The sequence below is a fragment of the Peribacillus sp. NPDC097675 genome (genome assembly GCF_050277655.1).
Taxonomy (GTDB): Bacteria; Bacillota; Bacilli; order Bacillales; family DSM-1321; genus Peribacillus.
The window spans coordinates 1-57,671 of sequence record NZ_JBNNSK010000010.1 but is presented as its reverse complement, the minus strand read 5'-3'; the positions used below and the strand labels follow the sequence as shown (position 1 = coordinate 57,671).

56 protein-coding genes and 1 pseudogene (1 of these 57 running past the window's edge) are annotated in these 57,671 nt (G+C 41.9%); 11 read left to right on the top strand and 46 right to left on the bottom strand.

The features are described from left to right. The 22 genes from ACQKL5_RS15445 to ACQKL5_RS15340 all read right to left on the bottom strand — a co-directional run. Nucleotides 1-815 carry the start of a S8 family serine peptidase gene (locus tag ACQKL5_RS15445; protein ID WP_427609776.1) on the bottom strand. It extends 1,420 nt beyond the left edge of the window, so only the first 815 of its 2,235 coding nucleotides appear in the window; it begins with the start codon at nucleotides 813-815; the stop codon falls past the left edge of the window. 85 nt (nucleotides 816-900) lie between these two features. Next, nucleotides 901-2,040, bottom strand: a complete 1,140-nt coding sequence (wecB, locus tag ACQKL5_RS15440; protein WP_427609775.1) for a non-hydrolyzing UDP-N-acetylglucosamine 2-epimerase — start codon at nucleotides 2,038-2,040, stop codon at nucleotides 901-903. A 21-nt stretch (nucleotides 2,041-2,061) separates the two neighbouring features. Beyond that, the gene (gene upp, locus ACQKL5_RS15435) at nucleotides 2,062-2,691 is read right to left on the bottom strand and encodes a uracil phosphoribosyltransferase (RefSeq protein WP_427609774.1); all 630 of its coding nucleotides are present in this window, start codon (nucleotides 2,689-2,691) and stop codon (nucleotides 2,062-2,064) included. Between the two features lie 221 nt (nucleotides 2,692-2,912). After that, nucleotides 2,913-4,154, bottom strand: a complete 1,242-nt coding sequence (gene glyA / locus ACQKL5_RS15430; RefSeq protein ID WP_427609773.1) for a serine hydroxymethyltransferase — start codon at nucleotides 4,152-4,154, stop codon at nucleotides 2,913-2,915. Nucleotides 4,155-4,494: 340 nt separating this feature from the next. Beyond that, complete coding sequence (locus ACQKL5_RS15425; protein WP_427609772.1) at nucleotides 4,495-5,088, bottom strand: TIGR01440 family protein; 594 nt, start codon at nucleotides 5,086-5,088, stop codon at nucleotides 4,495-4,497. Between the two features lie 63 nt (nucleotides 5,089-5,151). Then, complete coding sequence (rpiB, locus tag ACQKL5_RS15420) at nucleotides 5,152-5,598, bottom strand: ribose 5-phosphate isomerase B (protein WP_427609771.1); 447 nt, start codon at nucleotides 5,596-5,598, stop codon at nucleotides 5,152-5,154. Between the two features lie 126 nt (nucleotides 5,599-5,724). Next, the gene (locus ACQKL5_RS15415; protein WP_427609770.1) at nucleotides 5,725-7,014 is read right to left on the bottom strand and encodes a methyl-accepting chemotaxis protein; all 1,290 of its coding nucleotides are present in this window, start codon (nucleotides 7,012-7,014) and stop codon (nucleotides 5,725-5,727) included. 19 nt (nucleotides 7,015-7,033) lie between these two features. Continuing rightward, nucleotides 7,034-7,477, bottom strand: coding sequence for a low molecular weight protein arginine phosphatase (locus tag ACQKL5_RS15410; protein ID WP_427609769.1), 444 nt, complete (start codon nucleotides 7,475-7,477; stop codon nucleotides 7,034-7,036). A 217-nt stretch (nucleotides 7,478-7,694) separates the two neighbouring features. Then, the gene (locus tag ACQKL5_RS15405; protein ID WP_427609768.1) at nucleotides 7,695-8,261 is read right to left on the bottom strand and encodes a manganese efflux pump MntP family protein; all 567 of its coding nucleotides are present in this window, start codon (nucleotides 8,259-8,261) and stop codon (nucleotides 7,695-7,697) included. A gap of 82 nt (nucleotides 8,262-8,343) precedes the next feature. Further along, nucleotides 8,344-9,393: an L-threonylcarbamoyladenylate synthase gene (locus tag ACQKL5_RS15400; protein WP_427609767.1), complete on the bottom strand. Its 1,050-nt coding sequence runs from the start codon at nucleotides 9,391-9,393 to the stop codon at nucleotides 8,344-8,346. A gap of 291 nt (nucleotides 9,394-9,684) precedes the next feature. Continuing rightward, on the bottom strand, nucleotides 9,685-10,467 hold the full coding sequence (spoIIR, locus tag ACQKL5_RS15395; RefSeq protein ID WP_427609766.1) for a stage II sporulation protein R: 783 nt from the start codon (nucleotides 10,465-10,467) through the stop codon (nucleotides 9,685-9,687). Nucleotides 10,468-10,598: 131 nt separating this feature from the next. Then, nucleotides 10,599-11,474 (bottom strand): peptide chain release factor N(5)-glutamine methyltransferase, encoded by an 876-nt coding sequence (prmC, locus tag ACQKL5_RS15390; protein WP_427609765.1) that lies wholly within the window; start codon nucleotides 11,472-11,474, stop codon nucleotides 10,599-10,601. Then, a complete protein-coding gene (prfA, locus tag ACQKL5_RS15385; RefSeq protein ID WP_427609764.1) occupies nucleotides 11,461-12,531 on the bottom strand; it encodes a peptide chain release factor 1 in 1,071 nt (356 codons plus the stop codon). The genes prmC and prfA overlap by 14 nt, the downstream gene beginning before the upstream one ends. A 160-nt stretch (nucleotides 12,532-12,691) precedes the next feature. Continuing rightward, entirely contained in the window at nucleotides 12,692-13,144 is a 453-nt protein-coding gene (locus ACQKL5_RS15380; RefSeq protein ID WP_427609763.1) for a hypothetical protein, read from the bottom strand. 172 nt (nucleotides 13,145-13,316) lie between these two features. Continuing rightward, nucleotides 13,317-13,922, bottom strand: coding sequence for a thymidine kinase (locus ACQKL5_RS15375; RefSeq protein ID WP_427609762.1), 606 nt, complete (start codon nucleotides 13,920-13,922; stop codon nucleotides 13,317-13,319). A gap of 139 nt (nucleotides 13,923-14,061) precedes the next feature. Next, nucleotides 14,062-14,262 carry a 50S ribosomal protein L31 gene (gene rpmE, locus ACQKL5_RS15370; RefSeq protein ID WP_402962139.1) on the bottom strand — a complete coding sequence of 67 codons (201 nt, stop codon included), beginning with the start codon at nucleotides 14,260-14,262 and terminating at the stop codon, nucleotides 14,062-14,064. A 147-nt stretch (nucleotides 14,263-14,409) separates the two neighbouring features. Further along, nucleotides 14,410-15,699 (bottom strand): transcription termination factor Rho, encoded by a 1,290-nt coding sequence (gene rho / locus ACQKL5_RS15365; RefSeq protein WP_402962136.1) that lies wholly within the window; start codon nucleotides 15,697-15,699, stop codon nucleotides 14,410-14,412. 312 nt (nucleotides 15,700-16,011) lie between these two features. Continuing rightward, the gene (gene glpX, locus ACQKL5_RS15360) at nucleotides 16,012-16,974 is read right to left on the bottom strand and encodes a class II fructose-bisphosphatase (protein WP_427609761.1); all 963 of its coding nucleotides are present in this window, start codon (nucleotides 16,972-16,974) and stop codon (nucleotides 16,012-16,014) included. 97 nt (nucleotides 16,975-17,071) lie between these two features. Then, complete coding sequence (locus tag ACQKL5_RS15355; protein ID WP_427609760.1) at nucleotides 17,072-18,355, bottom strand: UDP-N-acetylglucosamine 1-carboxyvinyltransferase; 1,284 nt, start codon at nucleotides 18,353-18,355, stop codon at nucleotides 17,072-17,074. 216 nt (nucleotides 18,356-18,571) lie between these two features. Further along, a complete protein-coding gene (gene fsa / locus ACQKL5_RS15350; RefSeq protein ID WP_427609896.1) occupies nucleotides 18,572-19,222 on the bottom strand; it encodes a fructose-6-phosphate aldolase in 651 nt (216 codons plus the stop codon). Nucleotides 19,223-19,362: 140 nt separating this feature from the next. Then, on the bottom strand, nucleotides 19,363-20,220 hold the full coding sequence (locus tag ACQKL5_RS15345) for a class II fructose-bisphosphate aldolase (RefSeq protein ID WP_402962126.1): 858 nt from the start codon (nucleotides 20,218-20,220) through the stop codon (nucleotides 19,363-19,365). A 244-nt stretch (nucleotides 20,221-20,464) separates the two neighbouring features. Beyond that, nucleotides 20,465-20,836, bottom strand: a complete 372-nt coding sequence (locus tag ACQKL5_RS15340) for a response regulator (protein ID WP_402962123.1) — start codon at nucleotides 20,834-20,836, stop codon at nucleotides 20,465-20,467. A 280-nt stretch (nucleotides 20,837-21,116) separates the two neighbouring features. Between ACQKL5_RS15340 and ACQKL5_RS15335 the strand changes: the two genes are divergently transcribed. After that, complete coding sequence (locus ACQKL5_RS15335) at nucleotides 21,117-21,653, top strand: DUF2529 domain-containing protein (RefSeq protein WP_427609759.1); 537 nt, start codon at nucleotides 21,117-21,119, stop codon at nucleotides 21,651-21,653. Nucleotides 21,654-21,706: 53 nt separating this feature from the next. On the opposite strand, the gene ACQKL5_RS15330 is transcribed toward ACQKL5_RS15335, so the two are convergent. The 9 genes from ACQKL5_RS15330 to ACQKL5_RS15290 all read right to left on the bottom strand — a co-directional run bounded on the left by ACQKL5_RS15330 (nucleotide 21,707) and on the right by ACQKL5_RS15290 (nucleotide 35,524). Beyond that, nucleotides 21,707-23,311: a CTP synthase gene (locus ACQKL5_RS15330; protein WP_427609758.1), complete on the bottom strand. Its 1,605-nt coding sequence runs from the start codon at nucleotides 23,309-23,311 to the stop codon at nucleotides 21,707-21,709. A 414-nt stretch (nucleotides 23,312-23,725) separates the two neighbouring features. Beyond that, a complete protein-coding gene (gene rpoE, locus ACQKL5_RS15325) occupies nucleotides 23,726-24,298 on the bottom strand; it encodes a DNA-directed RNA polymerase subunit delta (RefSeq protein WP_427609757.1) in 573 nt (190 codons plus the stop codon). Between the two features lie 491 nt (nucleotides 24,299-24,789). Further along, on the bottom strand, nucleotides 24,790-28,056 hold the full coding sequence (icmF, locus tag ACQKL5_RS15320) for a fused isobutyryl-CoA mutase/GTPase IcmF (protein WP_427609756.1): 3,267 nt from the start codon (nucleotides 28,054-28,056) through the stop codon (nucleotides 24,790-24,792). After that, nucleotides 28,043-28,684 carry a TetR/AcrR family transcriptional regulator gene (locus ACQKL5_RS15315; RefSeq protein WP_427609755.1) on the bottom strand — a complete coding sequence of 214 codons (642 nt, stop codon included), beginning with the start codon at nucleotides 28,682-28,684 and terminating at the stop codon, nucleotides 28,043-28,045. The genes icmF and ACQKL5_RS15315 overlap by 14 nt, the downstream gene beginning before the upstream one ends. 108 nt (nucleotides 28,685-28,792) lie before the next feature. Continuing rightward, nucleotides 28,793-29,932, bottom strand: a complete 1,140-nt coding sequence (locus ACQKL5_RS15310; RefSeq protein ID WP_427609754.1) for an acyl-CoA dehydrogenase — start codon at nucleotides 29,930-29,932, stop codon at nucleotides 28,793-28,795. Between the two features lie 25 nt (nucleotides 29,933-29,957). After that, nucleotides 29,958-31,088 carry an acyl-CoA dehydrogenase gene (locus tag ACQKL5_RS15305; RefSeq protein WP_427609753.1) on the bottom strand — a complete coding sequence of 377 codons (1,131 nt, stop codon included), beginning with the start codon at nucleotides 31,086-31,088 and terminating at the stop codon, nucleotides 29,958-29,960. Between the two features lie 37 nt (nucleotides 31,089-31,125). Continuing rightward, nucleotides 31,126-31,977, bottom strand: coding sequence for a 3-hydroxybutyryl-CoA dehydrogenase (locus tag ACQKL5_RS15300; RefSeq protein WP_427609752.1), 852 nt, complete (start codon nucleotides 31,975-31,977; stop codon nucleotides 31,126-31,128). Between the two features lie 28 nt (nucleotides 31,978-32,005). Further along, on the bottom strand, nucleotides 32,006-33,199 hold the full coding sequence (locus ACQKL5_RS15295) for an acetyl-CoA C-acetyltransferase (protein ID WP_427609751.1): 1,194 nt from the start codon (nucleotides 33,197-33,199) through the stop codon (nucleotides 32,006-32,008). 195 nt (nucleotides 33,200-33,394) lie between these two features. Beyond that, a complete protein-coding gene (locus ACQKL5_RS15290) occupies nucleotides 33,395-35,524 on the bottom strand; it encodes a heterodisulfide reductase-related iron-sulfur binding cluster (RefSeq protein WP_427609895.1) in 2,130 nt (709 codons plus the stop codon). 310 nt (nucleotides 35,525-35,834) lie between these two features. Here ACQKL5_RS15290 and cls point away from each other — a divergent pair, with 310 nt between their 5' ends. Both cls and uvsE read left to right on the top strand, forming a co-directional pair. Further along, nucleotides 35,835-37,037, top strand: a complete 1,203-nt coding sequence (gene cls, locus ACQKL5_RS15285; RefSeq protein ID WP_427609750.1) for a cardiolipin synthase — start codon at nucleotides 35,835-35,837, stop codon at nucleotides 37,035-37,037. A 26-nt stretch (nucleotides 37,038-37,063) separates the two neighbouring features. After that, complete coding sequence (uvsE, locus tag ACQKL5_RS15280) at nucleotides 37,064-38,020, top strand: UV DNA damage repair endonuclease UvsE (protein WP_427609749.1); 957 nt, start codon at nucleotides 37,064-37,066, stop codon at nucleotides 38,018-38,020. Between the two features lie 35 nt (nucleotides 38,021-38,055). Here the strand turns inward: uvsE and argS are convergent, their stop codons facing one another. Together argS and ACQKL5_RS15270 are read right to left on the bottom strand one after the other, a co-directional pair. Then, the gene (gene argS / locus ACQKL5_RS15275; protein ID WP_427609748.1) at nucleotides 38,056-39,726 is read right to left on the bottom strand and encodes an arginine--tRNA ligase; all 1,671 of its coding nucleotides are present in this window, start codon (nucleotides 39,724-39,726) and stop codon (nucleotides 38,056-38,058) included. Between the two features lie 3 nt (nucleotides 39,727-39,729). Further along, nucleotides 39,730-40,170, bottom strand: coding sequence for a DUF1934 domain-containing protein (locus ACQKL5_RS15270; RefSeq protein WP_427609747.1), 441 nt, complete (start codon nucleotides 40,168-40,170; stop codon nucleotides 39,730-39,732). 110 nt (nucleotides 40,171-40,280) lie between these two features. On the opposite strand from ACQKL5_RS15270, the gene ACQKL5_RS15265 reads away from it, so the two are divergent. Next, on the top strand, nucleotides 40,281-40,409 hold the full coding sequence (locus ACQKL5_RS15265; RefSeq protein ID WP_427609746.1) for a hypothetical protein: 129 nt from the start codon (nucleotides 40,281-40,283) through the stop codon (nucleotides 40,407-40,409). Between the two features lie 2 nt (nucleotides 40,410-40,411). Here the strand turns inward: ACQKL5_RS15265 and speB are convergent, their stop codons facing one another. Continuing rightward, nucleotides 40,412-41,290 carry an agmatinase gene (gene speB / locus ACQKL5_RS15260; RefSeq protein WP_427609745.1) on the bottom strand — a complete coding sequence of 293 codons (879 nt, stop codon included), beginning with the start codon at nucleotides 41,288-41,290 and terminating at the stop codon, nucleotides 40,412-40,414. A gap of 12 nt (nucleotides 41,291-41,302) precedes the next feature. Further along, nucleotides 41,303-42,130, bottom strand: coding sequence for a spermidine synthase (gene speE / locus ACQKL5_RS15255; RefSeq protein WP_427609744.1), 828 nt, complete (start codon nucleotides 42,128-42,130; stop codon nucleotides 41,303-41,305). Between the two features lie 199 nt (nucleotides 42,131-42,329). On the opposite strand from speE, the gene ACQKL5_RS15250 reads away from it, so the two are divergent. Further along, complete coding sequence (locus ACQKL5_RS15250) at nucleotides 42,330-44,396, top strand: transglycosylase domain-containing protein (RefSeq protein WP_427609743.1); 2,067 nt, start codon at nucleotides 42,330-42,332, stop codon at nucleotides 44,394-44,396. Between the two features lie 148 nt (nucleotides 44,397-44,544). On the opposite strand, the gene ACQKL5_RS15245 is transcribed toward ACQKL5_RS15250, so the two are convergent. Both ACQKL5_RS15245 and ACQKL5_RS15240 read right to left on the bottom strand, forming a co-directional pair. Beyond that, nucleotides 44,545-45,054: a YwhD family protein gene (locus ACQKL5_RS15245; protein ID WP_427609742.1), complete on the bottom strand. Its 510-nt coding sequence runs from the start codon at nucleotides 45,052-45,054 to the stop codon at nucleotides 44,545-44,547. Nucleotides 45,055-45,093: 39 nt separating this feature from the next. Further along, complete coding sequence (locus ACQKL5_RS15240) at nucleotides 45,094-45,762, bottom strand: site-2 protease family protein (protein ID WP_427609741.1); 669 nt, start codon at nucleotides 45,760-45,762, stop codon at nucleotides 45,094-45,096. Nucleotides 45,763-45,900: 138 nt separating this feature from the next. On the opposite strand from ACQKL5_RS15240, the gene ACQKL5_RS15235 reads away from it, so the two are divergent. Then, nucleotides 45,901-46,086 carry a 2-hydroxymuconate tautomerase gene (locus tag ACQKL5_RS15235; RefSeq protein ID WP_427609740.1) on the top strand — a complete coding sequence of 62 codons (186 nt, stop codon included), beginning with the start codon at nucleotides 45,901-45,903 and terminating at the stop codon, nucleotides 46,084-46,086. Nucleotides 46,087-46,115: 29 nt separating this feature from the next. Here the strand turns inward: ACQKL5_RS15235 and ACQKL5_RS15230 are convergent, their stop codons facing one another. The 3 genes from ACQKL5_RS15230 to ACQKL5_RS15220 all read right to left on the bottom strand — a co-directional run bounded on the left by ACQKL5_RS15230 (nucleotide 46,116) and on the right by ACQKL5_RS15220 (nucleotide 48,415). After that, entirely contained in the window at nucleotides 46,116-46,625 is a 510-nt protein-coding gene (locus tag ACQKL5_RS15230; protein WP_427609739.1) for a YwgA family protein, read from the bottom strand. 32 nt (nucleotides 46,626-46,657) lie between these two features. Next, nucleotides 46,658-47,965, bottom strand: coding sequence for an HD domain-containing protein (locus ACQKL5_RS15225; protein WP_427609738.1), 1,308 nt, complete (start codon nucleotides 47,963-47,965; stop codon nucleotides 46,658-46,660). Between the two features lie 228 nt (nucleotides 47,966-48,193). Then, the gene (locus tag ACQKL5_RS15220; RefSeq protein ID WP_427609737.1) at nucleotides 48,194-48,415 is read right to left on the bottom strand and encodes a DUF1450 domain-containing protein; all 222 of its coding nucleotides are present in this window, start codon (nucleotides 48,413-48,415) and stop codon (nucleotides 48,194-48,196) included. A gap of 307 nt (nucleotides 48,416-48,722) precedes the next feature. Between ACQKL5_RS15220 and ACQKL5_RS15215 the strand changes: the two genes are divergently transcribed. Continuing rightward, nucleotides 48,723-49,484 (top strand): RsfA family transcriptional regulator, encoded by a 762-nt coding sequence (locus ACQKL5_RS15215; RefSeq protein WP_427609736.1) that lies wholly within the window; start codon nucleotides 48,723-48,725, stop codon nucleotides 49,482-49,484. A gap of 191 nt (nucleotides 49,485-49,675) precedes the next feature. On the opposite strand, the gene ACQKL5_RS15210 is transcribed toward ACQKL5_RS15215, so the two are convergent. Then, complete coding sequence (locus tag ACQKL5_RS15210) at nucleotides 49,676-50,527, bottom strand: lipoate--protein ligase family protein (protein ID WP_427609735.1); 852 nt, start codon at nucleotides 50,525-50,527, stop codon at nucleotides 49,676-49,678. 33 nt (nucleotides 50,528-50,560) lie between these two features. Continuing rightward, nucleotides 50,561-51,547 carry a phosphate acetyltransferase gene (pta, locus tag ACQKL5_RS15205; RefSeq protein WP_427609734.1) on the bottom strand — a complete coding sequence of 329 codons (987 nt, stop codon included), beginning with the start codon at nucleotides 51,545-51,547 and terminating at the stop codon, nucleotides 50,561-50,563. A gap of 256 nt (nucleotides 51,548-51,803) precedes the next feature. Here pta and hemQ point away from each other — a divergent pair, with 256 nt between their 5' ends. Together hemQ and gerQ are read left to right on the top strand one after the other, a co-directional pair. Continuing rightward, a complete protein-coding gene (gene hemQ, locus ACQKL5_RS15200; protein ID WP_427609733.1) occupies nucleotides 51,804-52,553 on the top strand; it encodes a hydrogen peroxide-dependent heme synthase in 750 nt (249 codons plus the stop codon). Nucleotides 52,554-52,892: 339 nt separating this feature from the next. Next, a complete protein-coding gene (gerQ, locus tag ACQKL5_RS15195) occupies nucleotides 52,893-53,411 on the top strand; it encodes a spore coat protein GerQ (RefSeq protein ID WP_427609732.1) in 519 nt (172 codons plus the stop codon). Between the two features lie 114 nt (nucleotides 53,412-53,525). On the opposite strand, the gene ACQKL5_RS15190 is transcribed toward gerQ, so the two are convergent. From ACQKL5_RS15190 to ACQKL5_RS15180, 3 genes are all read right to left on the bottom strand, one after another. Beyond that, nucleotides 53,526-53,894, bottom strand: coding sequence for a DUF423 domain-containing protein (locus ACQKL5_RS15190; RefSeq protein ID WP_427609731.1), 369 nt, complete (start codon nucleotides 53,892-53,894; stop codon nucleotides 53,526-53,528). A 27-nt stretch (nucleotides 53,895-53,921) separates the two neighbouring features. Continuing rightward, on the bottom strand, nucleotides 53,922-54,179 hold the full coding sequence (locus tag ACQKL5_RS15185; protein ID WP_427609730.1) for a YwdI family protein: 258 nt from the start codon (nucleotides 54,177-54,179) through the stop codon (nucleotides 53,922-53,924). 241 nt (nucleotides 54,180-54,420) lie between these two features. Further along, nucleotides 54,421-55,119 carry a uracil-DNA glycosylase gene (locus ACQKL5_RS15180; protein ID WP_427609729.1) on the bottom strand — a complete coding sequence of 233 codons (699 nt, stop codon included), beginning with the start codon at nucleotides 55,117-55,119 and terminating at the stop codon, nucleotides 54,421-54,423. Between the two features lie 128 nt (nucleotides 55,120-55,247). Here ACQKL5_RS15180 and ACQKL5_RS15175 point away from each other — a divergent pair, with 128 nt between their 5' ends. Both ACQKL5_RS15175 and ACQKL5_RS15170 read left to right on the top strand, forming a co-directional pair. Beyond that, the gene (locus ACQKL5_RS15175; RefSeq protein ID WP_427609728.1) at nucleotides 55,248-56,681 is read left to right on the top strand and encodes a phospholipase D family protein; all 1,434 of its coding nucleotides are present in this window, start codon (nucleotides 55,248-55,250) and stop codon (nucleotides 56,679-56,681) included. A gap of 138 nt (nucleotides 56,682-56,819) precedes the next feature. Further along, nucleotides 56,820-57,167 (top strand): general stress protein, encoded by a 348-nt coding sequence (locus ACQKL5_RS15170; protein ID WP_427609727.1) that lies wholly within the window; start codon nucleotides 56,820-56,822, stop codon nucleotides 57,165-57,167. A 174-nt stretch (nucleotides 57,168-57,341) separates the two neighbouring features. On the opposite strand, the pseudogene ACQKL5_RS15165 reads toward ACQKL5_RS15170, so the two are convergent. After that, nucleotides 57,342-57,653 (bottom strand): annotated as a pseudogene (locus ACQKL5_RS15165) (group II intron reverse transcriptase/maturase); the annotation flags it as partial. Between the last annotated feature and the right edge of the window lie 18 nt (nucleotides 57,654-57,671).

Here is a 57,671-nt window from a genome sequence, read left to right as displayed (position 1 = left end):
GTAACAGCAACGATTCCGGATTCCACTGCTTTGTTTAAGGCAAGGGAAATAGGTAGGTCTGGTCCATTGATATCATTGCCAAGGGATAGGTTCAACACATCGACTTGATCCTTTATCGCTGATTCGATGGCAGCCAAAACTTGTTCGGTATCCCCTGACCCCCCAGGTCCTAAAGCACGATAAGCATATATTTCAGCTTCCGGGGCCACTCCCCTCAATTTACCATTCGCTGCAATGATGCCAGCCACATGGGTTCCATGAATCGTATCCAAATCTCCCTGGTTTTTTGTTTCCATTGGGTCCGCATCGTCATCCACTAAATCCTTGCCACCCCTATATGCATGTTGTAGATCCGGATGGGTGTAATCGATGCCTGTATCAATAATTCCAACTTTTACTCCTTTTCCAGTAATCCTCCTATGCCTCTTATCAAAGATACTCCTAACACGGTCCCCACCAATATACGGAACACTTTCATCGATCACCGCATGGTAATTCGAGACTTCCGAGACTGCCTGTATATTTTTCTCCTTCCAAAGCCTTTCCACTTCAGCTCTGTCTCCTTGTACTGAAAATCCGTCAATGGCAGTCGAATAGATCTTTCGTAGTTTTAAAGACGGGTATTTTTCAAGTAACTTCAAGACCTTCCCTTTCCCTATCGGTTGATCCATCGTCACAACAACCGTCACTTTTTTAAAGTCAGCCGTGTTGGGCAGCGGGGGAAGGATGACAGATGAAAATCCTTTTTCAAGTGGGACGAGGAATGAAGATAAGAATATGAAAAAAGTTAAAATTATCGCTTTCAAAACACTCACACTCCTTAGCAATTATCTTTTTCTCAACTGTTGAGGAGTATGCAATAAAAAAGGAAAAGCCGTTAAGTTGGCTTTTCCTTTTTTATTATTCAAATCTTGTTGGCGGTTCATTTATTTGCTTGAAATAATAGCGGACCGCTTCAGCAATACGGACCGAAGCGTTTCCGTCACCATAGGGGTTAGAGGCCTTGGACATTTTTTGGTGTTCTTCAGGGTTATTCAACAGCTCATATGCCATGTGAACAATCGTCTGTTCGTCCGTTCCCGCAAGCTTCAAGGTACCTGCTTTGATTCCTTCCGGACGTTCAGTTGTATCACGCAATACAAGGACAGGAACTCCTAATGAAGGAGCTTCTTCTTGAATCCCACCTGAGTCTGTCAAAATCAAATAGGCCCTCGAAGCAAAATTGTGAAAGTCCAATACATCCAACGGTTCAATTAAATGGATACGAGGGTCATCACCGAGAATAGCATTTGCAAGTTCTTGAACAGCAGGATTCAAGTGAACTGGATAAACCACTTGAACATCCTCATGATCTGCAACGATTCTTTTTACAGCTCTGAAGATATTACGCATCGGTTCCCCCAGGTTTTCCCTGCGATGGGCCGTGAGTAAAATGAGCCTGTCGGTGCCCAACCCCGTTAATACCGGATGTGAATAGGTGGAGCGAACGGTCGTTTTCAAAGCATCCGTTGCCGTATTCCCAGTCACGAAGATATTATCTTTTTTGTTTTCGTTCATTAAGTTCTCTTCCGCTTTCGCAGTCGGCGCGAAATGTAGGTCGGCCATCGTACCCGTTAGTTGACGATTCATTTCTTCGGGATACGGGGAATATTTATTCCAAGTACGTAGCCCCGCTTCTACATGCCCGATGACGATTTGATTGTAAAAGGCGGCTAAACTCGCAACAAAGGTTGTCGTTGTATCACCATGTACAAGTACAATATCGGGCTTGGCTTCTTTCATTACGGAATCAAGCCCGCTTAAAGCTCTCGTCGTAATATCTGCAAGAGTTTGCCTTTCCTTCATAATATTCAAATCGTAATCAGGTTTTATGGAAAACAAGTCCAAGACTTGATCTAACATTTGTCGATGTTGTGCCGTTACAGCAACAATGGGTTTGAAAAATTCTGGGTGTTTTTGAAATTCGAGTACTAAGGGAGCCATTTTGACAGCTTCAGGCCTCGTTCCGAAAATTGTCATGACCTTGATCGGTTGTTTCATTCGTGACACCTCAGTTTCTTTCTATTTTGTGCCGAATAAACGATCTCCTGCGTCACCTAGACCTGGAACGATATATCCGTGATCATCCAATTTTTCATCAAGTCCTGCAATGTATATATCAACATCCGGATGCGCTTCTTTCAACGCCTCTACTCCTTCTGGAGCTGCAATGAGGCACATGAATTTGATATTGACTGCCCCACGTTTCTTAATGGAATGGATTGCTTCGATGGCTGAACCGCCTGTAGCTAACATCGGGTCAACGACAATGCATTCTCTTTCTGCCAAATCACTTGGCATTTTCACATAGTACTCAACCGGTTGCAGTGTTTCAGGGTCACGGTACAGACCAACATGTCCTACTTTTGCAGCTGGTATCAATTTAATGATTCCATCAACCATTCCTATACCTGCACGTAGAATGGGAACGATGCCCACTTTCTTACCGGATAGCATCTTCACTTTAGCCTTGCTGACTGGCGTTTGGATTTCCACTTCTTCAAGTTGCATATCTCTAGTGATTTCAAATGCCATTAATGATGCCACTTCATCTACTAATTCACGGAATTCTTTGGTACCAGTATTTATATCGCGGATATAAGCTAATTTGTGTTGAATTAACGGGTGATCAAAAACATAAACTTTTCCCACTTTTCATCTCTCCAATTCCAGTGTTTATTTCTCTACATGTAAGGTCTTTTTATGCCCTATAAATTTCACTTCTACTCATTCTACAGAAAAAAGATTCAATCTTCAATAAAGGTTTAGATGTCAGACTTATTTTTAATATTAAGATTGTTCAGTATTCTACATTTGATTTACCTTGTGTTCACCTTAAAAAAAACCGCTCCTAAAAGGAAGCGGTGCAATTCTTAGAATGAAGGATACAAATTGAACTTACTTGTTAAAGCTTCAACACGTTGTTTCGCTTCTTCAAGTTTCGCTTCATCTTCATTATTTTTCAATACAAGACCAATGATCGCCGCAATTTCATCCATCTCTTCTAAAACGAAGCCACGAGAGGTCACTGCTGCTGTTCCAATACGGATACCACTTGTTACGAATGGTTTTTCCGGATCATATGGGATTGCATTTTTATTAACGGTGATTCCGATTTCATCCAATGCTTTTTCTGCAATTTTTCCTGTCAGTCCTGTAGAGCGAACATCAAGCAATATCAAATGGTTGTCTGTGCCGTCTGAGACAAGAGTAAATCCTTCTTTCTTTAGGCCTTCACCCAAACGTTTAGCATTATCGATAATTTGTTGAGCATACCCTTTAAAATCATCTTGAAGGACTTCACCGAACGCGACTGCCTTAGCTGCAATAACATGCATCAATGGTCCACCTTGAATACCTGGGAAGATTGATTTATCGATTTTTTTGCCGAACTCTTCTTTACATATGATCATGCCGCCACGTGGCCCGCGAAGTGTCTTGTGAGTAGTTGTCGTTACGAAATCAGCATAAGGCACTGGACTTGGATGCAAACCTACAGCTACTAAACCTGCAATATGCGCCATGTCGACCATTAAATATGCCCCAACTTCATCCGCAATTTCACGGAATCGTTTAAAATCAATTTCCCGCGGATAGGCACTAGCGCCCGCGACGATCAATTTTGGTTTATGCTGACGAGCTTTTTCCAATACATCATTATAATCAATGCGGTGATCTTTTTCATCTACCCCATATTCAACAAAATTGTAGTTAACTCCACTAAAGTTAACCGGACTTCCATGCGTCAAATGTCCGCCATGGGAAAGATTCATTCCAAGCACTGTATCGCCTGTTTGAAGAACAGTAAAGTAAACAGCCATATTCGCTTGAGCACCTGAGTGAGGTTGGACATTCACATACTCGCCACCAAATATTTCCTTGGCGCGGTCGCGTGCTAAATCTTCTACGATATCGACATATTCGCAGCCGCCATAATAGCGTTTGCCAGGATATCCTTCTGCATATTTATTGGTTAGAACAGATCCTTGAGCTTCCATGACAGCTTCACTTACGAAGTTCTCAGAGGCAATAAGCTCGATCTTGCTTCTTTGTCGCCCTAATTCCAGTTGGATTGCGTTAAATACTTGTTCATCTTGTTTCGCTAAACGATTCATTCCGTAATTCCTCCTCCATGTGTGCGGATATTCGCTTTTTCCATTATGTACAACATGCCCTCAAAAAGACATGAAAAAGCCTCGGCTAGAATTGTTTGAAAATTCTACTCTATTTTAACATGCCTATTTTAGAAGTGGTAGCTTATTTTAATCGAATATTATTCCAATTGCATTTATATAACGTTCGTGTTTTAATAGATATTTTCGAAAAATCTATCTTTTCAGTTAAGTTAATCATTAAAAAACTTTATCATTAGAATGATTAGCATATAACACGAACTTTATTTCTCTCATCATTAAAAACAGCATCCCCAATTAGGCATGCTGTTGTTCTTTTCTATTACGTACAGCTTTTGTTTTCAGAAGCATTGTGATATACGGCACGTTCTCCGCCAATCAGTTTCGGGCGAGTTTTTGCCAAAGTCACATGTGCATGGCCTATTTCTTTAATCGACGTTCTAACAGGAACAGCGACGTGCTTCAGGTGCATGCCAATAAAGGTATCACCAATATCAATTCCTGCATCAGCCTTGATATGCTCGACAACAACGGCATCATCCCATTGCCCAAAGGCATAGGTGGCCATCGATCCCCCTGCTGTTCTTACAGGGATAACCGCCACTTCTTCGTAGCCTCGGGAATCCGCCGATACCCTAGGAAGGACTAGGGCCCTATTCAAGTGTTCACAACATTGATATGCAACCTGGACTCCCGTTTCTTCTTGAAATTCCTTCACTACGGTAAAAATCATCCCCGCCACATCAAGTGTACCCTCGGTGCCTATTCGTTTTCCGACCACTTCACTTGTAGAGCAGCCAATGACTAATAGTTGTTGCTTCTTTAAAACGGCTGTTTTCTGGAATTCCTGTAACAGTTTTCGAAACTGTGTTTTCCAAACCTCGAGCTCTTCTGAAAACAAAGCATCACTTGTCATGAAAAACGCATCCTTTCATCATGGATACCTCGCAAGATGGTTCTTAACGAACGTTGACCGGTATTAGCTATCTTTTCCTTCATACTCTGTAATCTTACTAATTCGGTTTTCGTGTCGGCCACCCTCAAATTCAGATGTTAACCATGTTTCGGCGATTTCCCTAGCAAGTCCCGGACCGATGACGCGTTCCCCCATCGCCAGAACGTTACTGTTATTATGCTGGCGGGTCAATTTTGCACTATACACATCATGAACCAGTGCGCATCGTATCCCTTTAACTTTATTGGCGGCAATGCTCATTCCAATGCCAGTACCACAAATTAAGATTCCACAATCAAACTCACCTTTAGCCACTTTTTCGGCAACAGGCAAGGCATAGTCCGGATAATCCACGGATGTAGTGCAGTCACAGCCAAAATCTTCAAATTGTATATTCAACTCATTCATTAGGTTCTTTATTTCTTCACGGATATGGATTCCTCCATGATCTGATGCGATGGCAACTTTCATAATAAAGTCCTCCTAGATGTTCTTATTTATTTTATTGTGTCACAAAATTATGAAAAGATAAAGTGAAGCTGGTCACCTATATGCAAAACAGGAAATCAGCGAATGATTTCCTGTTTCTAAATAATCTTACGTATGAAAACGAGTGATGGTCTGCTTTAGTTTGTCCGCTTGCTCTTTAAGCTCCATGGCCAATTTATCTACGTTCTCCATCACTGAGGCCTGTTCATGGGTAGCAGCCGTTACTTCTTCCGCTCCAGCAGATGTTTCTTCTGCAATGGCAGCCACTTCCTGCGACTGCCTTGATGTTTCCTCGACATTTTCCATTTGACGGTTGACAAGCTCGGTTATATCTTTGACAGCCACGACAACATTATGCACCGTTTTGGTCATGCCTTCGATTGCTACGTCTGTATCAGTCCCTTTTTGTGCCTCTTTATTTGCCGAAGCAACCTGATCAGTGATTTGTTTCACAACCGCCTGAACTTCAACTTGAATATCTTTTATCAGGCTTGAAATTCCTTGTACAGCTTTTGCGCTCTCATCCGCCAAGAGACGGACTTCCTCCGCCACAACCGCAAATCCTTTTCCATGTTCTCCGGCACGGGCCGCCTCAATGGAAGCATTCAACGCTAAAAGGTTGGTTTGGGCAGCTATATCACCGACAAGTTCAATGATTTGCTCCACTTTTTTCGCATTTCCCTCTAAACGCTTGACCGTTTTGAGAGATTGGTGGTTTTCTTGAGCCAGTTGTTTTATCCCAGAAACCAGGGAATTGATGACTTCCTTACTCTGTAACAGTTCTTCAGCCATTTTACTAGAAAGTCCAACGGAGGCCTTCGCTTTAGTTTGAACCTGTTGTGCGATCAAGATGACTTCATCGATGGATTCTGCGGTATTCATGATGGAAACAGCCGAGCTATCTGCACCTTTGGATATTTCTTCAATCGTTCTTGCAATGTTTTCAGCCTGTTCCGAAGCTCTCGAAGACTCTTGGGAAATATGAATGACTTTATTATTGGTCTCTTGAAAATTCCCTTCAATGCTTTGTACCATTTCCCGCAGGTTAAACAGCATTAAGTTAAAGGCCGTTCCCAAAGAACGGATCTCATCATCCGTCTTCGAAAGTTCCACTTCTTCATTTATACTTCCCTGCGCTGCACTCAAAGCAACTTTTTCCAGCCTTTGTAGGGGTTTAGTAATCACACCGGCTGCAAAAAAGGCAAGAAGACCTGACCACATTATGCCTAGTAACAAAGTAGCAATGCTAAAACTTATCGAACTGATATTTTTGAAAAACATTGGATGAACAATGAAAATGAAAAATGCCGAGGTTGAATAAGTGATTAAAGCAAGGACTGTAATGAAGACAACTAATTTCTTCCGTAAACCAAACTTATAATGTGTTCTTTCCGCCATTCCTTTTCCCCCTGTCGACTCACTCTTTAAGCCGTTTAACCAATTCTATAATTAATCCATGGAGCTCCATGAATGTTTCCCTATACAGCTCTTCCGGACCTCCAAATGGATCCATTATGTCTCTATCATATTTATCGTCCTGAACAAATTCTTTTAAAGTAAAAGTTTTATGTTCTATAGCAGGGAACGTATTTAGAATGATTGATTTATGGCCTTCCGTCATCGTAAAAATATATGTGGCCCAATCTATATCCTGCTTGGATAACAGTGTTGAGCGGTGTTGATTCCACATGTCATTCTCTTCCAACACTCTTTTGGCATTCATAGAAGCGTCCTGGCCAGATGAAGCATATACGCCTGCTGACCTTACTTCGATACCTGATATGTTCTTGCTTTTTAAAATGGCTTCTGCCATAGGGCTTCTGCACGTGTTGCCGGTACATACGAATAATACTCGGATCATAAGTAACGCCTCCTTTTTTATTCATTATAAGGCATACATCCATTTTGGATAGTCCGTCTAATAACCTACTCTTAATTAAAATAACATAAAAATTACCACAAATGCGAATAAAATATGGCAAAATCGTAAATCCTTTGACCTATGTAGATAACAAATAAAAAACCGCTCCGGTATTTCGGAACAGTTTGAGGGTGAAAAGATAGGAAATGAATATTATCTAAAAGGAGAATAGCAGCTTTAGGCCAAATGCACATAGAATACTACCCCCAAGAATTTCACTGTACACTCCAAGCAAACCCTGCATTTTTCTCCCAAGCAGAAGTCCCGCCCACGTTAAAAGAGTGGCGGCCACCCCAAAGCATAAAATGGTCAAAATCGTTTTTGCCCCATAAATCCCCAGTGTTAATCCCACCGAAAAGCTATCAAGGCTCACTCCTAATGCAAAAATTAACAACCCTTTTCCAACCGGCGCAAGCATCTTGCTTTCTCTAGATCCCGATTCACCCACCTTTCCAGGTAGGAACATCTGGATGCCAAGAATAATTAACAGAAGACCGCCTGCATATGTAGCAAAAGTTCCAAATTTATCAGATATAAAACGACCCGCTCCCATTCCAAGCAGGGGCATCCAAACATGAAAAAAGCCTACTGTCAGCCCAATGAAGAATATTTGCTTCATCCTTAGCTTGAACATGCCCATTCCAAGTCCGACTGAAAAAGCGTCCATCCCTAATGCAAAAGCCATGAGCAATAAGGTGATTATTTCTCCAGCAACCGTATCCATTCCAACCCCCCTCGGACGTGCCTACTACATGTTATGCATGTCCGAAAAGAATTAGAAGATAAATATCCAACGTGTTTGGTCCTTATAGGTCTCCCTCAATGGTTTGATGACCTGCAGCTTTAACTAGCCTGTTCATAACAGCGACTCCAATACCCGATTCCGGAAACATTTCACTAAAGATGATATCCGCATCTAGTGCATCGAACTGTCTTAACGTATCATACAACCCTGCTGCTACCGTGTGTAAATCAGCCAATGATCCAGGCGCTATGACATAGTCCGCTTCATATTCATGCTGATGCTCAGTAGAACTAATTACACCGACTTTTAGTCCATCGCTCCTTTTTTCATTCACAAGTTTTTGTAGAAAGGCTTGATTTCCTTTCACCAAAAAAAGAGGCGCTTTCGGTGCGTAGTGTGTATATTTCATGCCCGGAGCTTTTGGGGCCGCGTCTTTATGTTTCAAAGCAACATCTTGCTTAACCGTACCAATGACCGCTTCGATTTGTTCGAAAGTCACCCCGCCGGGTCTTAGTATTACAGGGACATCCACTGTACAGTCTAGCACAGTAGATTCAACTCCTACCCCGGTTACCCCACCGTCCACAATACCGGCAATTCGACCGACTAAGTCATCCTCGACATGCTTAGCGGAAGTCGGGCTCGGTTTCCCCGAGGTATTCGCACTTGGTGCAGCTATGGGCAAACCGCTCGCCTTAATAAGACTAAGAGCAATAGGATGATTCGGCATCCTTACCGCAACTGTATCTAAGCCAGCTGTCACTATGTTTGACAACTGTCCTGGTTTTCTTTTCATGATCAAGGTCAACGGACCCGGCCAAAATTCAGCCATCAGTTTCCATGCTTTCTTCGGAATCTCTTCAACTATCTCTATTAATTGTTCTTTAGAAGCTATATGAACGATCAATGGGTTATCACTTGGTCGCCCCTTCGCTTCAAACACTTTTTTAACTGCCTCATCGCTTTTTGCATTAGCTCCCAACCCGTAAACGGTTTCAGTAGGAAAGGCAACCACTTGATTGGCCCCTAATAATTCGGCAGATTCTATGATCTGGGGATAACTTTGTAAATTATCCACATTTTTATCCACTAACCAAACTTTCGTTTCCATTATTAACACCTTCGCTTTTTTACTTTTCTAATTTTAGGTAATTGCTTTAATATGAACGTTTTTAAGCCTTATTATCTGTTTTATTCTCAAAAGATACTTTGAAAGTATAAAAGAAGTATACACATTATTCAAGTGTTATCCACAAATTGTGGGTAACTGCTAGTAAACTGTGGATAATATTGTGGATATTAGCTATTAAAGACTGATTTTTTCGATATTTTGTTAATAAGCCTGTGGATATATGCGATTTTATTTGTTCCAACCGAAAAACCGAGGGCATTGCCCCCGATTTCAAAAAATCTCGTGGAATATTTCCATAAATAATGACTTCACTTCAACCTCAGATTCATTTTCCCCATCATAAACTTGTTTATCCGTCTTAGCAGAGGCAGTCAATTTTCCATCCACACTTTCCTCGTCCTCAACTTCTCTACCCTTTTCTGTCAATTCCTCAGTTTTCTCATCCTTGTCCTGTACTTTTGTTTCCTCTACAGTATCGGAGACCTTCGCTTTTTCAGCATTGACCGTTTCCTTCGGCTCTTCCTCTACGATTGGGCTTTGACTTACTGCCGTACCATTTGAAAAATCAAGGAAACATAATGGGGGAAATAATACACACCACCAATTAGCGCCTTCCCCATCACCAAGTGTGATGATCACGGCTTCGTACTCACCTGCAGGATATAGAAACTGCCCGTACAGCTTGGTCGGAAATTCAGCTTGGCCAAAATCAACGGTCACCGACTGTTCCAAACCATTCTCCCGAATCACTTCCCGGGCTGTTTCCTGGATATCAGGCAAATGGGATTGAATCACTTCTCTCGCTTCATCCAATGAGGTAAGTTCTTTTACCCACCCTGTAATATCGGCATTCACTTCGTCACGAATCAGGCGTTTAACAGCTTGGTCTTCTTCCTTATCACTGTTAGCCAGTATCCGAAGACGAATGGCCTCATCAGGTATTACCATTGTTGCTTCAGTCCCGCCTGCCTCTACCTTTGGCATGTATATACTTACAATCGTTCCTATTGTTAAGATTAATAGATAAATAATGGCTAAATTCTTAGTTTTCATTACTCTCGCCCCCCTCATAGAAAATAGTCTCGCCAACTCCCGGCTATCTTAAACTAGTAAATATGAACGAGGGTAAGATTTCTTTCTATAAAAAAGAATTGCAAAAAAAATTCGCCCCCATTGGAGACGAATCATTTCAATATAGCAAAGACCATTCGATCTTTCCCATTGATATCATTTTCAATCGAAACCTCTGCATGTACAAACGTTTCTTTTAAGAGTTCGGCCACTGCCTTACCCTGTCCTACACCCACTTCAAAGCCAATTAGACCTGGCACTTGCAGGACTTGGGGCAATTGCTCCATAAAACGGCGATAAAAATCCAATCCATCTGCACCAGCAAATAAAGCCCGATGTGGCTCATGGTCAGTTACGACCGTAGACATCATCTTTTCATCGTCATTCGGAATATATGGGGGATTGGATAAAAGGATGTCCACCTTCCTCTTTCCTTGAATGAAGGGCAGTAGTAAGTCACCTTGGATAAATTGCACATCCGCCCCAAGTAATTCAGCATTCTTCCTCGCCACTTCAAGGGAAGGATCCGCGATATCTGTGGCCGTCACTTCCAGGCCCGGCTCCTCAAGCTTCATCGTTATGGCAATTGCTCCACTACCCGTCCCGATATCTGCCAAATACAGCTTCTGATTTCCCTTAAAAATGCTTGGAAGCTTTCGAACTGTATGATAAATCAATTCTTCCGTCTCTGGCCTAGGGATCAACACCTCTTCATTCACGAGGAAGGTACGTCCATAAAATTCTTCACTACCCATTATATATTGAATCGGTCTCCCTTTAATATGTTGGGTAACTCCCGCCTTAAACTGTTCAAGATCCTCTGGGCTCAGTTCATCATGTAGGTTGGCCAGCAACTGGGAGCGTGTTTGCTTTAGATAATGTTGCAGCAGAAGTTCTCCTGCATTGGCATCACGATTATTGTCCATTAAAAAAGAAGAAGCCCACTTCAGGGCTTCATATACTTTCACAACCGGTTTATTCATCTGCATTTTCCAGCCTTGATGATTGATCTTCCATGATTAGTGCATCTACGACATCATCCAACTTGCCTTCCATTATTTGGTCCAACTTTTGGATCGTTAAGCCAATACGGTGGTCCGTCACACGGTTTTGCGGGAAATTATACGTACGGATTCGTTCTGAACGATCCCCCGTACCCACTGCAAGCTTCCGATTTTGGTCATATTCAGCCTGCACTTCCCGATTGATTTTGTCATAAACACGAGCCCGTAAGACTTTCATCGCTTTTTCCTTGTTCTTGATTTGCGATTTTTCGTCCTGACAAGATACTACCGTATTCGTTGGTATATGCGTTAACCGGACCGCCGACATGGTCGTATTAACACTTTGTCCTCCTGGACCGCTGGATGCAAAAGTATCTACGCGAACATCCTTATCATGGATTTGTATTTCCACTTCCTCAGCTTCCGGTAAAACAGCGACCGTTGCAGTGGATGTATGAATGCGTCCGCCCGATTCCGTTTCCGGTACCCGTTGAACACGATGTGCCCCGTTCTCGAACTTCAATTTGGAATAGGCTCCATTTCCGTTGATCATGAAAATGATTTCCTTGTAACCGCCCAGACCCGTAGGACTTGCTTCGATTACTTCCGTTTTCCAACCCTGCACCTCAGCGAAACGGCTATACATCCGATAGAGGCTTCCTGCGAATAAAGCCGCTTCATCTCCGCCTGCCGCTCCACGAATCTCCATAATAACGTTTTTATCGTCGTTAGGGTCTTTGGGGATAAGTAATATTTTCAGTTTTTCCTCAAGAGCCTGAATTGTGGATTCAAGTTCACTGATTTCCTCTTTAACCATTTCGCGCATATCCGCATCCAGTTTGTCCTCAAGCATTGCCTTGGCTTCTTTGTGTTGATCTCGGACCTCTTTATATTCTTTATACGTGGAAGCCGTTTCCTGTATACTAGCTTGTTCCTTGGAAAATTCCCTTAGCTTATTTGTATCATTTATAACTTCCGGGTCACTCAACAGTTCATTCAATCTTTCATATCTATCTTCTACCGCTTGCAGTCGATCAAACAAATCATTCACCTCTTAAGTTTTCCAATCTCTACTTTGTATGAAATTGAAAGGATCTTTTATTTACTACATATAACTAATTCAGCGCCTCATTCGAGTTCACTTCTATGGTTAATTATAGTATAGGTGAATAAACAACGTCAAAGCGGATTCAAATTTGTGGTTATTTCTTTAATTTCACATCTATGTTATATTGCGGCACAGCCCTTAATATAATGTCTTCCACTCTTTTCTTTTCTCTTTTTCTTTCTTCATCCGTCTTTATTTTCCCCTTGGTGAGGACGGTCACATGAATCGTATTACCGTTATGCCATACCATACCTGTTTCATAATCGGTTTCGGATTTTATGGCGGCTCGGATATTGTCTACTTCTTGTCCCATTGATGGGGAATTATTGGATGTATGATGGGGTGTGTTCAAAAGCTGATCGGAAGGCCGTTCGGCTTCATTATCCCAATCATCAGATACTTTCTTCGTATGATTGCCCACAAATTCATGGCCATCTCTGGTTTGATCCCTGTATTCTGAATCATTGTTCAGCGCATTGTCATTTTGGCCGCAAGCTGTCAAAAAACTAAGAAAGATTGCCGCCAAAAAAAGTAAGGTGGTTTTCATATTTTACCTCCATTTGGTGTATGTCTTTAAACGCTTCCTCTTCAGCATTCCCAAGATGGAGATAAATCTTCCTTCAATTCTCTTCCAAGTGATGGTCCAGTAAGACCGTTTTTTTCACTACCAATAAAAAATGCCCTAAGACCTCATCGGTTCTTAGAGCATTGCATCAATCTTAAATTTGTTCTTTTGCCTCTACCGCTTGTTTGCCAGGAACTTCATGATGATGACGGCAACGAGGCTCATATGATTCCGAGGCACCAACAAGAATGATCGGTTCATCATAAGAGGCCGGTGCTCCATCAATTAGCCGCTGAGTCCTGCTTGCAGGTGACCCACATACCTCACATACAGCTTGTAGCTTCGTAACAGATTCAGCAAGCGAAAGTAAGACCGGCATAGGGCCGAATGGCTCACCCCTGAAATCTTGATCCAGTCCAGCCATAATTACTCGATAACCGCTGTCCGCAAGATGCTGGGCAACCCTGATAATTTCGGGATCAAAAAATTGAACTTCATCTATAGCAATAATATCCAATGGCTGATCCAGATGCTTAAATATATCTGTAGAATGGGCAATCGGTTTTGCCATCACAGAGGAACCATTGTGTGATACGACAGCCTCTTCCGCATAGCGATTATCTATAGCTGGTTTAAAAACCGCTATACTCTCTTTTGCAAATTGAGCACGGCTGACCCGCTTAATTAATTCCTCGGATTTACCTGAAAACATGCTTCCGCAAATAACCTCAATCCAGCCTGTTTGTTTCATTACATACATGGAAACAGCTACTCCTTCCACCTGTCGATCCCTTGGCCATAATTTTTTTGGACCCGGTTTTATATATAAAATCTAACTAATTTTCAGAAAAGAAAAAAACAGGCAAGAAGAATACTTGCCTGTTTTTTGAAAGTCCGGCTTATTTAATACCGTATTTTTTGTTGAAGCGATCAACACGTCCGCCAGCTTCAGCGAATTTTTGACGACCAGTGTAGAATGGATGGCATTCTGAACAAGTCTCAACTTTGATTTCTTCTTTAACTGAACCAGTTTCAAAAGTATTTCCGCAAGAGCAAATTACTTTTGATAGTTTATAATTTGGGTGAATTCCAGCTTTCATTCTTTTCAGCTCCTTATGCCCTGAATCATTCGAAACAGAGTTATATACTTCAAGATGAGGAAAATGCATCCTCACATTTATTGTAAAAACACATGAACTCATTATAGCAATTTAAAAGTCGTTGTGCAACATTTTGTTTTTATCTCTTCATGACCTCTTTAAACTTGATGACCCTTTTTTCATTTCTAGCATCTCTTCATCCAATTTACTGAAGAATTCTTCATTGCTTTTTGTCTGTTTTAGACGGCGAAGGAATTTCTCAGCAAAATCAGGCGAATCAGACATCGTTTTGCGGATGGCCCAAAGCTTATCCAAGCGATCTTTCGGAATCAACAACTCTTCCTTACGGGTACCCGAGCGACGTATATCGATGGCTGGGAAAATGCGTCTTTCAGCAAGAGAGCGATCTAAATGAAGCTCCATGTTACCCGTACCTTTAAATTCTTCATAAATCACATCATCCATACGCGAACCTGTATCTACCAATGCAGTAGCAAGAATGGTTAAGCTACCGCCTTCTTCAATGTTCCTTGCTGCCCCAAAGAACCGTTTCGGACGGTGGAATGCAGCAGGATCTATCCCACCCGATAACGTTCTACCGCTTGGAGGGATAACCAGGTTGTAAGCACGTGCCAAACGAGTAATACTATCCATTAGAATGATAACATCCCGTTTGTGCTCAACAAGACGCATGGCCCGTTCCAATACCAGTTCAGCCACTTTGATATGGTTTTCTGGCACTTCATCAAATGTCGAACTTACAACGTCGCCCGCCACAGAACGTTCAATGTCTGTTACTTCTTCGGGGCGCTCATCAATTAGTAAGACGATTAATTCCGCTTCAGGGTGATTGGTAGTAATGGCATTGGCCATTTCTTTAATCAACATCGTTTTACCCGCTTTTGGGGGCGCCACAATTAAACCACGTTGCCCAAAGCCTACAGGGGCAAGAACATCCATAATTCTAGTGGACAGGTTCTTCGGCGTTGTTTCCAATTTAATCTGCCTATTTGGATACAATGGTGTTAAGCCTGGGAAATGGACTCGTTCCTTAGCGGATTCCGGATTGTCACCATTGACGGCTTCAACATGCAGTAATCCATAATACCGTTCGTTTTCTTTCGGTGGACGAACCTTTCCTGATACCTTATCTCCGTTACGTAAATCAAATCTGCGGATTTGGGAAGCAGAAATATAGATATCCTCCGAGCTTGGAGAATAATTGATCGGACGAAGGAAACCAAAGCCCTCTGAAGGGATAATCTCTAAAACACCTTCCATGAATAGAAGACCATCTTGCTCAGCTTGCGCTTTTAAAATTGCGAATATAAGTTCTTTTTTTGACAGCTTGCTGTAATAAGATACTTTATATTCACGAGCATGTTCATAGAGATCTTTTAGTTTCATGTTTTCTAAATTGGAAATCGTTAAATTCATCATGACACCACACTTTTATTAATTAAACGTTTTCACCCATACTGAAAAAGGATTGGTTTGTTAAATGGAAGAGAAACTACAATCCATGTACCCGACCAGAGTTTTCGTAGAAAGGATGATACATTTTACATGTAAAGAAGAAAATTATTTGAAGGCTTCTTGAAGTTTGGAGTGAAAGGGCAGATTAAAGTCCATTAGTAGAACAAGCTTTATTTTACTTTTTTTAAATGAATTATTCAACTTAATTTTTTAAAAGAGAAAGCGTGCATGGAAACACGCCCGCTTTCCCGAGTAGCTATTTATAACAAAGTTTTAACCGATTAAGCCATTTGGCTTCATTTTTAGGACATGTCTTCCATCGATGAAACGAACTGTTCCTGACTTGGCACGCATGACCACTGATTGAGTTTCGCCATGGTGAGCCTTAAATTGAACACCTCGAAGAAGTTCTCCATCCGTTACGCCTGTCGCAGCGAAAATTGCATCGTCACCACGTACTAGATCTTCCATTCTTAGGACTTTGCCTAAATCAAGTCCCATTTTTCCACAACGTTTTACTTCTTCTTCACTTTGAGGAAGAAGCTTACCTTGGATTTCTCCTCCAAGACATTTTAAAGCTACAGCTGAAATAACTCCCTCAGGAGCTCCACCTGATCCGAATAAAATATCTACACCCGTATGGTCGAAGGCCGTATTGATGGCACCGGCAACATCTCCATCGTTGATCAACTTGATTCGGGCACCTGCTGCACGAAGTTCTTCGATGATTTTAGAATGGCGTTTACGGTTCAAGACCGTAGCAACCACATCCTGGATATCTTTATTTTTTGCTTTGGCCACTGCCTTTAGGTTATCCAAGACTGATGCATTGATATCAATTAGACCTACCGCTTCAGGACCGACAGCTATTTTATCCATATACATATCAGGAGCATGCAACAAGTTCCCTTGATCGGCAACAGCCAAGACGGCTAACGCATTCCATCCGCCTGATGCAACGATATTCGTTCCTTCTAAAGGATCGACCGCTACATCTACTAGTGGCCCAAGGCCTGTACCAAGTTTCTCACCGATATAAAGCATCGGTGCTTCGTCCATTTCTCCTTCACCTATAACGACCGTACCTTGCATGGGTATGCTATTGAAAACATCCCGCATCGCCGTTGTAGCCGCGTCATCCGCTTCTTCTTTCTTTCCTCTACCCATCCAACGCGCAGATGATAGAGCAGCCGCTTCAGTTACGCGGACAAGCTCCATTGACAAACTTCTTTCCATTTCTCGTTCCCCCTCAATGTGCAATCATGATTTATTTATATAATAGTATAGCACATTTGAGCATATAACGTAACACAGTGAAACAAGAAGAAATGGATCAGCTTTTCAGCTGCTCCACTTCTTCTTCTGTCATTTCTTCACGCCAGATCGTTGCACCTAAACCAGAAAGTTTCTCTACAAGATGACTATATCCACGGTCTATATGTTCAAGACCTGTCACTTCCGTTATTCCTTCTGCCATTAAACCGGCAATGACCAAAGCAGCTCCTGCACGCAAATCACTTGCCTTGACCTTTGCCCCATGAAGTTGGACCGGACCATTAATGATGCCCGTCCTGCCTTCTGCTTTTATCTTTGCATTCATGCGTCGTAATTCGTCTATATGCTTAAAGCGTGCTCCGTATATCGTGTCAGTCACCATACTTGAACCGCTTGCTTTTGTTAAAAGGGATGTAAAAGGTTGCTGCAAGTCTGTTGGGAAACCTGGATAGACCAACGTCTTGATATCCACAGATTTCAGCTCCTGCCCAGGGGCCACGAACACCTGATCATCTCCAGCTTCAATGCTGACGCCCATCTCTCGCAATTTGGAAGTCAGGGATTCTAAATGCTGAGGAATGACGTTATCAACCAATATCCCCTCGCCAACCGCTGCAGCTAAAATCATGAATGTTCCCGCTTCTATGCGATCAGGTATGATAGTATGTTTGCACCCGTGAAGGCTATCTACACCATCAATCCGGATGATATCGGTTCCAGCACCCTTGATCTTCGCTCCCATATTGGTTAGTAAGGTAGCCACATCAATTATCTCCGGCTCTTTTGCTGCATTTTCAATAACGGTCCGCCCTTTTGCCAAGACGGCTGCAAGCATGATATTGATAGTAGCCCCGACACTAACTACATCCAAATAGATCCGGGCACCACGAAGCTCGTCTGCCCTTAAATAAATGGCACCTTGTTCATTCGTCACTTGTGCCCCAAGCGCCTCAAACCCTTTTATATGCTGGTCAATTGGACGTGGCCCTAAATGACAGCCTCCAGGCAGTCCAATCACAGCCTTTTTAAATTTCCCAAGCATCGCGCCCATCAAATAATAGGAAGCACGTAACTTTTTCACTTTTCCATTAGGCAGAGGCATAGAAATCATCTTGCTCGGGTCGACAGTCATTTCTCCATCGTTAAAAACGACCTCACCGCCAATTTCCTCCATTAACTCTTTTAACATCTCTACATCAGAAATATCCGGTAAACCTTCTATTGTTACTGGAGAATCTGCCAAAATTGTTGCAGGAATTAAAGCCACTGCACTGTTTTTTGCACCACTGACTCGAATGGTCCCCTTTAAAGGATAGCCACCGGCAATTTTAAGTTTTTCCATAATGAACTCCCTTCCACGCTAAGCACTCAAGAAGCTGTATTTCAAAAAAAGTAATAATTTACCACGAAAAAATTGCGTAATCCGACAACATTTACTCTCTAGTTTCTTAGTTTACACAAAAATAGAAAAGTCATGTAGAAAAATGAGAAAAATTTCTAATTTTTTTCTTTCTCTATTTAGTTCATGCAGTGTTAAGCCACTTAGCGTCAGGGTTCATTATGCTTCTGTACGAGAATTCCAGTCCTTCAAGAACGCTTCAATCCCTTTATCAGTCAAAGGATGATGGAATAATTGCATTAATACTTTGTAGGGAATCGTTGCGATATGTGCACCATTAAGCGCAGCTTGTGTAATGTGCATCGGATGGCGAATTGAAGCTGCAATGATTTCTGATTGAATGCCATGAATCGTAAAGATATCTGCTATATCAGAGATTAAGTCCAACCCATTTTGACCGATATCGTCTAAACGTCCCAAGAATGGAGAAACATAAGTTGCTCCCGCTCTTGCCGCTAGCAACGCTTGATTCGCACTGAAAATAAGAGTCACGTTCGTTTTAACACCTTGTTTGGTTAAAGCCGCGACAGCTTTCAAGCCATCCGGTGTCATCGGCACCTTGATTGTAATATTTGGTGCGATCGCAACAAGTTCTTTCGCTTCTGCCATCATTCCCTCAAAATCAAGTGCGATGACTTCAGCAGAAACAGATTCCTTAACAAGGCTAGTAATTTCTTTTAAACGGTCATGAAAAGAAACGCCTTTTTCTCTTGCAACAAGGGATGGGTTAGTCGTAACCCCTCCTAAAACGCCTAATTCATATGCTTGTTTAATTTCTTCCATATTAGCTGTATCGATAAAGAATTTCATAAGTTCCTCCATATGTAATAAATTTGCGTGCTCGCATCTCTGAATTCTAATTGTTCTAAAAATGAAGAGCAATACCGCCATACTGCTATATTGCCATCAGAGAAAAAATCTCTGATGGGCATAGTACCTTGTTTAACTAGTTAAGCTTTATTATTCGAACCAAATTCACGAATTTTACCAATGACGGTTGCCTTAATTGCTTCACGGCCAGGTCCAATAAATTTGCGTGGATCGTATACTTCTGCATTACTATTTAAAACTTCACGAACAGCTTTTGTGAAAACAATTTGATTTTCTGTGTTCACATTAATTTTCGATGTACCAAGTGAAATTGCTTTTTGGATATCTTTTGTCGGAATACCTGTGCCACCATGTAGGACAAGCGGTTTTTTCGTTAAATCACGAACCTCTTCCATTTCTTTATATCCAAGGTTTGGTTCTCCTTTATATGGACCATGAACAGATCCCAATGCTGGTGCAAAGCAGTCAACATCCGTTTCCTTAACAAGAAGTTCACATTCCTTAGGGTCTGCATAAACAACACCATCGGCGATGACGTCGTCTTCTTGTCCACCTACTGTTCCAACTTCAGCCTCAACCGAAACGTTACGTGCATGTGCATATTCCACAACTTTCTTAGTCGTTTCAATGTTCTCTTCGATTGGGTGATGTGAAGCATCGATCATTACTGAAGTGAAACCAGCCTCGATAGCTTCTTTACACTTATCAAAGCTAGAACCGTGGTCAAGGTGAATAGCCACAGGAACTGTAATTTTCATATCTTCCATCAAACCTTGAACCATCATCACAGTTGTTTTGAATCCACCCATATGACGGGCAGCCCCTTCAGAAACACCAAGAATAACCGGAGATTTCTCTTCTTCTGAAGCAGCTAGAATTGCTTGCGTCCATTCCAAGTTGTTAATGTTAAATTGACCTACTGCATACTTTTCATCAAGAGCTTTATTCAGCATATCTTTCATGGAAACTAAAGGCATTTGTGATTTCCTCCTAATAATGAATGTTTTGTTTAAAATGGTTTCTATCTAGATATTCCCGAAATCAAAAGCATCATACACGTAAAAAACAGAATATCTCTATTCGTTTAGCATATCAATACATGAAAAAAACAGCAACAAATTCACCATATCATCAAAGTTTCGCACTAAAAAAAACACGGCACCTCCTAAGAAAAGATTGCCGTGGCGCTTTTTTATTGAAATTAAAGATTTAAAAAGCTAGTCAACTAGATTGAATAGGTAGATATTCGCGCACGGCATTTCTAATATCATCGATGTCAAAAGGCTTTGCAAAATGTGTCATGGCACCTAAGTCTTTCGCTTCTTGTATCATATCAAGCTCCCCATATGCCGTCATGATTATGACACGTATGTCGGGATTGACCGCTTTCATACGCTTTAAAATTTCTATTCCATCCATTCCAGGAATCTTCATATCCAATAGAACAAGATCAGGTGAATCATTATTAAGAACTTCTAAAGCTTGAATGCCATTTGCAGCTTGAAACGTTTCATATCCTGCTTTATGTAAGACCTCATTCAATAAAATCCGAATCCCAAACTGGTCATCGACAATTAATATTTTCCCTGACATTTAGCCACCTCTGTTCTTCTATTTGTATTGTGAAAAGGGAACAGTATAATTCCCCCCTAAATGGGTAAGTAATAAAAACACGATGACAAAGTTCCTAGAGGTTTGTTTCTTCTATGTTCATATTCAATAATTGTAACAAAATTCCTGCTATAAGAGTTAATAGATTTTTTTATTTTCACTGACCATCCTGCCCCATCATAATCTGAAACGTCTTGAAACCTGTTAAAGGAGCAAAAAGTCCTTTATAATAAGGATACTATTTTTAAAGGAGCTCCTAAATATGTTGAAGATATTTTCTACCCAGTTAAGTGGTGTATTCAAAAAAATCATGGAAAAGGAATCGTTCGAAATGGAGGATGCCGGACGCCTGTTGGCTCAGGCCGTGGTGGGGGATGGGTCTGTTTACATCCATGGATTCGGTGAAATGCAAGGGGTTGTTGCAGAGGGCATGGATGGCGAAGAACCCTTTCCAAAAGCTAAACGATACACCGATGAGGTTGTCATATCCCGGGAAGATCGGTTTCTTTTATTCAGCCGTCATTCAAATGATTCGAAAGCCATTAAGCTTGCGAACAGACTTCAGCAGTTGGATATACCGTTTGTTGCCGTTTCTACAAGTGTTCAGTCTGAAGAAGCGACACTTGTGGAACTCGCGGATGTCCATATTGATTTACGTATTCAACGTGGATTAATCCCGGATGAAACAGGAAATCGTTTTGGTTATCCCACTCTCATCGCTGCCCTTTTTGCATATTATGGGATTAAATTCACGCTTGAAGAAATCATACAAGAATATGAAGATGATTCGGAAGAATGAATTCATACTTTTAGTCACAAAAAAAACAGCCAAACGGCTGTTTTTTTATCTTATTATTTTTCATGACGTTTCAAAGACATACCCACGAAGTCACGGAATAATGGCTGTGGACGGTTCGGACGTGAAATGAACTCCGGATGGAATTGTGAAGCCACAAACCAAGGGTGATCCTTCAGTTCTACGATTTCCACTAAACGGCCATCTGGGCTTGTACCAGAGAAGATGAATCCTGCCTCTTCCATAGCTTGACGATAATGGTTGTTGAATTCATAACGATGACGATGACGCTCGTATACCACTTCATCTTTATACGCTTCATAGGCTTTCGTACCTTCGATAAGCTTACATGGATATAGTCCAAGACGTAATGTGCCGCCCAAATCCTCTATATCTTTCTGCTCTGGAAGAAGGTCAATGATAGGATCTGGCGTTTCAGCATTGATCTCGGCAGAATGTGCTTCTGTTAAGCCTAGTACATTACGTGCGAATTCAATGGATGCCAATTGCATACCTAAGCAGATACCAAAGAACGGCGTATTAGTCGTACGTGCATATTCAGTTGCCGCGATTTTCCCTTCGATTCCACGGTCTCCAAATCCACCAGGAACAAGGATTCCGTCTGCATCTTTAAGCAATTCAGCAACATTTTCTTTCGTTACATCTTCAGAATTGATCCAATCGATTTCTACATCCGCGTCAAATGCGTATCCTGCATGTTTCAGTGCTTCTACCACAGAAAGGTAGGCATCTTGCAATTCAACATATTTTCCGACAAGGGCAATTTTCGTTTTCTTTGTTAAAGAAGTAACTTTTTTAACAAGTTCTTTCCAGTCTTCCATATCTGCCACTTTGCAATCCAGTTGCAGGTGATCACAAACGATTTGATCCATGTTTTGCGCTTGAAGGGCAAGAGGAATCGAATAAAGTGTATCCGCATCAAGGCACTCAATCACTGAGTTCTTATCAATATCACAGAATAACGCAATTTTATCCTTCATATCTTGTGAAATAGGTCTTTCAGTACGGGCTACAATGATATTTGGTTGTATACCAAGGCTACGCAATTCCTTTACACTATGTTGCGTTGGTTTTGTTTTCATTTCACCGGCAGCTTTGATGTAAGGAACAAGTGTACAGTGAATATACATAACATTATTGATTCCGATATCACTCTTAATCTGACGGATAGCTTCAAGGAATGGAAGAGACTCGATATCTCCGACCGTTCCACCGATTTCAGTAATCACGATATCTGCATTCGTTTCATTTCCGGAACGGAAAACCCGTTCTTTGATTTCATTAGTAATATGCGGGATAACTTGAACAGTTCCACCCAAGTAGTCTCCACGGCGTTCTTTTCTTAGAACAGTGGAATAAATTTTACCTGTTGTCACATTGCTGTGTTTACCAAGATTGATATCAATAAAACGCTCATAATGACCAAGATCCAAATCCGTTTCTGCGCCATCATCGGTTACGAATACTTCACCATGTTGGTAAGGACTCATTGTCCCTGGATCTAAATTGATATAAGGGTCGAATTTTTGGATTGTTACATTTAACCCTCTATTTTTTAAAAGTCTTCCTAGAGAAGCCGCCGTTATCCCTTTTCCCAAAGAGGAAACTACTCCACCCGTTACAAAAATATATTTTGTCATCTCATATCCTCCTAGAATGTTTTCGTTAACTGCCGTTCTCTTGCTTTTCCAATCAAATCCAGACCAGCATTTCATGGACCTTCTGCCTTTTCTGGAAAATATAAACGAACAAACCAGGTCTTACACTCTTATCTCTTAGAAGAAAAGAGCTTGTAAGAGGGGTATGCCTGGATGCCCCTTAGTAAAATTCCCGTAAATAACATTAACTTTTACTTATCTATAGTTTTTACCATTTTACGAGTATTCATTGTAAAAATAAAAAAATGATGTCATTTTAACATTCCATCATCAAAAACAAAAACGCTCCTCTTACAAAAAAGTAAGGGAGCGATATAATTTTAAGATTGTGTCCTTTTTTAAGGAGCCCAAAAATGATTCTACAAATTTCGCCTTAAAAAGTCAAGGGGCGAATACTTATTTCTCTTTATCATCTTCGTCTTCATCTTCGTCTTCATCTTCATCAATTTCGAACACTTCATCTTCAATAATTTCTTCTTCTAAGTCGTCATCATCGTCAACGTCATCTTCTAAAAGTACTTCGTCGATAACTGCTCCGCCTAGGATTTCATCATCGTCGTCATCATCGTCATCTTCATCCAAATCATCAATATCTTCTTCGAAATCAAGATCTTCCTCTTCAATTTCATCGAAGTCGTCAACGACCACAGCGGCTTTTTTCGCTTTCTTTTTCTTCTTCACTTTTACAACATGCACGACTTCTTCTTCAATTTGGTCAACTGGGTACCAAGTTTTCAATCCCCAACGATTTTCTCCAAGTGAAGTAAAACGGCCATCTACATTCATGTCCGTATAGAACTGGGCAATTCTTTTTGTCACTTCTGCTTTAGATAAATGCTGAAGTGTAGCTATTTCACTCATTAAGTCTTTAAATAGAATTGGTTCGTTTTTTTCAACCAATATTTCATATGCGATTTCTATTAAGGACATTTCCATTATTTGCTCTTTCGAGTACTTTTTCAAACTCAAATTCCGCACTTCCCTTCTCTATTCAAACACGATGACTCATGTTTTTTCACATAAAAAAATAATCTAAAACAGTATTTCGATAAAATAACGACAATTCCTGCTAGACATATAATCCATTATAAACAATCTAAATGGGTTTATGCTAGTTCTATCTGATACTTTCACAGATTTTCCCTACTGTACGAATAAACTAAAATCTATTTCGAAATGAATTTCCTCTATTCTATCAATCATCTCAGACGAAATGCACTAGAGGGAAAGAACCATAAATTCGTTGAAAAAAGAGGAACCAACCTGAGTTACGAACCAACAAAGAGCGTATAACACCCTATGATGTCCTACATTCACCTTATCGACCTAAATAAGGTCTGAATCATCATCTTTGCCCCTATTCAAAATATTTATAAGGTGAATTTTTTATTTTGCTCAAAAAATCACTAAAAACGTGTTAGAAAAAGGAGCATCCTAAAATTCTGGATACCCCTTCTTTCTTACATATTTCTACGATATTGCCCGCCAACCTCATATAAGGCGCCTGTTATCTGACCCAAACTCGCCACTTGCACACATGTCATCAATTCAGCAAATATGTTTTGCCCATTCATAGCAGCGTCCTTTAACCGCTTCAGTGCTTCATCAATATTTGCTTTGTTTTTTTCCTGAAAAGCGCGTAGGTTCGTGATTTGTCCTTCTTTTTCTTCTTTTGTCGCCCTGGCAACTTCCATGCTGTTCACCGCTTCTTCTGTAGGGGGGGTAGGATTCAAATACGTATTCACCCCAATGATCGGCAGTTCCCCCGTATGTTTTTTCATTTCATAATGCATGGATTCATCCTGGATCTTCCCTCGCTGATACTGAGTTTCCATGGCCCCCAGTACACCGCCTCTATCGTTAATGCTATCAAACTCCCTCAATACCGCTTCCTCTACTAGATCGGTCAATTCTTCGATAATGAAGGCACCTTGCATCGGATTTTCATTTTTTGATAACCCATGTTCTTTCGTGATGATCATCTGTATCGCCATGGCACGGCGTACAGACTCCTCTGTAGGCGTTGTGATGGCCTCGTCGTATGCATTTGTATGAAGGGAGTTGCAATTGTCTTGTAGTGCCATTAGAGCCTGTAACGTTGTTCGTATATCATTAAAGTCAATTTCTTGTGCATGAAGGGAACGTCCCGATGTCTGAATATGATACTTCAACTTCTGGCTGCGCTCATTGGCCCCATACTTATCACGCATGACCGTTGCCCATATTCGTCTTGCGACCCGCCCAATAACGGTATATTCCGGGTCGAGGCCATTGGAGAAGAAAAATGACAGGTTCGGGGCGAAATCGTTAATGTCCATGCCACGACTTAAATAATACTCGACATACGTAAATCCGTTCGCCAAAGTAAAGGCTAGTTGTGAAATGGGATTAGCACCCGCTTCTGCGATATGATAGCCGGAAATAGAAACCGAGTAATAATTCCGGACCTTTTTATCTATAAAATAGGCTTGGATGTCCCCCATCAGCCGTAAAGCGAATTCCGTAGAGAAAATGCACGTATTTTGCCCTTGATCTTCTTTAAGAATATCGGCTTGAACTGTTCCTCGGACCGTTTGTAGGGTGTAATCCTGTACTTGTTCATATTCTTCTTGTGTAAGCGATCGTCCTAACTCTTCTTCTTTCAGACGAACCTGCTGTTCGATGGCTGTATTCATATACATAGCCAAGATAATCGGCGCCGGTCCATTAATCGTCATGGAGACAGAGGTGGATGGGGCGCATAAGTCAAAGCCAGCATACAATTTTCTCATATCGTCCAACGTACAAATGCTGACGCCGCTCTCTCCCACCTTCCCGTAGATATCAGGCCTGTGATCAGGGTCTTCTCCATATAACGTAACCGAATCAAAAGCGGTACTGAGACGTTTGGCATCATCATCTTTGGATAAATAATGAAAACGTCGGTTTGTTCTGTCCGGCGACCCTTCCCCTGCAAACTGCCGCTTAGGGTCTTCTCCCTCCCGTTTGAACGGAAAGACTCCAGCTGTATATGGAAAGTGGCCAGGAACATTTTCTCGGTAGACCCAGCCTACGATCTCTCCATAGTCCTCATATTTCGGAAGAGATACCCGGGGAATCATTAACCCGGATAAGCTTTTCGTTTTTAAGTTCGTAATGATTTCTTTATCACGGATTTTCGTTACAAGCTGTGTGGCTGAATATTTCTCTTTTAACTCGTTCCAACCGGCCAGAATGTTTTTTGTTTCTGCAGAAAGTTTGGAAACGGTTTCTTTCTTCGACAACTCTAGGGATTCCACAACAGCGTCATCACAACCATTCTCTTTGACTGCCCCAATTGCTCCTTCCAACTGAAACAATCTTCTCGCTAGTTTAACTTGTTCGCCAGCCCGTTTATGGTAATGGCGGACCGTCTCACTGATTTCACGCAAATAGTAGCGTCGATCAGTTGGGATGATGACATTTTGCTTATAGACTTCCGCTTCTTTCGTAAAAGTCGTGCTCCAATTTGTTCCGGCCTTTTCATTTAACTTTTCTAAAAGAACAGCAAATAAAGCATTCGTACCCGGGTCATTGAATTGGGAAGCGATGGTACCATAAACAGGCATTTCAGAAGTTTCTTGATCGAATAACGTATGGCTTCTTTGGTACTGCTTCTGAACTTGATTTTTAGCGTCCTCGGACCCTTTGCGCTCATATTTATTTATGACAATCAAATCGGCATAATCGATCATGTCTATTTTTTCAAGCTGTGAAGGGGCACCAAATTCACTTGTCATGACATACATGGATACATCGCAAATTTCAGTAATTTCCGCGTCTCCCTGACCGATTCCGCTCGTTTCTACGACGATTAAGTCGAACCCAGCAGCCTTCACCACCGAAATGGCATCCTGAATGGCTAGTGAGAGCTCACTTTTTGAATGGCGTGTCGCTAAGCTTCGCATATAGACGCGATTGGAAAAGATGGCATTCATCCTGATTCGGTCACCAAGTAACGCACCGCCGGTTTTTTGTTTTGTCGGATCGACAGAGAGGATGGCCACTTTCTTTTCCGGGACCTCATTTATAAATCGACGGATCAACTCATCGGTCAAAGAGCTTTTCCCTGCTCCCCCCGTACCTGTAATGCCGAGAACCGGCACCTGTTTTTCCGATGTCTTGATCTGCTCAAAGAGGCTTTCTACCGCTGCCGCCGATTCATGTGTGGCCTCGAGCCTATTTTCCGCAAAGGTGATATATTGAGCGATGGCACTCGTTTCTCCTGCAATCAATTCATCAAAGCGTTCCTGTAGGGATGACTTGACCGTCGAAAAATCACATTCTGCCATCAAAACATTGATCATGCCCTGAAGGCCGTACTCGCGGCCTTCATCAGGAGAGAAGATACGAGCAATCCCATACTCATGGAGCTCCTGAACTTCCCTTGGCAGGATGACACCGCCGCCGCCAGCAAAGATTCGAATGTGCTGAGCTCCCTTTTCTTTCAACAAATCATACATATACTTAAAATATTCCACATGTCCACCTTGGTAAGATGACATCGCTATGCCTTGGACATCCTCTTGAATTGCCGCGTTCACGATTTCTTCGACCGAGCGGTTATGTCCTAAATGAATGACTTCCGCCCCACTTGCTTGAAGAATCCTTCTCATAATGTTAATGGATGCATCATGGCCATCAAACAAACTCGAAGCCGTTACGAACCGAATATGATTTTTAGGTTGATACACTTCAACTGTACTCATTTGACTCCTCCTTATATACACTTTGGGTCAATAATGCTGTTTGGATGTCAACATACTCTTGAAGCGTAAATCTTTTATGCAAGGCCCATCTTCTAAAACTCCACATCTGTCCCTGAACAAAAATATTATGGGAGACAAGACTGATCTGTTTCTTCGTCAAGTGCAGCTCCCCGTTTTTGACACAATTGGTTATGACTCTTTCAAACATGCCAACCATTTCTATTTCCTTGTTTAAAACATAAGGTAGGGCATCCTTTGTCAATGCTTTCACTTCTTGATACATGACCAATACCTCATCCTGCATCTCATCCATCACCTGATAAAAATAGCCGATCGTCAGTTTTAGACTTTCTAGTGTCCCATCACTCTGTTCGATTTCCCGCTGAAGTTTTTCCCGGACTTCATCATAAATATAATCACAGACGAGATATAAAATATCTTCCTTCGTGCGAATATATTCGTATAAGGTACCAATGCTAAAGCCGGATGCTTTTGCAATCTCCCTCGTCGTCGTCCGGTGAAACCCTTTCTCTTTAAATAGATTCACTGCACCCTTAATCATTTGCTTACGCCTTTTCTCTACCAATCTCTCATCCTTTACAGACGCAAGAACTTCTCTTTTTTCCATTTCCTACCCCCTTTTATAAGGTCACCACCGTTCATCCGGCAACCTTTCAGAAAAATGAAAAGGTATTCCGGAAGGCAGGAGGCCTCACCGGAAAACCTAGTTTACAGGCTATTTAGTAACCATCCTTGAGATGACCAGCTTTTGGATTTCTTGTGTTCCCTCATAAATTTGCGTGATTTTCGCATCGCGCATAAAACGTTCAACAGGATAATCTTTCGTATATCCATATCCACCAAACACTTGAACAGCCTCCGTCGTCACTTTCATGGCCGTGTCCCCGGCAAAAAGTTTCGACATAGCGGATTCTTTCCCGTACGGGAGGCCAACCGACTCCAACCAAGCCGCTTGATACGTTAAGAGCCTCGCAGCCTCTACACCTGTCGCCATATCCGCTAATTTAAAACCGATTCCTTGCTGTGCAGAAATGGGCTTTCCAAACTGGACACGTTCTTTAGCATAATCAACTGCTGCATCCAAGGCTCCTTGAGCAATGCCAACAGCTTGAGCCGCGATTCCGTTCCTTCCGCCATCAAGAGTCATCATCGCTATCTTGAAGCCCTCTCCTTCATTCCCCAGAAGATTTTCCTTTGGTACACGGCATTCATCAAAAATGATTTCAGTTGTCGGCGAAGAACGGATTCCAAGCTTTTTCTCTTTTTTGCCTACACTGAAGCCAGGGAAGTCCTTTTCAACAATGAAGGCACTTGTTCCTTTTTGTTTGGATTCCGGGTCTGTCAATGCAAAGACCACATACGTATCCGCTATGCCACCATTGGTAATGAAGATTTTCGAACCATTGATGATGTATTCATCTCCTAAAAGCTTTGCAGTCGTTCTCATCCCACCTGCATCAGATCCTGAGCTTGGTTCCGTCAAACCATAGGCACCGATTTTTTCGCCTTGAGCCATCGGGCGAAGGTATTTTTGCTTCTGCTCTTCTGAACCAAATTTGTAAATGGGCCAACCGGCAAGGGATGTATGGGCCGATAGTGTGACGCCTGTAGAAGCACAGACACGGGAAAGTTCTTCTATTGCGATGCAATACGCGAGATAATCACTTCCAATACCTCCGTATTCTTCTGGCCATGGAATACCCGTCAATCCAAGTTCAGCCATTTTATCGAAGATTTTACGGTCAAACCGTTCTTCTTCATCTCTTTCCGCTGCTGTCGGAGCCACTTCATTTTCAGCGAAATCACGTACCATTTTCCTGATCATTTCATGTTCTTCTGTCAATTTGAATTGCATATCCATGTCCCCCATCTTCTTGGTTTTAGAGATGTTTGCTAATGACTATTCTCTGTATTTCACTGGTTCCTTCATAAATTTCGGTTACCTTTGCATCCCGGAAATAGCGTTCAACCGGATATTCTGTTGTATAGCCATACCCGCCGTATACCTGGATGGCTTCTGTTGTCACTTCAACGGCCGTCTTCGAAGCTAACAATTTGGCCATTGATACTTCCTTACTGCATGGTGCCCCAAGGGATTGTAGATACGCCGCTTGATAGACTAATAGCCTGGAAGCTTCAATATTGGTCGCCATTTCCGCAATTTTGAACCCGATTCCCTGTTGCATGGCAATCGGCTTTCCGAATTGAACCCTGCTCTTTGCATAATCGACAGCATGTTTCATTGCGCCTTCAGCGATACCTAGCGCCTGGGCTGCAATGCCTATCCTCCCGACATTCAAGTTGGCCATTGCGATTTTGAACCCTTCACCCTCACTGCCAAGAAGATTCGCAGCTGGTATTCGCATGTCTTCAAATGTTACCTGTACAGTACTAGAGCCATGGAGTCCCATTTTCCGTTCATTCTTTCCGAAGATGAGACCAGGTGTACCCTTTTCTACGATAAAAGCAGAAATTCCCCTGCTTTCCATAGTCGGATCGGTGGAAGCGAAGACGATGTATACATCTGCCTCAGCACCATTTGTAATGAACACCTTTGAACCATTTAGTCGATACATATCGCCTTCCTTGACTGCTTTTGATTTTAAACTCGCAGCATCAGAACCTGAACTTTGTTCCGTTAAGCAGAAAGCACCTAAGTATTCTCCTGTGGCAAGCTTGGGCACGTATTTTTGTTTCTGTTCTTCCGTACCAAAGTAAACGATGGGGTTCGTACCAACGGAAGTGTGGACGGAAAGGATAACGCCAAGTGTCGGACTTACTTTAGAAATTTCATTGATGGCAATGATATAAGATATAAAATCCATGCCCGAGCCGCCATATTGCTCTGGGATTGGAATTCCCATCAGTCCAAGTTCGCCCATTTTACGGAGCACCTCTTTCGGAAATTCCCCTTGTTCCATCGACTCTATATGAGGCTCTATCTCTTTCTCGGCAAAATCCCTGACCATTTTCCGCATCATTTCCTGCTCTACAGTAAATCGGAAATCCATCCCCATCAATCCTCCTAGATGCCTTTGCTCTATTGAACTAGCTATACTCATAAAACCCACGTCCTGATTTCTTACCAAGCCAACCTGCTTTTACATACTTCCTCAATAATGGACATGGACGGTATTTATCGTCGCCGAGCCCCTCATGAAGGGTTTCCATTATGTATAAACATGTATCCAGACCAATGAAGTCCGCCAGTGTGAGCGGTCCCATGGGATGGTTCATGCCCAACTTCATTACGTCATCAATTGATTCTTTGGTAGCAACACCCTCGTAAAGGGTATAGACAGCCTCATTGATCATTGGCATCAGTATCCGATTCGCAACGAATCCCGGGAAATCGTTCACTTCGACCGGGACCTTGCTTAAGGATTTTGCCATCTCTTCGATTTCTTCATACACTTCGTCAGCTGTTGCAAGTCCACGGATAATCTCGACTAACTTCATGACCGGAACCGGATTCATAAAATGCATCCCGATTACTTTTTCCGGTCTTTTTGTCGCAGCGGCTATTTCCGTAATCGGAAGTGATGAAGTATTCGTCGCAAGTATTACATGTTTCGGAACGATTTCATCCAATTCTGCAAATAGCTTCGTTTTGATTTCCATATTTTCAATGGCCGCTTCAATGACCAAATCTACATCTTTTGCATTGTTCAGGTTCGTCGAACAAGTCAACCGGGATAACGTTGCCTCTTTATCCTCAGCAGCCATTTTCCCTTTTTCAACTTGTCGGGAAAGATTCTTCGTTATCGTCCCTAATCCCTTTTCTACGTATTCTTCTTTCAAATCATGTAATAGAACATCATATCCGCTCATTGCGCATACTTGGGCAATGCCAGATCCCATTTGTCCTGCACCAATGACCATCACCTTTTGAATGTCCATGAAAACCCCTCCTTCGTAATCTAGCTCTTTAGTTTTCCTGCTTTGGCACCTCTATTAAAATGGCATCTCCCTGACCTCCGCCACTACAGATCGCCGCAATGCCCAATCCGCCGCCGCGACGTCTCAGTTCATGCATAAGCGTTATGATAATGCGGGCACCACTAGCCCCGATTGGATGTCCCAATGCTACGGCACCACCATTGACATTGACCTTTTCCGGATTGACATTGGCAATTTTCCCACTAGCTAGAGCCACAGCAGCAAAGGCCTCATTGATTTCAAACAAATCTATGTCTTCTATTGATTTACCTGTCTTTTTTAAGATTTCATTGATGACTAAACCAGGCGTTTTGGGGAAATCCTTGGCTTCAACTGCCACTTCTGCATGACCCAAAATATAGGCAAATGGCGTCTTCCCCTCTTTTTCTGCACGCTCTTCACTCATTAAGACAAGTGCCCCTGCTCCATCGTTTACACCTGGTGCATTCCCAGCCGTAATCGTTCCTTCATTATTAAAAGCCGGACCTAATTTGGCTAGTTTCTCGGCTGATGTATCTTTTCTCGGCCCTTCATCGTGCTCAATCATCATGGGCTCGCCTTTTCTTACCGGGGCCTCTACGGCAATGATTTCTTCAGCAAGAATTCCAGCTCCGATTGCCTTGATGGCTTTTTGGTGACTTTCATAGGCCCAGCTATCCTGCTCATCACGAGTAAGCTCTAGTTCCTCGGCCGTGCTGTTTCCATACGTCCCCATATGCACGCCTGTAAAGCTACAGCTAAGCCCATCCGAGATCATTGTATCCTTCAGCTGACCATCTCCCATCCGAAGTCCCCACCTTGCTTTTGGGAGGATGTAGGGAGCGTTACTCATCGATTCCATCCCTCCGGCAACGATGATGTCTTCCTCTCCTAAACGAATAATTTGATCAGCCAATGTCACGCTTCTAAGACCTGAAGCACACACTTTATTTATTGTTTCGGTTTTCACTTCCCAAGGTAATCCAGCGTTGCGAGCTGCTTGGCGAGAAGGAATTTGGCCTTGCCCTGCTTGAAGCACGTTCCCCATTATGACCTCGCCAACCTTGCTTCCATCAATCCCTGCCCGTTGAACTGCTTCTTTGATGGCTATTCCACCAAGTTGTGAAGCAGTCAAGCTGCTAAGACCTCCGCCGAACTTACCAAAAGGTGTTCTCACACCGCTAATAATCACTGTTTTCGTCATGATTCATATCCTCCTCGGGTAAATTGATTGAACGCTCGCTCGATGCCATGGTAAATTTTTTTGAAAGCGCTTTAAACTTATTTTACATAATTTTTACAAAAATATAAATATTTAGTTTATCTAAATGAAAATTGCCTGCTTCTAGTGAATATATTTCATATATTCATTTAATAGAAGCAGGCAATTTAATTTAACTTAAGAAGCTACTGGCTTATTGTCGCCAATAACCGCCTTCTCGAGTAATTCAGCTACATCGTACGTTTTTACGTTTTCTTCCACTTCTTTTGCCTTCGTCCCGTCCGACAACATCGTCAAGCAGTATGGGCAACCTGAGCTAATAACAGTTGGGTTTACCGCTAGAGCTTGTTCCGTACGGGAAACGTTAATGCGGTTACCCGTTTCCTCTTCCATCCACATCAAGCCGCCCCCAGCTCCACAGCACATTCCTTTCTCACGGTTACGTTCCATCTCGACAAGTTTGACGCCTTCAATAGACTGCAAGATTTCACGTGGAGGGCTGTATACGTCGTTGTATCTTCCCAAATAACAGGAATCATGGAAAGTAATCGTTTCATTGACTGGATACTGCGGCACCAGCCTGCCTTCGCCGACAAGCTTGGCTAGTAGTTCAGTGTGATGGTAAACTTCCGCTTCCAGTCCAAAATCCGGATACTCATTTTTGAAAATATTATAGGCATGCGGATCAATCGTCACGATTTTTTGGATATCATTTTTCTGGAATTCCTCGATGTTTTTCATGGCCAGCTCTTGGAAAACAAATTCATTTCCAAGACGGCGAGGCGTATCGCCCGAGTTCTTCTCCTTATTTCCTAAGATGGCAAATTTGACGCCAGCTTCATTCAGTAATTTAGCAAAAGAAAGGGCGATTTTTTGGCTTCGATTATCATATGATCCCATCGAACCTACCCAGAATAAATATTCGAATTCTTCATCTGCTTTTTTCATTTCTTTGACGGTAGGGATGACAACATCTTCACGTAAACCTATCCAGTCTTCTCTTTCTTTACGGTTCAATCCCCAAGGATTTCCTTGTCGTTCAATGTTTGTCATCGCACGTTGAGCATCGGGATCCAAACGGCCTTCCGTCAGCACCAAGTAACGGCGCATATCAATGATTTTATCAACATGCTCATTCATGACCGGACATTGATCCTCGCAGTTCCGGCATGTTGTACATGCCCATAGTTCTTCTTCCGTGATGACTTCCCCAATAAGACTTGCGCTATAGGCCTCGGTTGCAGCTGCGGACTCCTGCGCGCCCTGCCCCGCACTCGCTAAAGCGATTTGGTTGCCCTTTGTATTTCCGAATACGAAAGACGGAACCCAAGGTTGCTTAGTCGTAACGGCTGCTCCTGTATTCGTTAAGTGATCGCGCATCTTGATGATGATATCCATCGGCGACAACATTTTTCCTGTACCCGTTGCCGGGCACATATTCGTACATCGACCGCACTCTACGCATGCATATAGGTCAATCATTTGATATTGCGTTAAATCTTCGATATATTTGGCGCCATAATATTGATTTCCTTCTTTATCCAAGATCTCTTCCTCTAAATCGACAGGCTTCAGCTTACCCGGGTTATCCAATCGATTCAGGAAGACATTAACGGGTCCAGCAATTAAATGAGCGTGCTTGGATTGCGGGATATAGACAAGGAACGATAATATGATGATCAAATGCAGCCACCAGGCTACGTAGAACACGACAGTCGCTGCGGTCGGCCCCATCCAGTTGAATAAAAACGCTATGCTGGATGCTACTGGTTCTGACCACGTTGCATCATGACCGTGCCAGATCATCCCCATTCCATTCCCCGTCAATACGGTAACCATGATTCCCGTAATGAAAATGACGACTAGTCCTGCTTTAAAATCTCTTTTCAATCGCACAAGCTTCTCTACATAACGACGGTATGCGGCCCACAATATCGCCACAAGGACGGTAAGCGTCACGATTTCCTGAAAGAAAGTGAACGCCGGGTACACGGGACCGAATGGCAAATGCCATCCTGGTTTTAACCCTTTAATAAAAAAGTCGATGGCTCCAAATTGAACTAAAATGAAACCATAAAATAACATGGAATGAATGATCCCACTCTTTTTATCTTTAAAAAGCTTCTTTTGCCCAAATACATACACCCCTATTTTCACCAGGCGTTCTTTCACACGATTATCGAATTCCACTTTTTTACCAAGCTTTATATAGGCCATTCGAGTTCTTATCAAATAGACAAATAATCCAGCGGCGTAAGCGGTTACAAGTAAAAATGCAATTAAGTTAATCCATAGTAGGCCATTCATTTCCATTGCATGCGTTCCCCCTTTTATAAAATTGCGAATTAAGTAAAAACGCCTCCTCCATAACTTTTAAATTATAGAATAAATGGCATTTTCTGAATTTTTATTATCTCCATTATATAATGAATGAGCATTCAGTCAACTTTTTTTTGTAAATATTGTTATTTTTCTACACTTAACAGTAAAGTTCGACAATTCCGTCAATTAACCTTCTTCATTTGGATAAAAAAATCATTTTCTCTTATTCTTTAATACATGGTTACAAACACAAGATTTGAGTCAAACTAATTTAAACCATAAAGGGGGGATCATGTTGAAAGTTGTCGTTACGTTATTTTCTATAATGATATTGATCCTCACTTGGTGTTGGATTGACTTCAAATTAGGATATAAACAGCATTTAAAGAAGGCAACGAACATTACCTTTCCACCTCGTAAAAGCAAGTTGACCGTCATTACATCAGGAAAAATTCTATTTGAAGATTTACTGAAAGAAATCGAACTGGCCCAGCATTCCATTCATATTCTTTTTTATATCGTTAAAGATGATCAATTTAGCAGAGACTTTTTAAAATTATTGCAAAGAAAGGCAGAATCGGGAGTAGAAGTGAGGCTGTTGGTCGATTTGATTGGCGGGAAAAAAATGTCCCGACAGTCCGTTCAAGAGTTAAAAAGAAGCAAGGTTCATTTTTCGTTTAGCTTTAAGATAAAGCTTCCTTTCCTGTTCTATTCCACACAAAAAAGAAATCACAGGAAAATAACCGTGATCGATGGTCGGATTGGGTATCTGGGCGGTTTTAATGTTGGTAAAGAGTATATTAATCAAGGGGAAAAGTTGAATCCTTGGCGAGATTACCATCTAAAAGTGACGGGGGAAGGCGTAAAAGACCTGCAGGAAGTGTTCCTTACTGACTGGTTTCACGATACAGGGGAAGATCTAAGGGGAGCGCCGGCCTACTTTCCCCAATTAGTTCCTGCCTTACAAACTCAAGAGTTCATCGTGACCAACGGAAGCGACCTTGAACAAACTTTAATACAGCTGATTCAAAAGGCTGATAAGGAAGTTATTATTGGTACGCCTTATTTCATCCCGAGCGAGCCATTATTCCAAGCATTAAGGGAAGCCCTTGCAAAAAATGTTTCGGTGACGGTTATCGTTCCGGATATCTCAGACCATGCTCTAGTTAAAGAGGCCTCCTTCCGCTACTTTAGAGTTTTATTAAAAGACGGGGCTTCCATTATGCAGTTTCAGAGAGGGTTCTACCATTCTAAAGTGATATTGATCGATGATACAATGTGTGATATTGGTACGGCTAACTTTGATAAACGTAGTTTATTCCTAAATAGCGAAATCAATTGTTTCATATATGACCGCAGCTGCATAGAAGATGTAAAGAGAGAATTGGCAATTGACATTGCTGAATCCAAACCATTAGCGGAAAAGACACTCTCCTCCCCTAATATCTTACGTTCAGCAAAAGAATCACTAGCTGCCATCTTCTCCCCTTTTCTTTAAAGTGGCTGGTGATGGGAGAGAAAAAAATGAAAATACGATTCGGATTCGTATCCAATGCGACCTGTCTATGGGAAGCTTCCCCTGCAAAGACTCTGACTTTCAAACGTTATAGCACGCTTGGTCAGGAAGAAGGAATGCAAAAGCTACTGGATGTTACCAAACAGAATATCGAGAATACATTAAGGGTCCTGCAATACAATACGGCCCATCAAGTCGAGCTTTACCGCTTGTCCAGTTCGATTGTACCGTTAGCGACCCACCCTGAAGTCAATTGGGATTTCGTCACGCCTTTTAAAAAGGAATGGAAACAGCTGGGAGATTGGGTATTAGCGAACAATATGCGAGTTAGCTTTCACCCGAATCAATTTACGCTTTTCACCAGCCCTAAGCCCAGTATTACGCAAAATGCCGTAAAGGATATGGAGTTTCACTATAAAATGCTTCAAGCGATGGGGATTGAAGATCAATCTTTCCTTAATATCCATATTGGCGGCGCCTATGGCGATAAAGATTCAGCGATCATCCGCTTTCATGATAACCTCAGGTCGCTACCTGAGCATGTCAAAGCAAGGATGACCCTGGAAAATGACGATAAAACCTATACAGCATCCGAGACTTTACATGTATGTAAAAAGGAATGTATTCCTTTTGTCTTTGATTATCATCATCATCTTGCCAACCTCTCCGAGGAGCCGCTTAACGAGCTGCTCACCGGTGTTTTCACCACTTGGGAACACACCAATGCGGTTCCTAAAATACATATTTCGTCCCCGAAATCTGCAAGTGAGTTTCGTTCACATGCTGATTATATTGATATTGTATTCATCATGCCGCTTCTGAAAGCACTCACAGAATTGGGGAAGGATGTTGACTTCATGATTGAAGCGAAAATGAAGGACCAGGCAATGTTGAAACTGATTGAGGATATCTCGAGGATCCGCGGGGTGAAAAGAATAAGTGGGGGATCTGTGTTCATCAAGTAAAAAAGCGGTCGTTCTAAGGGAACGACCGCTTTTTCTTACATTTTTTCCGGTGCAGAAACGCCAATTAGTGCCAGTGCATTTCTCAACGTGATTTGAACCGATTTCACTAGGGCAAGACGAGCTTTACTTCTATCCATCTTCTCGCTATCCAATACTTTGTCCGCATTGTAGAAGCTGTGGAATGTAGAAGCCAGGTCGAAGATATAATTCGTCATGCGGTGTGGCATGCGCTTTTCGGCAGCTTCCGCGATTGCCTGTGGGAATTCCCCTAATTTCTTCAACAACTCGAACTCTTTTTCCGTAGAAAGAGCGGAATAATCCGTAATGCCTTCATAGCTGATTCCTTGTTCAACACCTTGACGCAAGATGCTTGAAATACGGGCATGAGCATATTGCGAATAATAAACCGGGTTATCATTGGATTTAGAAACAGCTAAATCAAGATCGAAGTCCATATGTGTGTCCGCGCTTCTCATTGCAAAGAAATAACGTGTTGCATCGAGGCCAACCATTTCGACCAAGTCGCGCATTGTCACCGCTTTACCGGTACGTTTGCTCATTTTCATTTTCTCGCCATCTTTGAATAGATGTACAAGCTGGATAATTTCCACTTCAAGCTGCTCACGATTATAGCCTAATGCTTCAATTGCCGCTTTCATACGTGGAATATATCCATGATGATCCGCTCCCCAAATATTGATGAGAGTGTCGAATCCACGCTCCAATTTATTGCGGTGGTACGCAATATCCGGTGTCAGGTATGTGTAAGAGCCGTCCTTTTTGATAAGAACGCGGTCCTTATCATCGCCAAGTTCTGTTGAGCGGAACCAAGTTGCTCCGTCTTCTTCATAAACATGGCCTCTCTCCTTCAGAACGCTTAGCGCTTCATCGATCTTCCCATTTTGATAGAGGGACGTTTCCGAGAACCACACGTCAAAACCGACACGGAAATTTTCCAAGTCCGTTTTCAGCTTTTCCATTTCACATTTCAATCCGTACTCACGGAAGAAATCATAACGTTCTTTTTCATCGACGTTAACATACTTATCGCCATATTCCTTCGCAAGCGTTTTACCAATCCCGATAATGTCTTCACCACGGTAACCGTCTTCAGGCATCTCTTTATCCAGGCCAAGCGCTTGGAAGTAGCGTGCTTCGATTGAAATCGCCAAGTTATTAATTTGGTTACCTGCGTCATTGATATAATATTCACGGGAAACGTCATACCCTGCTTTTGATAAAACATTACATAACGTGTCACCAACGGCAGCACCACGTGCATGACCAAGGTGTAGGTCACCAGTCGGGTTCGCGGATACGAACTCAACCTGGATTTTTTCGCCTTTACCATAATCACTTTCCCCATAGGCTTCATCTGCTTTCAGAATGACTGGAACCAGTTCTGTCAAATAGGAGTTGTTCATGTAGAAGTTAATGAATCCCGGACCTGCAATTTCAATTTTTTCAATTGATGCCTTGGATAGGTCAAAGTTTTCGATAATTGCTTCCGCAATCATTTTCGGCGCCTTCTTTGCAATTTTTGTTAATTGCATCGCCATATTCGTAGAATAATCTCCGTGTGTTTTATCCTTTGGAAGTTCAAGCACCGCTTGGGGAATCTGTTCTTCCGTTGCCAAACCAGCCTTTATGACTGCAGCTTTAATTTCCTCTTTCAGTTTTCCCTGTACCTCATTTACTATATTCATGTTCTATGCTTCCTCCTTGTAGGAAATCGTCATCTCATATTGCCCGGGTTCGCTTCCCTGCATATGTAGTGTATAGCGAAGGACCAGTTTCCCTTCCTTATCCTGTTCATTCCATTCATGCTGGATCTTTTTCGTCGTCGTCAATAGCCCCAGCCTGCCATATATACTTTCATAATGTCCATTTGTCGCTTCCTGCAAGCGGAAAAGTTGTCGCATTTTAGTGGCACCATTCCTAAGCAGAATCGTTTCGTTCGGTTTATGCTTGATGGTCGTCTGCGTTTTACCGGCTTCATTTTCCTCTGCATATTGCAAATACAAATCGGACCCTTTATACATCCTTGTACCAAAAGTGACAAGCTCATACGTTTCCATTTCAGAACCATGCTTGATTTTTGTCTGCAATGTCACTTTAACATTCTGCTTATCTATATCATGAAGAGTCAAAGCTACACTTCCTTCATCATCTCGTTCTTAACTTTATAAGTATAAATATTCTTCAATGAAGTTTCAACTTGGAGCGGAAAATAAAGTTTCTTATCAAGTCTTAGTATGCAATGCATTTAGATGTAACGCAAGACCAGCTTTTAGTTGAAGAAAAGAAGGTGATGATGAATGTACAAGCTTTCGAACAGACAAAAAAAGACCATTCCCACTACTATCGCAGGAACAGCCTTCTCTTTTAAGATTACCCCTTTTGTACCCAACCAAGAATCATTTCACGAATCAGCTTGCTTGCCGTATTCGCTGTTTGCTCGGATGGATCATAAATCGGAGCGACTTCAACTAAATCACAGCCAACTACATTCACTTCTGAACGGGCTATCTCATGAATGGAAGCTAAAAGCTCTTTAGAGGTAATGCCTCCGCAATCGACAGTACCCGTTCCCGGTGCATGCGCAGGATCAAGCACATCGATGTCGATCGTCACATAAATCGGACGACCGGCTAACTGTGGCAATATTTCCTTCAGAGGCTCAAGCACTTCAAACTTAGAGATGTGCATACCATTTTCTTTGGCCCATTGAAACTCTTCCTTTAACCCAGAACGGATTCCAAATGAGTACACATTCTTCGGTCCGATGAGCTCGGCTGATTTACGGATGATGGAAGCATGGGAAAGCGGCTCTCCTTCATAGTCCTCCCGTAAATCTGTATGGGCATCCATATGGATGATGGCCATGTCGGGATACTTTTTGAACATGGCCTTAATGACAGGCCATGTGACAAGGTGTTCCCCACCCATACCCAATGGGAATTTACCGGCTTCAAGTACACCATCGACAAACTCTTCAATCATATCGATACTGCGCTGCGGATTACCGAAAGGCAACGGGATATCCCCAGCATCATAGAATTTCACTTCTTCCAATTCACGATCTAAATATGGACTGAACTCTTCCAGCCCAATAGATACTTCACGAATTCTGGTTGGGCCAAAACGGGAACCTGGACGAAAGCTAACTGTCCAATCCATTGGCATACCATAAAGCACCGCCTCGGATTCCTCGAAATCCGGATGGCTTTTAATGAATACATTACCTGAGTACGCTTCATCAAATCGCATATTCAAGCCCCCTTATTTCACTAAGTCTTGAACAAATTTAGGCAGAACGAAAGCTGCTTTATGAAGTTCTTTTGTATAATATTTTGTCTCTATTTCATGGAAACGCTCGTCTGAAACTTCAAGCGGATTATATTTTTTAGAACCGATCGTGAATGCCCATAGTCCACTTGGGTACGTTGGGATATTCGCTAAATATAGGCTTGTAATCGGGAATATTTCTTTCACATCGCGTTGTACGTCACGGATTAAGTCGGCTTTAAACCAAGGGTTATCCGATTGAGCAACGAAGATTCCATCTTCCTTCAAAGCCTTGGAGATGCCGGCATAAAAGCCTTTGGTAAATAGGTTAACCGCAGGACCCACTGGTTCGGTGGAATCCACAAGAATCACGTCAAATTCGTTTTCACTCTTCGCGATGTGCATGAATCCATCCCCTACTTGTACATCGACACGTGGATCTTCAAGCATTCCTGCAATTTCAGGTAAGTATTTCTTGGAATATTCGATAACCTTACCATCGATATCTACCAATGTAGCTTTTTTGACGCTTGGATGCTTAAGGACTTCACGGATAACGCCTCCGTCCCCACCGCCTACAACCAAAACATTCTCTGGATTAGGATGTGTAAACAAAGGAACATGGGCAACCATTTCGTGGTATACGAACTCATCGCGCTGTGAAGTCATCACCATATCATCTAACAAAAGCATATTGCCCCATTCTTCTGTTTCAATCATATCCAACTTTTGAAACTCCGTTTGTTCCGTATGTAAAGTACGATTCACTTTCATCGTAATACCAAAATTTTCTGTTTGTTTTTCAGTAAACCAAATGCTCATTTATAAACGCTTCCTTTCCTGAATCTTATAGTCAGTCACCCAATTGTTTTAACCATATTCGATATAGTCATTGGCTAGAAAAATTATAGACGAATCTACCAGAATTGCAAGATAAATATTACATTTCCAGTTCTTATGTTTAAAAATATCTTTTTTTTCCATAATAGTAATAGATTCTTTTTTAAGAGAGGTGAAAGCCATGGAACTCATTCCAAGTGAAAGATTTAAAAAGACAACCAAATATCTGCGAGCCTTCATCATTCTTGCCACTATAGGCCTCGCTATTCTCTTTGTCTTGCTTCTCTCTCTACTGATGTATGCGAAAATACTAGGTCCGCCGCCTTTGGTTGTACCCCAATCCACTCTTTATTATAGTCATGATGGAAATGTGATTGGAGAAACCGATAATGGTCAAAAGCGCTACTGGATTGGGCTCGACGCAATCTCACCCGAACTAGTCAAGGCAACAGTCGCTGTAGAGGATCGCCAATTTTATACTCATAAAGGCTTCGATATAAAACGGATTGGCGGCGCCATTCTCGCTGACATCCGTGCCATGTCCAAAGTTCAAGGGGCAAGTACGATTACCCAGCAATATGCTCGAAACCTCTTTCTTGACCATGATAAGACATGGTCGAGGAAACTCAATGAGGCATTCTATACGATACGCCTGGAAATGAACTATACAAAAAAGGAAATTCTAGAAGGCTATCTAAATACGATTTACTATGGTCATGGCGCCTATGGGGCACAAGCCGCAAGCCAATATTATTTTGGGAAAGATGCCAAGAACTTAACACTTTCCGAGGCAAGTATGCTAGCCGGAATCCCAAAAGGGCCTTCCAATTATTCTCCCTTGGACAATATGGAAAAGGCAAAATCAAGGCAAAAGGTCGTGCTTCATGCAATGGCAACAAAAGACTATATTACAGAAGCCGATACGGAAGAAGCCATCCAGGCACCACTTTCATTAAAAGGCTCACATGGCACCGTAACCAAAAAAATGGCGCCTTACTTCCAAGATGCCGTCAAACAGGCGTTAAAAACTCAACTCCACTTAGATGACCGGACCATCGAGCTCGGGGGCTTAAAGGTTTATACAACACTTGATGAAAATCAACAGCATATCGCGGAAAAGGCCCTTTCTACTGTCATACCCGAGCAGGCTGGCATTCAAGCATCATTAGTAGCGATGGATCCTAGAACAGGCGAAGTCCGTGCACTTGTCGGTGGTACAGATTACACAGCGTCGCCGTTCAACCGAGCTACACAGGCCTTACGCCAACCGGGCTCGACGATAAAACCTATTCTTTACTATTCTGCTCTTGAAAACGGGTTTACACCGTCCACTACCTTAAAAAGTGAGGCGACCACGTTTACTTTCGATGATGGTCATGCTTCCTATAAACCGCATAACTATAATTATCAATATGCGAATGGCGAAATCACGATGGCTCAAGCCATTGCGTTATCCGATAATATTTATGCCGTGAAGACACACCTGTTCCTCGGTGAACAGATCTTGGTCGATTCGGCTCATCGTTTTGGCATCACATCGAAAATGGATGCGGTCCCTTCCCTCGCGCTTGGCACATCCGGTGTGAGGCCCATCGAAATGGTGAATGCATACGGCATATTAGCTAATGGCGGTAAAAAAATAGAACCCGCTTTTATTAACAAGGTAGAAGACAGAAAAGGGGAAGTGATTTTCGAACGGAAACAGAAACCCGAACAGATTTTGGATAAAGATAAAGCATTTGTCATGACAGAGATGCTTACTGGGGTTTTTGACGACGCTCTTAATGGTTACACGAAGGTGACCGGCAGCACAATCAGTTCCCAATTAACGCGCCCCTTCGCAGGAAAGTCCGGATCTACTTCTACAGACAGCTGGATGATCGGCTATACACCCCAACTAGTTGCTGGGGTATGGACTGGCTATGATCAAGGGAAGAAGATTGAAATACCGGCTGAAAAAAGCTATGCCAAGAAGATATGGGCTTCCTATATGGAAGAAGGATTGAGTGGACAACCTCCCAAGCCTTTTAAGGAAACGGGTAATGTAGTAGGTTTACAGGTGAATCCATCCAGCGGCAAACTTGCAACAGATGCCTGCCCTGTCTCCCGATTAACTTATTATGTAAAAGGAACCGAACCTGTGGAATACTGTGAGGAGCACCTCAAGAAAAAGAAATCAAAAAGTGTTCCAAAGGAAGAAAAGCAAACTAACCCCTGGTATAAAAAGATTTTGAAACCTTGGGGATAACGAAAAAACCCGAAGCCATTAATGGCTTCGGGTTTTTTCTGTCCTAGTTCCACAGTGTCTAAACTGCTGTCTCTAAGTTTACTGATTTTATTCGCTTCCTACAAGTGATTTTTTTACTAAACTTCACATTTCATACAATAAACCACATTCACACCATCAAAGACTGTTTGAGCTTATCAGATGAACGCTCCCACATCCCTGCATCATGATTTTTCAGGAAGTCGGCAAGTATTTGTTTTGATTTGTCATCCATATCCTCGACGATGATATGGCGTTTCAACGATTTATCCATCCGGTTAACATGTTCTGGCAAAGATTTGTACCCACGTCTGATTGAACGGTCTACCGTCATCTCACAGGCAGTCACCCCTGCATAATACGGACCATTTTGCAGGGCTTCTATGGTCACCCAAACAAGCCAATATGGTTTACCATTCGGTACTTCCTCTTTTGTCTTTAAGAACTTAATCCCTTTTTCCACAGCACTTCTTGCATGCATCGCACCAATGTCGACTTCCGCTTCACCCGCATCCACATCAATGATGACCGGTGAAATATTATCGAGTGTCAAAACACCCGCTCCATAGCCGCCATGACCTTTCATCGGATCGTTTTTAATAATGTTGAAGCCTACCTTTTTCTTTGGTTGTTCTTCCATGTTAATGTCCCCCTTCATGTTTCGTCATTTACTTGTTAGTTAGAAAAACAAAAGACTTAAATATTGACCAAGATTGTCACGGACAAATGGTACAAGTTCATTCATAATCGGACTGATTGTATATTTACCCAATGGTGTGATGACTAAAATCAGGAAAATCAGGGATCCATATTGTTCATATTGAGTCATCTTCGCACGCATTTCCACTGTTACCAAATCCTCTACAATGCGATACCCATCTAGTGGTGGCAAAGGGATCAAATTAAAAATGAATAGGACGATATTTAAGTGGATTAGCATCGTAAAGAAAGGCTCAACGAAAAACGGCATATTGGTAGGCCCCAAACCTGACGCAAGTAACCCATACCAGATTAAATAGCCTATCACCGCTACAAGTAGATTGCTGAGCGGGCCTGCAAAGGAAACCAGTATCCCTGCCAGTCTCGGGTTTTTAAAGTGAAACCGGTTGACCGGGACCGGCCTCGCCCACCCAAATCCTACAATCAAGATCAACAACGTACCAATTGGATCCAAATGTTGTATGGGGTTCAATGTGACTCTGCCTTGATTTTTCGCCGTCGGGTCCCCAAATTTATAGGCCACATAGGCATGAGAAAATTCATGAACCGTAAACGCGATCAACAGAGCAACAATCACGTAAGGAAGCCTATCCAAACTATAAGCTAAAAATTGTCCTAATTGATCCAATAGCTTCTCCCCCAATGTTTATTACCGTAAGTATACATGAAAAAATCAAGATGTGAAAAAACTCTGATTTCAGTATCTTGCAAATAATTCCCTAATGTGAAACACTACAATTATTAAAAGGAATGGGGGAATCAGACAATGCCATATGTTACAGTCAAAATGCTTGAAGGCCGTACAGAAGAGCAAAAAAAAGCATTAGTAGAAAAAGTAACCGCAGCGGTGATGGAAACGACCGGAGCACCCGCTGAAGCGGTAACCATTTTCATTGAAGAAATGACTAAAAATCACTTAGCCGTTGCAGGTGTTCGTAAAAGCGACCAATAAGAGGTACATAATCGGTAAAAGCTAAGCCATCAATTTGGCTTAGCTTTTACTTGTAGTTCCCCTATATATGCATATGCTTCATCTATTTCTTCAAGCGTATATTTTTGCTTACTTTTCAGGGTGAAGATTTTTTCAATGACCTCTCCCTTTTCCAACGTATCAAAATAAAGCACCGTTGAAACAAGCTCCAAAAACCGAGCACTTTGTTCATTCATATCCAATAAACATGTGTCAAGAGCAGGCATATCCACTTCTTGTATCGACAAGAAATCCTTTCCCGCCTCCGTAATGGAATAGCAGTATTGATAATAGCCCGCCTTTTTTTCCTTCACTTCATTCAAGTAACCCATTTCGCAAAGCTCTTCTATTCGTAAAGTCAATTCCTCTGAGTACGGTCCGTAGAAATGAAATTGAAACTTTTCGTGAAAAGGAAAGGATAGCTTCTTCGCGATATACACAATCTTTTGTAGCTTTTTCCGACCCGATATTTCACCTGCGGTCGATATGGCGTTAATAATGTTTGCATGATCCTTAAACAAGGCTCGTCACTCCTCACCCAAAATGTACCACTTTACATAGACAGCTCCAAAAGCTGTCGGATTTGTTTTTTTATATCTTTATTAGTTGATTCATCGTGCAATAAATCCGCGGGGAAGTATAGCTTATGATCCGTTCGTCTTTTTCCAGAGATGGCATCAACTATTTCTGATTCACGCGACAATTCCCGAAGCTCACCATTCGTTTGCAGCAAATGGATTGGCAATCGCTCTTCCTCCTCACCTGGACGATAAAAATCATAGGGCAGGTCAGAGGAGGAATCGACGACTAAATAATAATCAGGATCGATTCCTGCCTCAATAAATAGCGTCCTTAATTCCATTAATTTGTTCATTTGACTATTCGAAGGATGAAACTCTACATATTTAAAGAGTTTTCGATTCATGAAACGACTACATAAATCCTTTAAAATCAGATCCTCTTCTTCTTCCCATGCCTCAAAATAGTAAAGCATCACCGATTCATCCATTTTTAAGTAGTCTTCCAACGTGACGTCTTCCTTGAACATTGAATAAAAGTGGCGGGGTTCCTGAGCAAAGCGATAGTTCGACTCAAACAAAGATTTTGCCCTATGCAATATCTTTGTAAGAATTACTTCTGCACTTCGAGTAACGGGATGGAAGTAAACCTGCCAATACATTTGGTAGCGGCTCATAATGTAATCTTCCACGGCATGCATCCCACTTTGCTTGATCACTGCATGCTCCTCACGCGGCCGCATCACACGTAAAAGCCGTTCCATATCAAAATGGCCGTAGCTTACTCCAGTAAAGTAAGCGTCCCTTTGCAGATAATCCATTCTATCAGCATCAATTTGACTAGAAATCAAGCTGACTACTAATTTGCCTTTATACGTTTTAGCAATGACTTCCGCCACTTTTTTTGGAAAATCAGGTCCTACTTTAAGAAGGATCTCATTCACTTCCGTTCGGCCGACAATAATCTTTTGGGTGAATTGTTCATGATCCAAATCAAAAACCTTTTCAAAAGAGTGGGAGAATGGACCATGGCCCAAGTCATGCAGCAAAGCGGCACATAAAGAGAGCAACCTTTCTTCCGGGTTCCATTCCGGTCTTCCCTCGAAGACATCATCAATAATTCTCCGTACAATTTCATATACTCCAAGCGAATGGCTAAATCTACTATGTTCGGCACCATGAAAGGTAAGATACGTCGTTCCTAGCTGCTTGATTCTTCGCAAACGCTGGAATTCTTTTGTTCCGATCAAATCCCAGATCACCCGGTCCCGGACATGTATATACCGGTGTACCGGGTCTTTAAATACTTTTTCTTCCTGTAATTTTTCGCAAGAATATTCCATGGACTACCCTCATTTTCATAATCTCATTGCTTTCATTATAGCTTGTCTTTATAAAAAATCCTAACTTGGCTCTTGCTAGAAAGCCTGTTCAATTTATATGAAAACGGGAGTTAATATGGTTTTTAATAGAGAAAATAACGGAATTAAAAAATCACCACAGTTTATTGAATCTGGGTGACGAGTTGCGTGTTTCACGTATCAAAACTGCCGAATATCTATACATGGGCCTTACTTTAGCTTCTTATCTATTTTCTCTAGTAACTCGTCTTCTGTCGGAGCCGCAACTGGACGGTTATTGACAAAGGCAAAGGATTTCTTCCTGCCTGGCCCGCAATAGGATTGGCAGCCAATTTCAATTTTCGCGTCAGGATCAAGCTTCTCCAGCCGGGGAATCAATGTTTTAATGTTTACCGCTAGGCAATCATCACATACTCTGAATTCATTGGGCATCCTCGGTCACCATCCTTTCTATAGCAAGTATTTTTCGTTCTATTTACGTGACTAAAAGGTATTTTACCGTTTCTATCTATGAATATCAAGAGACTGTATGGAAGGAAAAAGGGTTGCCATGCCGTAAATGGTAGCCGAACCTGGCCAAACAATATGTAAATGCACAAAAAACTAGTATCCTTTTAACCTTTTTGTATAAAAAAACCTTTTTTTGTCCAAAATGCTAGTAGAACACCTTATAAATCATTGTTACAAGATATTCATATAATGATCATTTTAAAAGTTACCAGAAAGGGAGTATGTAGAAATGAAGGTTCGTCAAGATGCCTGGACAGAAGAGGATGATTTACTTTTAGCAGAAACGGTACTGCGCCATGTACGCGAAGGCAGCACGCAGCTGAACGCTTTTGAAGAGGTTGGTGATAAATTGAACCGTACCTCCGCAGCCTGTGGGTTTCGCTGGAATGCAGTGGTACGCCATAATTATGATAAGGCGCTTTCTCTTGCAAAAAAACAGCGAAAGCAAAGACAAAGAATCCTGGGAAAAGACCAGGGAGGGAAAAAACGTCTGCTCTATACACCGCCTTCTCCAATAATCTCAGATATTATGGTCCCTCATCTACAGGAAGAAGAGATGGAATTAGAGGTTGAATCAGAAGACATAGAGTCTACTAATTATGAAACGGCAGAAGAATTTGCGATAGATGAAGCGTCCATTCCACTGAAACAAAGGAACACAACCTTACCTACCAAAAGCTCGGCAATGAGCCTGGATATGGTAATCGCCTATTTAGAGTCCATGAATGGCCGTTTATTACAGGCCGACGTATTGCAAACTGAAAATGAAAGATTGAAATTGGAAATAAAAGGATTAAAAGGCCGGAATGACGAGCTTCAAAATAAAGTTACTCATCTTGAACAGAATAGCGGTTTGATGCAGGAAGATTATGAAACATTGATGAATATCATGAATCGCGCTAGAAAGCTAGTCCTGCTAGAGGAAGAAGAGCGTCCGGCAACCAAATTTAAGATGGACCGAAATGGAAATTTGGAGAAAATGGCTGAGTAAAGATAATGCGGGGACCTTTTACAGGTCAACCACATGATTAATAGCCAAATTCCATAAGTAACTCTCGAACAAGAGTCTGAAAAGGGCTCTTTTTTTATTTGATGGCACTTTTCTTTTCCAGTTTCAGTGAATGCTATATTTGAAGCTATTTCAAAAAAAGCTGTCTCTTCATAAGAAACAGCTTTTTTCGGTCAGCTCTCTTTCAATGAATCAAAGACTTTATTGTTACGTTCTACCACTCTTGTTAAGTACGATTCATATAATGGCCATTCTTGTGCCGAAAGGGAGTCAGAAAAAATCTTTCCACTATGCTCCTTCAGTACTTTCAGGAACCTGAGCATCACGTCCTGGATACTCAACGTTGTACTTAATAATTCAGAAAGGGAGGCCATTACCGAGGGGACGATATCGGGATATGTGAATTTCGTGTCTACCTGCCTTTTGGCGGCTTCATAAAACCCTTTTACAAGTTCGGCCCTTTCTGCACCACTTCCATTAACGCATATGTAAATTTGTACAGCCACACCATTACGGATTCTGCGTTGCGAAATGCCGGCAAACTTCTTGCCTTGTATACTTAAATCAAAACTTCCCGGACAATAGGATCCCACAATTTCTTTTGCCTCGATTGTGACTGGAAAATCACTGAACATCAGCCTGATCAGTTCCCACATGGCTTCATACCCACGGTTTATTTCGATTTTCCGCTCATTTTCAGGGAAAACGAGTGACAAATTTAGAACCCCTTCATCTAACACGACGGCTAACCCGCCCGAATTCCGTACAATCACCTTAAAATCATGCTTCCTTAGATAATCCAATCCCTCTTGGAGAAAAGGAAGTTTTGTATCCTGGATACCAAGCACGATGGTTTGATGATGCACCCACGCTCTGGCTACGGCCGTTGATTGGCCAGACCCAACGGAAGCACAAAGCGTATCATCCATTGCAAAGGATTCTAGAGCGGGAAACTGAGGCCCGATGGATGATTGGTCGATTACCCGCCATTCTTGTTGCATTAATAATGAATCTGTTTCACTCATAGATTTCTCCTTCTATTCTCATACTTCATGGATTTATTGGTATTGCGCCACGAATCCCTGTGCAGCCGTGATAAGTGCCAATTTATATACATCCTCTTCGCTGCAGCCACGGGAAAGATCATTTACTGGACGGTTAAGCCCTTGCAGGATTGGACCCACTGCTTCGAATCCACCCAGACGCTGTACCATCTTATAACTAATATTACCGGATTCAAGGCTCGGGAATATAAAGACATTGGCATCTCCTTGAATGAGGGAATCCGGGGCCTTTTGTCTGGCAACCGAAGGCACAAAAGCCGCATCGAATTGAAATTCCCCATCTAATAGAAGGTGCGGATCCATTTCTTTTGCTAGTGTGACTGCTTGAACGACCTTTTCCGTCTCTGGTGAATGGGCCGATCCCTTCGTTGAAAAACTTAGCATGGCAACTCGTGGTTCAATATCGAATGTCAGGGCCGTCTTGGCACTTTCCAATGCGATTTCAGCCAAATCGCGGGAATCAGGATTAATATTGATTGCACAATCTGCAAACACATACCTTTCCTCTTCACGTACCATGATAAAGACTCCTGATGTTTTTTCAACACCTGGCTTTGTTTTGATAATTTGCAGCGCAGGGCGCACCGTATCGGCTGTAGAATGGGCTGCACCACTCACCATGCCATGTGCCAGTTTCATGTGTACGAGCATCGTTCCGAAGTAATTCTCATCCAAGAGGATTTCACGGGCTTGTGCTACGGATACTTTACCATTTCGGACTTCTACAAAGGATTCAACCATTTCATCCATCATGATGTAATTTTTCGGATCATAGATTTCAATGGCATCAAGAGAAATTTTGAGATCTTTTGCTTTCTCTTGAATTTTTTCGATATCGCCAATTAATACGGGTGTTAATAGTTTTTCCTTAGCAAGCCTACCGGCTGCACCCATAATACGTCCATCCAACCCTTCTGGAAAAACGATTTTTAGATTATTGCCTGTAATTTTGGATTCTAAAATTTCGAATAAATCGCTCATAAACTCATCCTCCTTGAATGTATTTCTACTCTAGTTATTCCTACATTTCCCACTTCGTAAACTTCCTGTCTCTTCTTCTAAGAATACTCTAGCCGTTATGTAAATTCCAGAAACATTGGTCTTCTTCTTAATCCGTACTTATGAACTTTCCATGAACACGTGAGGATAAACGAAGGCATTTGCGGGTCGATAGAAATTTCCTTATACTGAAACTATGTTATATTAAAGTTATTATTAAGACATAGGAGTGATTTCAATGAGTGAAGCAGCACAAACACTGGATGGTTGGTATTGCCTACATGATTTCCGTCTAATTGATTGGGCTTCTTGGAAAACGTTATCAAGTGACGAACGCCAATTAGCCATCTCAGAGTTCCAAGGTTTATTGGATAAATGGAATACGACTCAAAGTAACAACGAAGGCAGTCATGCCCTCTATTCCATTGTAGGACAAAAAGCCGACTTCATGCTGATGTTTGCCCGTCCAACTATGGAAGAATTGAATGCCATTGAAAATGAATTCAATAAAACGAAGTTAGCCGAATATACTATTCCTGCTTATTCCTACGTTTCTGTAGTCGAATTAAGCAATTATCTAGCCGGCGGCGATGGTGAGGACCCATATCAAAACCCACATGTACGCTCAAGACTTTACCCTATACTTCCTAAGGCAAAGCATGTTTGTTTCTACCCGATGGACAAGCGTCGCGAAGGTGAAGACAACTGGTATATGCTTTCTATGGAAGAACGTAAAAACTTGATGCGTTCTCATGGTTTAATCGGACGCAGCTATGCCGGTAAAGTAAAACAAATCATTTCCGGTTCAGTCGGATTTGACGATTACGAATGGGGCGTAACATTATTTGCTGAAGATGTCCTTCAATTCAAAAAACTGATTTATGAAATGCGTTTTGACGAAGTGAGCGCTCGTTATGCTGCGTTTGGCTCATTCTTCGTAGGGAACCTCCTTGCAGAAGATAACATACCAGCATTCTTATACGTGTAAGACATGAGCTTCCGGGATCCCGGGGGCTTTTCTTTTTTTCAATTTCCCCATTTTTATTTCCTCCGCCATGACATAAATCCAGGAGTCATCCCATACATTTTCTTTAGTGATGTACATTATTTTTCACAGTCCTATATAGCTTCAATACTACCGGTTCATGTAGTCGATATGTATCTGTTAAACTCAATGTGGTTTTTTGAGCCGTCCGGGTATTGTTCAGATAATCATTGTAACCCGTACCATTCCGGCTGCTATAAATCGCAATGTTTCTTCCATCCAACGCACTCGGATGTTTTCTTGTTCAAGAACCGAAAACCTAGAATTTCAGGAGGGAATGCAATGTCACAAAATAATCCTTATGGTAATTATCCTTATGGAGGGAACTCGTATAATCCATATGAAAATAATGACCCTTCCCAAAGGCAGCAGCAGGGCCAGGGTCAATACCAACAGCAACAAGGTTACCAACAACAGCCTTCATATCAGCCGCAGATGCCCACCTCAGCCGGCAACCAACAGCAAATCCCTATGCCGATGAATGCGCCAACGACCGGTCCACAGGTACCAGGCATGCTTCCGGTCGAACAATCTTATATAGAGAACATATTACGGCTAAATAAAGGGAAATTAGCCACCGTGTATACAACCTTTGAAAACAACACAGAATGGAATGCAAAGATCTTCAAAGGAATTATCGAAGCGGCTGGACGGGACCATCTAATCATCAGTGATCCGCAAACTGGAAAAAGATATCTGATTCCAATGGTATTCTTAGATTACATTACATTCGATGAAGAAATTGAGTATGACTATCCTTTTGGTGGGGGATCCGGACTTACCACCTTCTCCCCGAGATGATGAAGGGAAATAATTTTCCGGCAAGACAAACAGCCTCAAGATTCCTTGAGGCTGTTTGTCTTTAACCTTCTTAAAAAACAAAAGCTGACCCTGAAGAGTGGCCAGCTCAATCTTTTATAGATATTTATAAGCAGCAATGATCATCAAGACCCATGCCACTAAAAACGAAACTCCACCGATTGGAGTAATTGCACCTAGCACTTTAATTTGAGTGACACTAAGGACGAATAAACTGCCGGAAAATATAATGATTCCTATGAACATCAGCCAACCCGACCAATTAATGAGTGGACTCGATATTTTTCCTGCCAACAAGCCGATAACCAGTAAACCTGCCGCATGGAACATTTGATAATCAACAGCCGTATTCCATGTTTCTAAATACTTATCTGGGATTTTCCCTTCCAGTCCATGTGCTCCGAAAGCTCCTAGTGCTACGGCTAGGAATGCGTGCACCGCTCCTAAGATGATAAACAATTTCACTTTTGCCCCGCCTCTCTTGCCTATTATTTAAAAATCAAATAAGGAATTTCCATTGGCTTCTTCCATTTTAACCGGTTCTGCATTAGCAACGGTCGATATAACAGGTTGTGTGAACGCAATTGGTTTTGGTGTTCTATTATTTTCAATCTTTTCATCCACCATCACTTCACAAAGTGCCTGAATGGCAATTATATACCCTTGCACCTTCGCCTCTGAATTAGACTGTTTAGCTTTTGAAACGAGTTCTTCCATTTTATCTAGCACTTGTTTGGATGAAATATCCACAATACCACCCCATCTGCATATATTTCATAAGTTCCTACCCTAGCATAGCAAACATTAGGGGTGAAGAAAACTTACTTTTTCATTGGCTTGGATTCAAATTTCAAACAAGGTTCTCCCGAAGAACGATACACATCAAGGGAAGGCAGATTAGATGTTTTAAATTGGAAGGCTCGGCAACCTTTCGGGAATTTAGGATCCCAAGTTACATAAAAGTGCTGACATGCCAGGCAATTTACTCGTTTCAATCTATTATGCCCCCTTTACAGTTCGATATTTTCCAATCGATTGGAGAATTCCCCATCTCCCTAAGCATTTCATTCGTTTTGGAAAATGGTTTACTGCCAAAGAACCCACGGCTGGCAGAAAGCGGGCTCGGGTGAACCGAAGTAATGATATGATGATGGTTTTCATCAATTAACGGTATTTTCGTTTGCGCAGGCTTTCCCCAAAGGATGAAGATAACTGGTTTCTCCCTCTCATTCAACAGGCGGATGATTTGATTCGTAAAGGTCTCCCACCCCTTGCCCCTATGTGAATGAGCTTCACCCTCACGAACAGTCAAAACGGTATTGAGCAGAAGAACTCCTTGATCCGCCCACTCACCCAAGTAACCATTGTCAGGAATTTCACAGCCCAGGTCACTTTGTAGTTCTTTAAAGATGTTTCTCAACGAAGGCGGAATGCGGACATCCGGTTTCACAGAAAAGCTAAGGCCATGAGCCTGTCCCGGTCCATGGTAAGGGTCCTGACCAAGTATGACGACCTTCACCTTTTCATATGCTGTAGAGTGAAGGGCATTGAAAATATCTTCCGGGTTTGGATGAATAGAATTTTGATTATATTCTCGTGCTATAAATTCCCTTAATTCCTGGTAATATGGCTTGTTAAATTCCTCTTCCAGTAGAGGCCACCAATCATTTGATAAAATCTGCTGTGCCATTTATGTTAGCCCCTTTCTCTCTTTCCAGCTATTATATCAAACTCATTTTATTCTTTTAGTTTCTATATACCCCTAAAATGGGAATATAGATAGTTAGCAAGCAATTTAAGTAAGATGGAGGACTTCCCATGAAAAAATGGTTCAGACGCAAACGATTTTATGTGCTTGTAAGTGTGCTCCTTCTTGTTATAGCTGTCATCGCCTATAACAGCTATAAACCCCTGCCCGATGGAGTATCATACGAAGGGACAATACATCATGTCGAGGATATCGATTTCATTTATGACCTCTCTTATCATGATGAAACAGGAAACGTTCAGCATGAACAGCGAATCTTCCAGACCATCTATCAAGCGATTGAAAAAGCTGATTCTTTTATCGTGATTGATATGTTTTTGTTTAATAGTTTTTATGACGAAAAAGTAAAGTTCCCGCAATTAAGCAAGACTTTAACAGATAAATTGATTGCCCAGAAGGAGAAGAAACCTGAACTTCAGATCATGTTCATCACCGATGAAGTGAACACCTCCTATAATGCCTACCAACTTAAGGAATTAGAAAGGCTGAAGCAAAATGGCATTGAAGTTATCGTAACTAATTTGGACCGGCTCCGGGATCCTAATCCACTCTATTCTGGAGTATACAGAACATTTTTCCAATGGTTCGGCGAAAGCGGAAAAGGATGGATCGTCAATCCCATGGCTAAAAGTGCTCCAAAGGTTACTGCCCGCTCTTATCTTCGCTTGATGAATATTAAAGCCAATCACCGGAAAGTGGTCGCTACGGAAAAGACAGCCATCATCTCATCTGCCAATCCACACGATGCGAGTGGGTTCCATTCCAATATCGCTTTCCAGATGGATGGAAATATCATCCGTGATTTCGTCAAGGCAGAAGAAGCCGCTTCGACATTTTCGGGCGGTCCGAAAACTTTTCCTAAAGTTAAAGAGTCAAATGAAGAAGATGGCCCGATTTCCGTTCAGTTACTGACAGAAGGTAAAATCAATAAACATGTCCTTAAAGCGATTAGGGAAACAGAAAAGGGAGATCGAATCCAACTGGCCATGTTCTATATCGCCGATCGTCACGTTGTCGAGGCATTGACCGAAGCAGCCAAGCGTGATGTACAGATTCAAATGATATTAGATCCGAATCAAAATGCATTTGGCAGTGAAAAAATCGGGCTTCCCAATCTCCCGGTCGCAGCTGAATTTAAGAAGCTCGATGAAGACAATATCAACATTCGCTGGTACAAAACCGACAAAGAGCAATTCCATACGAAACTTATGACGATTCAAAAGGAAGATGAAACCATCGTCATTGGAGGGTCCGCCAATTACACAGCCAGAAACCTGGACGACTATAATCTAGAGGCCAATATTGAAATTCACGCACCGAATGAAACGGAAATCGCTCAGGAAGTCGATGATTATTTCCAACGACTTTGGAATAATGAAGAAGGAAAATATACTACGGATTATAGCCAATATCAGGATAAACTGCCGGCTTTCAAATATGCAATCTACCGATTGCAAAAGCTGTTCCGTTTCACCACCTATTAATACTTATCGTAGATTAATGTTTAGAAAGCTCCAATTAAGGTTATATACTACTATAGCTAATTAATAAGCTGAAATAAGCAAGATTCCATTTACCTAATTTATGAAAGTCTCACATTAAAATTTCAAGGAGGAGTTTATATGTATCAAGTACATGTAGTAGAAAACGGTTTACAAGCTAAGGAAAAAATCGATGAGTTAGTTACAACAGGCTATACGAAAGATGATGTATATTTATTTGCTCACGATAAGACCCGCTCTAAGCACCTTACCGAAAATACTAACACTGAAGATGTTGGCATGAAAGAACAAGGCTTCCTCGATACAGTTGGAAATCTCTTTAAATCACGTGGAGACGAACTTCGTAACCGTATGAGCAACCTTGGACTTACAAAAGCAGAAGCGGATCGATATGAAGAAGTATTGGATGAAGGTAAAGTCGTCATCATTGCATCCAAACAAGACAATAAAGACGGAGTTATTCATTAATTCCCACTAACTCATTACCCATCACCCTATGTTATCCTAATCGAGTAGGAGGAGGCGCCTAGCCTCCGACCTCTCACACCACCGTACGTACCGTTCGGTATACGGCGGTTCAGTTTAAGTCTGACGTAGTTTTGTATATCGTTCAAATAGACTTTCTAACCCTTGATTGTGCCAATAAGCATTATCGAGGGTTTTCTCTAGAATTGGACTTTGGGCAATAGCCTGTTGGATGAAACGGTCTAGGACGGTAGGGATACCCAATAACCGAACTCCGCCGTTTGGTTTCGGGATTTCGATACGACGGACGGGTTGCGGTTGATAAGTACTCTGTAAAAGAGAAGATTTTATGCTATGCCACGCTGTTACGAGGTACGGTCTCAGGTTTTGAACCGGCATTCCATCTATACCGTGGCTTCCCTTATTTCTCTCTACACGCTTCAATGCCTGTATTAAGTTTTCCCTCTCTAGTATCTGTTCCATTAACATCGATGATATCCTTTCTAC

What these genes read in the sequence shown, in the direction of transcription:
- wecB (WP_427609775.1), bottom strand. Translation starts at nt 2,040, where the DNA reads ATGAAACAACCGATCAAGGTCATGACAATTTTCGGAACGAGGCCTGAA.
- glyA (WP_427609773.1), bottom strand. Translation starts at nt 4,154, where the DNA reads ATGAATCGTTTAGCGAAACAAGATGAACAAGTATTTAACGCAATCCAA.
- ACQKL5_RS15425 (WP_427609772.1), bottom strand. Translation starts at nt 5,088, where the DNA reads ATGACAAGTGATGCTTTGTTTTCAGAAGAGCTCGAGGTTTGGAAAACA.
- rpiB (WP_427609771.1), bottom strand. Translation starts at nt 5,598, where the DNA reads ATGAAAGTTGCCATCGCATCAGATCATGGAGGAATCCATATCCGTGAA.
- ACQKL5_RS15415 (WP_427609770.1), bottom strand. Translation starts at nt 7,014, where the DNA reads ATGGCGGAAAGAACACATTATAAGTTTGGTTTACGGAAGAAATTAGTT.
- ACQKL5_RS15410 (WP_427609769.1), bottom strand. Translation starts at nt 7,477, where the DNA reads ATGATCCGAGTATTATTCGTATGTACCGGCAACACGTGCAGAAGCCCT.
- ACQKL5_RS15405 (WP_427609768.1), bottom strand. Translation starts at nt 8,261, where the DNA reads ATGGATACGGTTGCTGGAGAAATAATCACCTTATTGCTCATGGCTTTT.
- ACQKL5_RS15400 (WP_427609767.1), bottom strand. Translation starts at nt 9,393, where the DNA reads ATGGAAACGAAAGTTTGGTTAGTGGATAAAAATGTGGATAATTTACAA.
- spoIIR (WP_427609766.1), bottom strand. Translation starts at nt 10,467, where the DNA reads ATGAAAACTAAGAATTTAGCCATTATTTATCTATTAATCTTAACAATA.
- prmC (WP_427609765.1), bottom strand. Translation starts at nt 11,474, where the DNA reads ATGCAGATGAATAAACCGGTTGTGAAAGTATATGAAGCCCTGAAGTGG.
- ACQKL5_RS15380 (WP_427609763.1), bottom strand. Translation starts at nt 13,144, where the DNA reads ATGAAAACCACCTTACTTTTTTTGGCGGCAATCTTTCTTAGTTTTTTG.
- ACQKL5_RS15375 (WP_427609762.1), bottom strand. Translation starts at nt 13,922, where the DNA reads ATGTATGTAATGAAACAAACAGGCTGGATTGAGGTTATTTGCGGAAGC.
- rpmE (WP_402962139.1), bottom strand. Translation starts at nt 14,262, where the DNA reads ATGAAAGCTGGAATTCACCCAAATTATAAACTATCAAAAGTAATTTGC.
- rho (WP_402962136.1), bottom strand. Translation starts at nt 15,699, where the DNA reads ATGAATTTAACGATTTCCAATTTAGAAAACATGAAACTAAAAGATCTC.
- glpX (WP_427609761.1), bottom strand. Translation starts at nt 16,974, where the DNA reads ATGGAAAGAAGTTTGTCAATGGAGCTTGTCCGCGTAACTGAAGCGGCT.
- ACQKL5_RS15355 (WP_427609760.1), bottom strand. Translation starts at nt 18,355, where the DNA reads ATGGAAAAACTTAAAATTGCCGGTGGCTATCCTTTAAAGGGGACCATT.
- fsa (WP_427609896.1), bottom strand. Translation starts at nt 19,222, where the DNA reads ATGAAATTCTTTATCGATACAGCTAATATGGAAGAAATTAAACAAGCA.
- ACQKL5_RS15345 (WP_402962126.1), bottom strand. Translation starts at nt 20,220, where the DNA reads ATGCCTTTAGTTTCCATGAAAGATATGCTGAATAAAGCTCTTGATGAA.
- ACQKL5_RS15340 (WP_402962123.1), bottom strand. Translation starts at nt 20,836, where the DNA reads ATGTCAGGGAAAATATTAATTGTCGATGACCAGTTTGGGATTCGGATT.
- ACQKL5_RS15335 (WP_427609759.1), top strand. Translation starts at nt 21,117, where the DNA reads ATGTTGAAGATATTTTCTACCCAGTTAAGTGGTGTATTCAAAAAAATC.
- ACQKL5_RS15330 (WP_427609758.1), bottom strand. Translation starts at nt 23,311, where the DNA reads ATGACAAAATATATTTTTGTAACGGGTGGAGTAGTTTCCTCTTTGGGA.
- icmF (WP_427609756.1), bottom strand. Translation starts at nt 28,056, where the DNA reads ATGAGTACAGTTGAAGTGTATCAACCTAAAAATCATATTCGGTTCGTA.
- ACQKL5_RS15315 (WP_427609755.1), bottom strand. Translation starts at nt 28,684, where the DNA reads ATGGAAAAAAGAGAAGTTCTTGCGTCTGTAAAGGATGAGAGATTGGTA.
- ACQKL5_RS15310 (WP_427609754.1), bottom strand. Translation starts at nt 29,932, where the DNA reads ATGCAATTCAAATTGACAGAAGAACATGAAATGATCAGGAAAATGGTA.
- ACQKL5_RS15305 (WP_427609753.1), bottom strand. Translation starts at nt 31,088, where the DNA reads ATGGATTTCCGATTTACTGTAGAGCAGGAAATGATGCGGAAAATGGTC.
- ACQKL5_RS15300 (WP_427609752.1), bottom strand. Translation starts at nt 31,977, where the DNA reads ATGGACATTCAAAAGGTGATGGTCATTGGTGCAGGACAAATGGGATCT.
- ACQKL5_RS15295 (WP_427609751.1), bottom strand. Translation starts at nt 33,199, where the DNA reads ATGACGAAAACAGTGATTATTAGCGGTGTGAGAACACCTTTTGGTAAG.
- ACQKL5_RS15290 (WP_427609895.1), bottom strand. Translation starts at nt 35,524, where the DNA reads ATGAATGGCCTACTATGGATTAACTTAATTGCATTTTTACTTGTAACC.
- uvsE (WP_427609749.1), top strand. Translation starts at nt 37,064, where the DNA reads ATGAAAATACGATTCGGATTCGTATCCAATGCGACCTGTCTATGGGAA.
- argS (WP_427609748.1), bottom strand. Translation starts at nt 39,726, where the DNA reads ATGAATATAGTAAATGAGGTACAGGGAAAACTGAAAGAGGAAATTAAA.
- ACQKL5_RS15265 (WP_427609746.1), top strand. Translation starts at nt 40,281, where the DNA reads ATGCATTTAGATGTAACGCAAGACCAGCTTTTAGTTGAAGAAAAGAAG.
- speB (WP_427609745.1), bottom strand. Translation starts at nt 41,290, where the DNA reads ATGCGATTTGATGAAGCGTACTCAGGTAATGTATTCATTAAAAGCCAT.
- speE (WP_427609744.1), bottom strand. Translation starts at nt 42,130, where the DNA reads ATGAGCATTTGGTTTACTGAAAAACAAACAGAAAATTTTGGTATTACG.
- ACQKL5_RS15250 (WP_427609743.1), top strand. Translation starts at nt 42,330, where the DNA reads ATGGAACTCATTCCAAGTGAAAGATTTAAAAAGACAACCAAATATCTG.
- ACQKL5_RS15245 (WP_427609742.1), bottom strand. Translation starts at nt 45,054, where the DNA reads ATGGAAGAACAACCAAAGAAAAAGGTAGGCTTCAACATTATTAAAAAC.
- ACQKL5_RS15235 (WP_427609740.1), top strand. Translation starts at nt 45,901, where the DNA reads ATGCCATATGTTACAGTCAAAATGCTTGAAGGCCGTACAGAAGAGCAA.
- ACQKL5_RS15225 (WP_427609738.1), bottom strand. Translation starts at nt 47,965, where the DNA reads ATGGAATATTCTTGCGAAAAATTACAGGAAGAAAAAGTATTTAAAGAC.
- ACQKL5_RS15220 (WP_427609737.1), bottom strand. Translation starts at nt 48,415, where the DNA reads ATGCCCAATGAATTCAGAGTATGTGATGATTGCCTAGCGGTAAACATT.
- ACQKL5_RS15215 (WP_427609736.1), top strand. Translation starts at nt 48,723, where the DNA reads ATGAAGGTTCGTCAAGATGCCTGGACAGAAGAGGATGATTTACTTTTA.
- ACQKL5_RS15210 (WP_427609735.1), bottom strand. Translation starts at nt 50,527, where the DNA reads ATGAGTGAAACAGATTCATTATTAATGCAACAAGAATGGCGGGTAATC.
- pta (WP_427609734.1), bottom strand. Translation starts at nt 51,547, where the DNA reads ATGAGCGATTTATTCGAAATTTTAGAATCCAAAATTACAGGCAATAAT.
- hemQ (WP_427609733.1), top strand. Translation starts at nt 51,804, where the DNA reads ATGAGTGAAGCAGCACAAACACTGGATGGTTGGTATTGCCTACATGAT.
- gerQ (WP_427609732.1), top strand. Translation starts at nt 52,893, where the DNA reads ATGTCACAAAATAATCCTTATGGTAATTATCCTTATGGAGGGAACTCG.
- ACQKL5_RS15180 (WP_427609729.1), bottom strand. Translation starts at nt 55,119, where the DNA reads ATGGCACAGCAGATTTTATCAAATGATTGGTGGCCTCTACTGGAAGAG.
- ACQKL5_RS15175 (WP_427609728.1), top strand. Translation starts at nt 55,248, where the DNA reads ATGAAAAAATGGTTCAGACGCAAACGATTTTATGTGCTTGTAAGTGTG.
- ACQKL5_RS15170 (WP_427609727.1), top strand. Translation starts at nt 56,820, where the DNA reads ATGTATCAAGTACATGTAGTAGAAAACGGTTTACAAGCTAAGGAAAAA.